Below are 55,916 nucleotides of genomic sequence, written 5' to 3'. Positions count from 1 at the left end.
TCCGCGCCATCCGGCCGGATGCCCAGCTCGTCATTGCCGGGGGCGCCTCGCTCCTGGACCATGGCGACTATCAGGAAGAGTTCCGTTCTTGCCTCGCCTGCCTCGGTCGGGACGCCGCGGCGGTGCATATCACCGGTCCGATAGCAGATACCGACATGCCCAGCCTCTACCGGCTGGCGGATGCGCTGGTATTTCCCTCGTTCAAGGAAGGTTTCGGCCTCGTCGTTCTCGAAGCCATGGCCAGTGGCATTCCGGTCGTGACGTCCTCGATTGCGCCCTTCACCGAATATCTGGGTCCCGGCGATGCGATCTGGTGCGATCCGCACCATCCCGTCTCCATTGCCGAGGGCATGGCGCTGGCGCTGGTCGCACCGATCCGCGAGCAGATCATTCCCCGTGGTCTCGAGGTTGCCGCCCGCCATGGCTGGCACCAAACCGCAATAGCCCATCTTGCCCGCTATCACAGTCTGTTGGAGCCCAACCATGCCTGAAATGCGGTTCGTCATTGCCTGGCCGGATGGCCGCAAGGAGACCTGTTACTCGCCCTCCCTGGTGATCAAGGACTATTTCGCCGAGGGCCGAAGCTATCCGCTGTCCGACTTTCTCGATCGCAGCCGCACGGCGCTGACCATCGCCAGCGACAGGGTCAAGGCGAAATACGGCTATCCCTGTTCCCTAGCGCTCGGCCAGCTGTCGCGCATCGAACAGGCCGCCACTCCCTATCTCACCGACGCAGGGGCCGAAGTCCGCTGCGAAAGCTTCATCCTTTGAAAGGACCCACCATGACCACACCATTCCTCAAGAGCCATTACAGTGCAGTCGTCATCGGCGGTGGCCAGGCCGGGCTCTCGGCCTCTCATTATCTGAAGGGGCACGGCATCGATCACGTGGTCTTCGAGAAGAAGACCGTTGCGCATAAGTGGAAGAACGAACGCTGGGACGCCTTCTGCCTGGTGACGCCGAACTGGCAATGCCAGCTTCCCGACCATCCCTATGACGGCACGGAACCGCACGGTTTTATGGTCAAGGACGAGATCCTCGCCTATGTCGATCGCTTTGTGAAAAAGGTCGATGCGCCGGTCTTTGAGCAAACCAGCGTGACGTCGCTCGAAAAGCATGGCGACCTCTTCCGGCTGGCGACTTCGGCTGGCGCGGTAACCGCCGATGCCGTGGTGATCGCCACCAGCCTCTATGCAGATCCGGCCATTCCGCGTGCTGGCGAGCGCCTGCCCGAGGACATCATGCAGATCCATACCGCCGCCTACCGCAGCGCCGATCACCTGCCGGAAGGCGGCGTCATCGTGGTCGGCTCCGGCCAGTCCGGCTGCCAGATTGCAGAGGATCTGCATCTGGCCGGCCGCAAGGTGCATCTCGTCACCGGCAACGCGCCACGCTGCGCCCGGTTCTATCGCGGTCGCGATGTGGTCGACTGGCTTTCCGATATCGGCCAGTACGACATCACGGTCGAACATGATGGCATGACGAAGAAGAAGCACGATACCAACCATTATCTGACAGGACGCGACGGCGGACGCGATATCGATCTGCGCAAGTTCGCGCTGGAGGGCATGGCGCTTTATGGCCGCATGTCCGGCGTCGCCGCCGGCCGGATGCTGTTCGAGCCGAACCTGAAGGCCAATCTCGACGGCGCCGACCGTGTCTACAACGGCATTAATGCCCTGATTGACCGGCACATCGCCGAAAAGGGCATCGATGCTCCCGCCGGGTCCCCCTATGTCCCCGTCTGGGAGCCTGAGGCGGAGATCGCCGAACTCGACCTGAAGGCGGAGGGGATCACCTCGGTCATTTGGGCAACGGGATTCAGTCCAGATTGGTCCTTCGTCGGACTGCCGATCTTCGATGGCAATGCCTATCCCGTTCATCGCCGCGGCGTCACCGTCGTCGATGGCGTCTACGTGCTGGGACTTCCCTGGCTCTGGACCTGGGGCTCGGGCCGGTTCCTCAGCGTCGGTAGGGATGCCGAACATGTGGTCGAGCATCTCGCAGCTCGACGTTCGGCGCAGACATCGTCTCTCAAGCAATCGGTCAGCGCCTGATGATGAGCGCGGCCCTTCTCGATTTTCCGCCCGCAGGACCTTCGGCACGCGACCTGATGGAACGTACCCTTGATCCGCATATGCTGCTCGGCATGCCCCATTTGAATGGAAACGGGCTGTCTGAGACATGGCTGATGAAGGAACTCGGTCATCGTCACTGGCTGATGCTCGCCTGTCATCTCGGGCTCGACAATGCGGATTTCAGAACGGCCGATGGTGAGGAGGTCTATGCCGCGATCTGTGCAACGTCACTTACGGATGCGCGTTTCGACATCGTGCAGGCGAACAATATATTGACCATCCATTCGAGACTGTCCGCAGTCTCGCGAACCCGGACTTCGACCCGACACGAATTGTCTGTTCACGGACGAAGCGTCGGCGCCGTCGAACTCATCTCAACCTTCGTTTACAGAACGATCAAAGACAACAATCACTCGATAGCCCGTGTGACATTGCCTGAGCCGCAGGGACAACGGTTCCAGCCTAGTCTTCTGGCCCAGAATGCTGCAGACATCCGGAATGGGCGGTTAGCAACGCATTTCGGGTTTCCTGTACTCGCCAACAAAGCGCTCCGAACTTTTCGGTTTGATCCCAGCGCCTCGCAGGAGTTTAACGGCGCGGGACTGTTTTACTTTGCCGAGTATCAGGCTCTCGCCGATCGCGCCATGGAAAACTGGTTTCCCTGCAAGGGGCCGGTCGTCCGTAAGGACGTCTTCTTCCTGGGAAATATCGAACGAAATGAAAGCGTTTTCTTCGACCTTGTTGATTTTTCCGGCGACCAAAAAACTGTCCATGGGCAGCTACGACGCGAAAACGGGAACGTGATTGCCAAAATATTCGGTAGATGGGCGTTTCTTCGCTGAGGCATGGAGGGGAGCCCACACGTTCGGCGCGTGCTTGATGCGGCGTCCCGCTAATGATCTAGTGGATGATGAAATGAAGGCGAACTTCAGCAGCCCGCCTGATGAATGTTCGACCGCTCCTGTGCTAGAGTCCTATGCGCGTCTGAAAAGACGCGCGGCGCCGTAGAGAAAGAAATGCGAGCACGTGACGACCAGCATCAGACATATCGCTAAGCTTGCAGGAACGTCAGTCTCTTCGGTCTCGCGTGTTCTCAACAACAGCGGTTATGCCTCGCCTGAGCTCAGGGACCGGGTCGAGGCGGCAATCCGAACACTGAACTACACACCCAGCAAGGGTGCACGTATGCTGCGCGGTGCACCAAGCCGGATGATCGGACTGATGCTGCCGTCGATTGAAGTGCCTTTCTTCGGCATCCTGGCCCATGCCATCGAACAGGAATTGTTCCAGCACGGCTATCAGACGTTGATCTGCAGCACGGCGGAAAACATGGACCACGAGGTGCGCTATATCTCCATGCTGCTCGCTCAGCGCGTCGATGGCGTCATCGTGGCTAGCGCCTTCGGCAGTATCGAGCATTTCGGGGTGCTCAGGGACGCCCGTATTCCGATCATCGCCATTGACCGCGAGCTGAACGGCATCGCCGACGATGCTGTCATGGCCGATCATGCGGAAGGCGGACGGCTGATGGCGCGCCATCTGATCGACCTCGGCCACCGGGCGATCGCCATCGTCGGCGCACCGGCACACAGCCAGCCTATCCAGCTTCGTCTTCAGGGCATCACGGCGGAAATGGCCAAGGATGGCATCGCACCTGCCATCGTGGCGATGGCGGAAGAGCACAGCTTTGCGGAAACCTACCGACTGGCGCGAGAATTGCTGGCGTCTCGCCCTGAGGTCACCGCGATCATCGGCACAACCGACGTTTCGGCGATTGCCGCAATCCACGCCATTCAGGATCGCGGATTTTCCGTTCCGAACGACTATTCGGTTGTCGGCTTCGACGACCTGCCGGAGGCAGCCTATGTCTTTCCGCGGCTGACAACGGTCGCGCAGCCGATCCGCGATGTCGGGCGGCAGGCAGCACGGCTGCTGGAAGCGCTGATCGAGGAGCACCAAACAGGGGACGAATCTCAAGGCGCGGTCGTAAAAGTGCCGGTCACGCTGATCGAGCGTGATTCTACCGGCCCCGTCCGCAGCTGAGCAGGCGGTGCGGATCAGAGAGGCACGGCAAAGCTAGGGTCGGACGATGACCTTGATCTCGCCCGGCAATGGCGCGTTGCCCACCACGTCGGCGACCTCCTCGAGACCGATGGTTTTGGTGACCAATGCGTCCAGTTCCAACACCCCGCTCGCGACCATTGCCGCAGCGCGCGAATGGGTGAAAGGATTGAGGTAGGCCGGCCTGATATCGACTTCGTTCACCAGCAGATCGAAGGGCAGAACCGGCACCTCGACACCTGCCGGCGTGACCCCGAAAAGCACGAATGTGCTACCGCGCCGCGCCATCCTCAGACCGCTTTGAAGCGTGTCGGGCACGCCGGCGCACTCGATGACCACGTCTGTGCCGCCTTTGGTAACCTCTCGCACGGAAGCGATCGTGTCCGAGGAGGCCGGGTCGAAGGCGTGCGTCGCCCCCAGGCGCAGAGCGGTTTGGCGTCTCGACTGCTGGCGCGTGATCAAAATGATCTCGCTCGCCCCCGCCAGGCGGGCCAGTTGCACCATCAGCAGACCGATCACGCCCCCGCCGAGGATCGCGACGCTGTCGCCCGCACGGATCCTTGCCTTGTCGATGGCGTGGATACAGCAGGCCAGCGGTTCACTGAAGGCGCCGTGAACGGGATCGAGGTCGGCCGGCAGCCTGAAGGCCTGCGCGTGCGGCACCGCCACATATTCCGCAAAGCCGCCATCCCGCGTCACGCCGATGGCAGTCAAGCTCTCGCATAGGTTCGGCCGCGCCTGCGTGCAAGCCGGACAGATGCCGCAGGCGATATTGGGGTCGACCGTCACGAGCTCCCCGCCGGCAAACCGTGTCACACCATCGCCGATCTCTTCCACGATGCCGCAGAATTCGTGGCCCAGCGTGACGGGGATCGCAGTCGGATATTCGCCCTTGTACATGTGGCGATCGGAACCGCAGATGCCGGCGGCTGCCACCCGGACAAGCAGCTCGCCTGGCCCGGCAACCGGCTTCTCAACGTTGCGCATGGTCGAAGACCCGATCGAGTCCAAGCGTACAGCCTTCATTCCACTCCTCCAGACCTCAAGTTCGATTGCCGATCGTGCTGATGAAGCCGCCTTGCAGGATGATGCACCCGCGACGCGGCTCAAGCGCTCAGCTCATGACATTGCCGCCGTCGACATTGTAGCACTGCGCCACGATGTATGCTGCATCAGGCCCGGCCAGGAAGGCGGCCATTGCAGCTTGTTCTTGGGGCACGCCAAATCGTCCGGCGGGAACGGCGGCGGCCACGCGGCGCTTGACGTCACCGGGTTTCAAACCTTCCCGGCTGCCGAGTTTTGCATCGACGACGTCCCACATCGGCGTATCGACGACGCCGGGAGCAATGGCGTTGACGTTGATCCCGTACCGGATCAGCTCCAGAGCGCAGCTTTGGGTGATGCTGATGACCGCCGCCTTGGATGCGCAGTAAGCCACGGCAGGTCCTTCGCCCCGACGCCCAGCCTGGGACGAGAAGTTGATGATGCGTCCACCTTCCCCTCTCTCCACCATGTGCCGGGCAACGGCCTGTGTCATGAAAATCACGCCTTCGATATTGACCTGAAATACCCTAGCGGTCCGCTCCCGGGATATTTCCAGAATGGACTCGACCTCGTAAATGCCTGCGGCATTGACCAGGATATCGATCTGACCGGCAGTGGTTATAGTGAAGCGTGCAGCTTCTTCGATGCTCTCCTGGCTGGTCACGTCAAGCGCCACACCCCAGGCATGCGGACCGATCGCTTCCGCCACCCGTGCGCATCGTTCACCGTCGAGATCCGCCACGACAACCCTAGCGCCTTCGGCGGCGAAGCGTTCGCATACTGCTTTGCCGATGCCGCTCGCTCCCCCTGTGACCAATGCCACCTTGCCCGAGAGCCGCGCCGTTTCCGTATGGGTCATCGCACTGCCTCCCCGGTCGGACGTGCGCCGGCAAGGGTGCCGTGCGCGGCTGCCATCGTGAATAGCTTCATGTCTGCTCCTCCATTCTGACTGGATGGTGATCGGCGCCGCCCTTTCCTGAGACGACGCCAATGGGCTATGCGGATTGCGGGTTCGCCTCCTGCGCCTCCCGAAGGAGCACAGACAGGTCGGGGATGCAGTCGGTGGCCGTCGCACCCGCGAGGCAATGCGCAGCCGCCGCATGGGCGACGGCGCAGATATGCTCGACAGGCCAGTTCTCATGCAGGCCGTAGAGCACGGCGGCACAGAAGGCGTCTCCTGCGCCGACCGTACTGACGATGTCATCGGGATCGACGGGTCGTGAACGCGTCATGATCGGGGAAGCGCCTGATGCAAACCAGAAGCAGATTTCCGGCGCATGGATGATCGCGCCTTTGGTGACGCCTGCGGCAAGCAGGCGCTCGCCCGCTTCCAAAAGTCCCGCCTCGATCAAATCTCCCTTCGCATCGCGAACGATGACGCCGGTTGCCCGACCCGCCTCCATCTCGTTGATGATCAGGAAATCGCAGAAGGGCAGAGCGACGCCGACCTTGGCGGCAAAGTCCGGGTCTTCGCTCGATACGAAATCCACGCAGGTCGTCAGCCCCGCGCGGCGCGCGGCTTCCAGCAGGCGCGATGCTCCCGAACGACCGTCGGGGCTGATGCGGTCGAGACCCGGCAACAGCATGAGATAACCGAGATAGAACAGCCGATAGCCGGCCTTGGCGAAGGCTGCGGGTGAGACAAGCTCATCCGTGACGGCATCGTTGGCGCCGCCATGATAGAAGAAGGTCCGGTTCTGGCCGGGCACATTCATGACATGCGTATGCGCCGTCACCCGGTCGGCAAGCGCCGTCAACCCACCGACATCGACGCCGGCAACCGTAAGGCGGGCCTTGACGATCTCTCCGTCCTGATCAGCGCCGATGCATCCGGCCGCCGCCAGCTTTCCGGGAAATCCGAGCGAGGCCAGATCGGTGACGACATTGGCCGCCCCGCCCCCCACGCCCAGATCCTGGTGCAGGATATGCGCGAGATTGCCCTGTTCTGGCCAATAGGACAGGGTGTGGACGCGATCGACGATGAAGTTTCCCGCGCAGACGATGCCGCCCTGCTTCTGACTATCGCGATCGCAAACCTCATCCCCGGCTCGCATCAGCCGACTCCTTCATTCCACAAGGGTCTCAGCGGCGGCTCGTCTTCCTCGATCGCGGCAAAGCGCCCGATCGGTTCCAGAAAGAAATTGTCGCTGTTGTCGTCGTTGACCTGGCTGACCTCGCCGACAAGGACAGGTCCGCCCCCTTTCCTGCCGTAAAAGCGGTGGTAAAGCCCGGTGCGGATCGTCACGCTCTGGCCAGGCTGGAGAACCAGCGGCTCCCATGCCGCGAGCCGGTGCGGCAGCCCGTCGACCGGAACCGTCACATCCTCCTTCAGCACATTGCCATCGGCATCGGTTGCGGCGAATTCGATGATGAGATCGCCGCCGGCACGATTGATGATGTCTTCCATCTTCACCGCATGGCGGTGCGTCGGCGTGACCTGGCCTTCTTCGACGAAGAGCAGCTTTTCGGCATAAGTCCGCTCCCCCTCGACATCAACGATGCCATTGCGCAGGCAGAACAACACGAGGCCGCATTCGGCAAACCGGTTCGAGCCGAAATCGGTGACATCCCAACCCAGCTGATGGGCGCGCAAATAGGATGAAGCCTCCGGATGTGCGGCAAAATCCGCCGCCGTCCAATACCCCCATGCCGGCAGGGACCAGTGCCAGCGCTCGAGGGTCTCGGTTGCCCGCAGCAACGCGGCGTTGATCGCAGAGCGCTGCATCAGACGGACGCCCCGTCATACGCGACCGGTACCACGACGTCCTCGCGACCGGATTTAAGGGCTGCCGTCAGAACCGCATGATGCTCCTGCGCCTCCGCCGGCGTCGCGCAGCCGAAACCGTTCGCATCCCCGCCGGCAAGCTCATCGACGAAGGCCGCCCACATCTGCTGTATGGCGTCGGCAAAACCGAATTCGAAGATCTTGCCTGTTATGGCCGGAAACAGCGAGCCATAGCCAAGATCCTCGGTGCTCCAAGCCTGCGCTCCGCCATTATAATCCATCCACTGCCACTGGCGCGGCGACTTCGTGCTGAAGAATGCGCTTTTCTTCATGCCGAGAACCCTGATGTACCAGGTGTTGGATTCGCCGGGCGCGATGCGCCAGGTTTTCAGCACCATAGGGAAATCCTGATCCCCGGTGCGTACGCGGCTGCTGATCGTGGCATTGTCCCAGGTGGTGCAGGGCAGCATGCCGCCCTTGCCGTCGGGACGTTCGGTAACCTTCTTGACCAGTTGCGCATGCAGGGTCGTCGGGCGCCAGCCGAGACGCAGCGGCACGTGCAGCACATGCATGCCGAGATCACCCATGCAGCCATAGTCGCCATTGATCTCGGCCATGCGCTTCCAGTTGATCGGCTTCTGCCGGTCAATATCCGAAGAGTGCAGGAAACCCGCCTCGACTTCGAGGACATCCCCCATCTCGCCGCTTTTTGCGAGCGCGATGACCTTCTGTGCGCCGGGGAAGAAAGGCATTTCCGACGAGCAGCGGACCAGGAGTTCGGGATGCTCAGCAAGAACCGCCATGATTTCCCGGTTCTGAGCGGCGTCCATGCCGAAGGGTTTTTCGCCGAGAAGATGCTTTCCGGCCTTCAGGATGTCGATATAGAATTGCTGGTGCAGCACATGCGGGACAGCGCAATAGACCGCATCGACCTCCGGATTGGCCAGAAGCTCCTTATAGTCGGCTGTGAACTGCCGAACGGTCGGCACATGATCCCTGAACCAGTCGAGCAGCGTCGCGTTGGCATCACAGACCGCGACGATTTCCGGTCGCGCCTTCACATCGGCCAGATGCAGCCAGCGCGCCGCAGCACTCGCGAACTCGCGCCCCATCAGACCGCAGCCGATGACGCCGAAGCGGAATATTTTCGTCATGACATCTCCTCCCCAGGCGCGTCAGCCAACATGAAGCGAGGCTTGCTCGACGGAAGCCTTGTCATGGACGATCGCCATCAAGGCCCGCGTCATGCCGCCGGGATTGTTGTGTTGAATGACGTTGCGGCCATAGACGATGCCACGGGCGCCCTGCTCCATCAACTGCTTGGTGCGGATCAGGATTTCCTGATCCGAAACGCGGCCGCCGCCGCGTACGAGGACCGGCAGGCCCTGAGCGATCTCGACCACGCGGTGATATTCCTCGACATTGTCGCAGGGGTCGGCCTTGATGATATCGGCGCCGAGTTCGGCGGCTTGGCGCACAAGCGGCAGGATCTTGTCGATCGCGCCGTCGACCATGTAGGCGCCCTTGGAATTGTCCTGCATGACAAGCGGCTCGACCATCAGCGGCATGCCGTAGATCTCGCATTCGCGTTTCAAGCTGTTCACATTGCGCACGCAGGCGCGGTAGACTTCCGGCTGGTCCGGCAGCATCAAGAGATTGACGACGACACAGGCCGCATCCAATGCAACGCCCTGTTCCACCGCCCTGTCGATCATTTCGGAGAACAGCTGAGACGGCAGGGGATTGCCATAGATGTTGGCGATGTCGGTGCGCAGAACCAATGCCGGGCGCTGCTTGCCGGGAATAGCCTGCAGAAGGGGTGCCGTGCCCGGCGGCAGCTGAATGGCATCCGGCGCCGCTTGCGCGATCACCTCGATGGCAGTCTTCATGTTCTCGATGCCGGCAAGGAAAGTCCGTTCATTGAACATGCCGTGATCGATAGCAACGTCAAAACAATTTCCAGACACGCCGAAAAGTCGGTTCAACCGCGCGGATTTCATTATGCTCCTCCCAGATATGGCAACGTTTCCACATTCGAATAAACAGAGCAGAATTGCGAGTCAAGAAAATGTGGTAACGTTTCCACATTCTTGATTTGTCCGTAGCCGGCCTTCCCCATGGGGACCAGGCGCCGCTCGCGCCTCGCCCGCGCAAGCACTACCAGCAGGTGAACCCTGCATCGACGTTGACGATTGATCCGGTCATAAGGCTGGCGGCGCCCGACGCGAGGAAGAGGACGGCGCTTGCAACCTCTTCCGGCGTTCCCATCCTGCCCATCGGCGTGTCGGCGAGCCAGAGCGGAATACGCTCGCGATTGGCTTCGACGGCCACTACCATCGGCGTCTCGATATAGGTGGGCGCGACGGCATTTACCCTGATGCCGTGGTGCGCCCACTCGGCGGCCAAAGAGCGCGTGAGGTGATGGACTGCTGCCTTGGAGACGTTATAAGCCGTCTGAGGCTGGGGCCGGTTGCAGATGTGCCCCGACATCGAGCCGAGATTCACGATCGCGCCCCGTTTCATCGAAATCATGGGACGACCGAAGGCGCGCGAGCACCAGAAGACGCCGTTGAGATTGACGTCCATCATGCGCAGCCAATCTGCGTCGGTGAGCTCCTCCGCCGGGATGCCACTCTGGCCTATTCCGGCATTGTTCACGAGGATCGATGCCGGCCGGCCGCCATCGGCAAGCTCGGTTGCGATTGCGTCCATTCGGGCTGCGTCGGTGACGTCGCCGACCCGGACTTCGACGTCGTACCCCTTGTCGCGTAACGCAAGCGCTTGCTCAGCGTCGGCCTCGTTGCGTTCGATAACGACGACGGCGGCGCCCGCCTCCGCCAGCGCCTCGCTGCAGCACAGCCCGATCGCGCGCCCTCCGCCCGTGACCACCGCCCGTTCGCCGTCGAGGCGAAATTTCTGCTGGTAACTCATGTTCGGCTCCTTCAGATGTCAAAGGCGCTTGGAAGCACCACGATATCACGGATGGTGACGTTGCGCGGACGGGTCAGCATGAAGATGATCGCGTCGGCGACTTCCTTGGGCTCGATCAGAGCGCCGGCTTCCTTGGCCTTGCGAAGGTTTTCCTCCGGCCAATCCGCAAGCAAAGCGCTGATCACCGGCCCTGGAGAAACCGACCCCACACGAATGCCATTTTTCAGAAGCTGGCGTCGCATCGTCTGGACGAAGCACGTCATCGCCCACTTCGATGACGAATAGACCGGTTCCCATGGAATCGCCGAATGTCCGGCGACTGAGCTGGTGACGATAATGTCGCCAGTGCCACGTTCGATCATGTGCGGAATGACGTTTCGAACGTTTTTGATGACGACATTGACGTTGAGATTGAGCATTCGATCGATGGTATCGAGGTCGGTTTCCATCAGGTCGCCGCCGATATAGGTGCCTGCATTGGCATGCAGGATGTCGAGTTTGCCGGTCTTCGACAGGACGCCATCGAGCAGTCCCGCGCACTCGTTCGGATCCAGCAAGTTGATCTTGAGCGGAATAGCGCGCTCGCCAAGCCGGGCGCAAACTGTCTCAAGGGCCTTCTCATCGCGGTCCACCAGCACGACCGTCGCGCCAGCGGCGAGCATTGCCTCCGTCGAAGCGAGTCCTATTCCGGACGCAGCACCCGTGACCGCCGCGATCTTCCCATTCAATTCGTTCATCGATTTCTCCTCCTGTCTTGATCCTGATTGCTAGTTCTTCCCGACGCCGCAAGCGGCGTGATAGTCCGCGAGACTCTTCGTCACCCTCCAGATCAAAACCTGTTCCGGATCGAGTGGCGTATCTGCGAAATCCTGCGCGGCCGGCATATGCTGCCAAAGCAATGGCAGCGGTACGGATTGGCCTCGAAGGGCCTCGCATAGCCGCCGGACGGCCTCTTGTGCTTCAGCTGACGCCCAATAATAGCGGATGCGGTCAGACAGCGAATAGTGCCGCAGCCAGCGCATCTCGGCGTTCGTCCCGTGGTAGTGGCGGCTCCAATTGCCGGGCTGATCGAGCATCAGCGCTTCCATCGCCGCATAGAGCGGACGCTCGCCGTAATCGGGCAAGAGGTCCGACGCGATCGCATCCAGCGCATAGAGCGCCTCGCGCAGGACGAAGGTCAGCTCGGGACCGACCTTGAGAATGGGAAACCCGTCCTCCACCAGCGCGGTCAACGGCCGGGTCCCCTGATAATCCGTCGAGTGAGCCTCGAACACGAATTGCGGCTCCTCAGTCAGCACAGATTTCAGCGCGTCTATCTTGCTGCGATCATAAAGGATCACATTGTGATTGCCGAACTCGACGCCCGGCTGAACGACCAGCCCGATGGCCCGTCCAAACGCTTGCCCGAGTCCTGCCTCCGCAAAGATCCGGCGGTGGACTTCGATCGTCTTCAGCGCCGCTGCGGCGGCCGTCGGTTCGATTGATGTGAGGGCATGATCGGCCCCGCCAGGCGGCGGCACTTCGGTGCCGATGACGTAAACCGGCATTGCGCCGCCGCTCTTCTTCGCCGACGCCTCGGCGACCGCCGCCAGCCGGGCGGCACGATGGGCCGTGGTTTCGTCGTCGAGCGCCACCGGCTCGCCCTTGCAGCCCATCGAAGCATCGAGGTGAATCTTGCGGAATCCGGCGTCGACATAGGCGGCAACCATCTTCTCGGCCTCGGCCATGGCCTCTTCCGCCGGGCGGTCGCGCCAAGGATTGGGGCCGAAGTGGTCACCGCCGAGAACGATGAGTTTTTCGGGGCACCCTTCCTCCGCCGCGATCTTCATTACGAGGGACGCGAAGTCGCTTGGCGTCATTCCGGTGTAGCCGCCGAGGTGATTGACCTGGTTGCAGGTCGCTTCGATCAGGACGGTGCTCTCGTGTTGCCGCCCGTGTCGGAGTGCTGCTCGAAGCACGATCGGATGGGCGGAGCAGACGGAGGTCACACCTCTCGGGTGGCCTTCGATCCTCAGCTTGGCCAGATCGTTGAGATGCACCTGCATCACGGGCGCCTTTCCGTTGAAGCGATAAACGCATCGAGTTCTTGCTGAGTGCCGGCACCTTCCATCGGACCAAGGACCATCACGTTGCGGGCGCCAGCGGCCGAGGCATAGGTAAGCGCTTCCTTCTGAGACATTCCGAGCCGCCGGCAGGTGAGATAGGCACCGCCGAAGCAATCGCCGGCGCCCGTGGGGTCGACCTCCTGAACGACAAATGCCGGAGCGTCGATGCGGTCTCCCTCCCTGCCGAAATAGGTCGCGCCTTCGGCTCCGCGCTTCAGCACGACCTCCTTGACGCCAATCTCGAACAAGCGGCGGATCGCCTCTGCCTCGCCTTCGACACCTGCGGCACGCTCAAGTTCCTCTCCGGACGGCAGAAGCAGATCGGCGGCGGCGACGAGCATGGAAAACCGGCGCTCGGTGTCCGCGTCCAGCTTCAATTCCTTGCGAATGTTCGGATCCACCGAGAGCGTTCCCCCGCGTGCCTTGACGATGTCGACCGCCTTGTCGATCACCGCGCGCGCGCTGGGGACAGTCAGAGCCGAACCCATCACGTGAAGATGGCCGCTCCGATTGATGAGATCGGCGACCGCTTGAGACCAGCCGAAGCGCGCAGCTGCTGATGTGGCGATGTTGTAGACGAAATCCCGGGAGCCATCCTTGCGGTAGCGAACAAACGCGCTTCCTGTTGGATAGTCCGGATCGATCGAGATCGTCGAAACATCGACGCCGTCACGTTTGAGGCGATCGGTATTGACACGACCGAAATCGTCATCGCCGACCGCGCCGACCATGGCGGCCTTGCCGCCCAGGCGGCCGCACTGCGAGATGAAGATCGCCGGCGCCCCGCTCGCGAACGGACCGACGAGCGGCTGGGCTTCGAGAAAACCGTCTCCCACCGTCGTGGCGACGATCTCGACGAGGATCTCCCCTACGCAAACCGTGGGACCAAGCTGGTCCGGAGCCAGTACTGAAGTCATTTGCAATCCTGCTTTCGATAGTTCTTGTCGTCAACTCGTCGCCGATTGGACCGGCGCGCCATCCTCGCTGCCGAACTCCTCGCTCTCCAATGACAGAAAGCGCTGGTGCAACATGCATGCCGCTCCGAAGGCGGAACCGAACTCCGCATCATCGTCCACGACGATCTCAGGCGTGGGGAAGGGTATATTCTGGCCCTCCGACATGTGGACCGCCACGCGGGCGGCGACCATCGGGTAGAGGGATGCGACGGAGCCACCCAGCACGATCCTGTCGGGGTCGAGCAGACGACAGGCCTGCAGCAATGCATATGCGAGATGGCGCGACCAGGTTTCGGCGATATTGACCGCAGCCGGAACACGGTCACGAACGCCGCCGAGGAATTCCTGCAGATCCGCGTGCTTACGGCCAACAGCCTCACGATACTGCCGGATGAGCACCTCGCGACCGATCAGCTGTTCAAACTTCTGCCCGCCGCTTCCCGGCACCAGAGTGTGGCCGATCTCTCCCGCCAGACCGTGGCCGCCCCGGAACAGCTTGCCATCGATCATGATGCCGCCGCCGACGCCCGTTTCCATCAGCAGGAACAGGGTCACGCCTGCGGCACCGTGACGATAGCTGTCACCGATCGCAAACGCATTGGCGTCGTTTTCGACCGCGATCGGAACGGCGGCCGGGAAGGCGGACCGCCCGATCTCCTTCAACGACACGTCTCGCCAGCCGATGATGGGGGCAAGCGTGACAATTCCGTCCGGCCGAATGTGGGCCGGCGCCGAAATGCCCAGACCCTTGCACCGTCCGATCATCCCTTTCGCCATCGCGCTGACAATCAGCTCGACGCCCTGCGACACAGCCTCCTCCACCGTCGAAGATGGTGTGTCGAACGCTATTTTCCGACATGCCCGGACGTCGGCGGAGAGATCGACAACTGCAGCTGATATATGCTCGACGCCAATCTCGATTCCGACGAAGAATGCGGCATCGGGGACCAGTTCGAGCATGATGCCCGGACGCCCGGCACGGGAATGCTCCGGGCGCTGCTTGCCGCTCTCGTCCGACTCCTGAACGAACCCGCCTTCCGTCAGTTCGGCGACGATCTCTCCCGAGGATGAGCGATTCATGCCGAGCTTCCGGGCTAGGTCGGCCCGGCTGAGGCTTCGGTGGGCATAGATCGTCTGCAAGGCGGCGACGATATTGTTCTGTCGGATCCTGCGCGGCGAACTTCCGATGGAGACGGCGTCGTTCATATTTCAATTCCCTTCAGTCGGCCCAACCCTTACACGACTGGAACAGGCTGTCAGAAGGATAATTAGGGCCGCGCGTTTGTGGCGCGGCGACGCTTGGCCTCGTCATATTTCAGCTCGATGTAGCGCTTCGCGTGCGCGGCAAGCGGATCATTATCCTCCCAGGTGTCGCGCCAGATCGCGCAGGCGAGTGACAGGCCTTCGTCGACGACCGTCGTCGAGAAGCTCTCGAACACGATGTCGCGCTTGTAGTCGATGTCGAGCAGGGCGTCGAAGATCAGATCGAAGTTGATGACGCCGTCGCCGAGATAGCCGCGATTGCTCTCGCCGATGTGGAAGTAGCCGATCTTGTCGCCGGCCAGACGGATCGCGGCGGCCGGATTGGCTTCCTCGATGTTCATATGGAACGTGTCGAGGTGGAGACGGACATGCTCCGATCCGGTCTCGGCGATGAACTTCAACCCCTGCGCCGCCGTATTCAGAAGGTTCGTCTCGAACCGGTTGACGACCTCCAGGACGAGGTCGACGTTCGCCTGCCTGGCGACTTCGCCGGTCGCGGCGATCGCAGCGACGCTGTTGTCCCAGCCCTTCTTCGTCGGCTGGCGATTGTACTTGGTGTGCGCGGAATAAAGAATCCCGCCGAGCTTGTTGCCGCCGATATCACGGACCGCACGAACGGCGTCGGCCAGTGTCTGCTTGCCAGCGGATACCGCAGACATGTCCTCGCTCGATACGTCCTTGTCGAGCGGCAGGCCCATCGTCACGCCAATCTCGACGTCAAGCGACTGCGCAAGCTTTGCCAGTCGATCGAGGTTGAATTTCTCGGGGCGCAGATAGGCAAATTCGATGGTGCGATATCCGTGTTCAGCCGTTTTGTTGAGGGCCATCTCCAGCCCTTCCTGCGTTTGGCCGCCTGTCCATACAAATGAATGGATACCCAATCGACGCATAGCCTTTTCCTCCAAAAAATGCCTTTGGCTGCGCACAGTGCTATGCTATTTAGTTTGGCAAGACAACAAATAATTTTGGATGCAATTTTTTTGCTGCTTTGCAAAATTACCTTGCAATGCAATATTTTATCCTTCTCACCATTGCATTCCGCTCTCTGCCAGAAATTAGTTTCTGCAAAAATCAATGGGATAGATCCGTGATTTGCATGTTTAGACAACAAATGTTGCGCTGGCAGTTTTTTTGGCCTACACAAAAGACCGGCGAAATGATCTCGCTGCACTTTGGGAGGATTGAAAATGAACTATGCTTTGAAGGCTAGCGCGCTTGCGCTGACGCTCAGCCTCGCCACTGCCGCTTCGCCGGCCTGGGCTGACTTCTGGTCCGACGCTGGAGCCAAATTCAAGGGCGTGACACTGCACGGCGTCACCGAGAGCACCCCGCCATCGAACTACATCAGGAACGTGATCGCTCCGGAATTCGAAAAGAAGACCGGCATCAAGGTCGACATCGAGACGACATCCTGGGATCAGATGTACGACAAGGCCATCAAGGACATGGAAGCCAAGACCGGCATCTATGACATGGTCTACATCGAGCAGGACATCATCTATTCCTATCTGGCCAGGAATTTCCTCGTCGACATCACGAAGACGCTGAAAGACCAGCCGGATCTGAAGGCGCCGACCTACGACGATGCGAACTTCACCAGCTTTGCCAACTACTTCAAGGACGCGAGCGGCGATCTGTTCGGCGTTCCGATGGAAGCCTTCCTGAAGACGTATCTCTATCGCAAGGACCTCTTCGACGATCCGAAGATCAAGGAAGCCTTCAAGAAGGAAACCGGCAAGGACTTGAAGCCGGCGACCACACACGCGGAATACACCGAGATCGCCGACTTCTTCACGAAGTACGGCAAGGACAATGGCATGGAGCTCTGGGGCACGACCGCTCAGGCACATACAGGCCATGCGGCGTCCTGGTATGAATTCTTCGAGTCCATCGTGCCGACCTTCGGCGTCTACAATTGGGGCATCGACGCGAAGAACAACTATGCGGCGACGGTCGAACATGGCGGCGCGATGAACAGCGACAAGGCGAAGGCGGCGTTGAAGTATTGGCTGCACCTGCGCGACATCGCTCCTCCGGAATCGACGCAGTCAACCTGGACGGAAACGGCAACGACCTTCGCCGCCGGCCGTGTCGCCCAGGGACTGATCTACGGTGAAAATGCCGCGTGGATCGCAAGCGATCCAGCGCAGTCGAAGGTGGTCGGTCAGGTCGGATTCGCTCTGCCGCCGCTCGAGCCGGGCGTGCTGGACGACGCGAAAGCCGGAAAGGGCTATATCGGCTACTATGATGGCGGCGCTTTCGGCGTGCCGGTCACGTCCAAGAACAAGGAAGCCTCGCTGCTCTTCCTCGAATTCATCGGTCAGAACGAAGTGCAGCCCGATTGGGCCATCGCCGCACCGCGCATCACCAACACGGCGACGTTCGACGATCCAAAAGTGAAGGAGATGGACGTCAAGCTCGGCGGCTTCTACACGATGCTGAAGGACGAGGGCAAGCTCTTCGCCGGCGCTCCTCCCTACCCCTTCCACGCTCAGGTGCGTGAAGCGACCGCTCCCATCTTCTACGACATCCTGACCGGCAAGATCGGTCCCGATGAAGGCCTCGACCAGATGGCGGCCAAGGCCGAAGAGGAGCTCACCTCGCTCGGCTATCGCAAATAAAATATCCTCCCCAACTGACGGGTCGTTCCGACGACCCGTCATCTTTCGCTCCCTGATGGAGCGGACGTCCACATAGCGTTCAATGGGGGATAGGCGATGCATTCGCAGAAGCTCGGGTGGCTGTTGTTGTCACCGACCATAGTGATCCTCGGACTGTTCGGGATCTTTCCTTTCATCTACGTCCTCTGGGTCTCTTTCCATTCATGGAACCCGTTCGCGGCCAATCCGGGCATGATCTTCAACTGGGCTGAGAACTATCGGCGGCTCGTCTTCGACCCGCAGTTTCTGGCATCGCTCGGCATAACCCTGGCATTCGTCTTCTTCGCGGTCGTGTCGGAGCTGGTCCTCGGCTACATCCTCGCCCAGGCGCTGCTCAAGGACTTTCCCGGAAAAGCGGTGTTTCGCACGATCCATACTCTGCCCCTGATCATGGCGCCGATCATCGTCGGCTCAGTCTGGAAGCTGATGACCACCCCATCCATCGGCATCATTCCCTATCTCCTCAGGAGCTGGTTCGGGTACGATCTGAATATCGGCCAGAGCGCCGTCGCGGCCTTCACCGTCACTGTCATCATGGACATCTGGCACTGGACGCCGCTCGTCACCCTCTCGCTGATCGCCGCACTCGTCTCGCTTCCATCAGACCCGTTCGAGCAGGCGCAGATCGACGGCGCCGGCAAGAGCCAGATCTTCTGGCACATCACGCTCCCCTTGATCCGTCCGGCCATGCTGGCCACAGTGTTCATCAGGCTCATGGACGCGCTGCGCACCGTCGACGAAGTTCTGATGCTGACCGGAGGCGGCCCGGGCTCATCGACGCGCTACATCGGCGTCCATATCTTCAGGGAAGTTTTTCCCAAGACGAATTACGGCTACGGTTCGGCGATCTCCGTCATCGTCCTCTACCTCACCATCGTCGTCTGCTGGCTGCTCTATGTCGGCTTGATTGCGCCACGCGTGAAGAGAGGTTGAAGCGATGAAGACCAAAAACCCCTGGCTTCCGGTCCTCCTGTGGACCTTGATAAGCTTCGTGACCCTTTTCCCGATCTATTGGCTCTTCGTCATATCGGTGAAACAGCCCTTCGACCTGTTCTCGACGCCCGATGTCATTCTCCGGAGCTTCTTCTGGAAGAATTACCAGGACGTGCTGACCAATCCGACCTTGCGCGGATACATGCTCAACTCGCTGATCATTTCGTCAGGCAATGCGCTGCTCGTCACCACGCTCGGCTTCCTTGCCTGCTACGCCCTGACGCGCTTCGACCTCGCCGGCAAGGAAAGCATCTTCTTCTGGACGATCACCAACCGCATGGCGCCGCCCGCGGTCTTCCTGCTGCCGCTTTTCCTGCTGCTGACGCAGGTCTACAGGATCGGCGACTTCTCGCTCGCCGATTCCAAGCTGGGCATGATCCTGGTCTATTGCTCCTTCAACCTTCCTTTTGCCATCTGGACGCTGCGCCCGACCGTGGAAGGCATTCCGAAGGAATTGGACGAGGCGGCCTATATGGACGGCGCGAGCCCATGGACCGTCCTCTATGATATCATCTTTCCCTTGGCACGGCCCGGACTTGCGGTGACGCTGATCCTGACCTGGGTTTTCGCGTGGAACGAATACCTGCTCGCGGCGACGCTCACCAACTTCCATGCGCGGACTCTGACCACCGGCTTGTCGGAATATGTGACGACGACGGGAACGGCCTGGGGCATCATGGCCGCGATCTCAATGCTGACATTGGTTCCGGCGCTCATCGTCTTTTCGGTGGTCCAGCGTCACATCGTCGCCGGCCTGACCTTCGGTGCCGTGAAAGGATGAAACGATGACGTCTCAATCAGGAAATAACGAACCCAAGCCGGGGTTTCTGCCGATCGAAACGAACTGGTTCGACCGGCTCTTCATCTCGATCGTTATCTGGGTCGCACTCTCCCTGTTCTGGATGCGGTTCATCGAGCCGTTCGGGCTTTCCGTATGGTGTGCGGCGGCAATCTCGGCGGTCCTTGGCGCCTACATCGTCTGGAAGGGATGAGCCGATGAATTCCATCAACAACATCAAAGCCGTGCTGCTTTAGGGAGGAACGACATTGGCAAACGTACAGGTTAGCGACGTCACCAAGAAATATGGCTCTCTTCAAGTCATGCACGGCGTCAGCGTCGACATCGAGGACGGCGAATTCGTCGTGCTGGTCGGTCCATCCGGCTGCGGCAAATCCACCCTGCTCCGCATGATCGCAGGTCTTGAGACGGTCAGCAGCGGAGACATCCGGATCGGCGGCCGTGTCGTCACCGACGCTCCTCCAAAGGAGCGTGACATCGCGATGGTTTTCCAGAGCTACGCGCTCTATCCCCACAAGACGGTCGCCGAAAACATGGGCTTTCCGCTGAGGATGGCCAAGCGTCCGAAGGCGGAGATCGACGAGAAGGTCGGCAAGGCAGCCGAGATCCTCGACCTGACGCGTTATCTCGACCGCTATCCGAAGCAACTGTCGGGCGGACAGCGTCAACGCGTGGCGATGGGTCGTGCCATCGTCCGAGATCCGAAGGTCTTTCTGTTCGACGAGCCGTTGTCGAACCTGGACGCAAAACTCCGCGTCACCATGCGTGTCGAGATCAAGGAGCTTCACCAGCGGCTGAAGACCACGACTGTCTACGTCACGCACGATCAGATCGAGGCCATGACGATGGCCAACAAGATCGTGGTCATGCGCGACGGAAGGGTCGAGCAGATCGGCAAGCCTCTCGATCTCTACGACTTCCCGGTAAACCTCTTCGTTGCCGGCTTCATCGGCAGCCCATCGATGAACTTCCTTCAGGGCCGCATCGCCACACGCGACGGCAGGAAGGTCGTCGTCACCGACCAGGGCATCACCCTTCCGATGGCAGACACAAATGCGGATGAGGGAAGAGCCGTTACCTACGGCATCCGACCAGAGCACATCACGATCGGCGATGAAGGCGTACCTGTGGAGGTATCGGTGTTCGAGCCCACGGGTTCGGAGACATTGATCTTCGGCCGCACGGGAGGCGTGCCGATCGACGCGCTGATCCGCGAGCGCATCGAGGTAGACCCTGGACGGACAATGTACTTCCATATCGATCCCCGGCGTGCACACATCTTCGATCGGGAAACAGGCCAGAGACTGTAGGAGGACGGCCCATGGACTTCAAAGGAAAGACGGTCATCGTGACCGGCGCCGGCAAAGGCATCGGACGCGAAATTGTAAGGATGCTCGCCGAACGGGGAGCGCAAGTCGTCGCCCTGACCCGGAGTGCTGCCGATGTCGAAGCGCTGCGAGGGGAATCCGGCTGCCGGGCTATACAGGTCGATCTTGCGGACGCAGATGCGACCAGAGAGGCTGCCATCGCTGCCCTTCCCGCCGATTTGCTCGTCAACTGCGCCGGCACGACCGAGCTCCAACCGTTCCTGGAGACAACCGTCGAAGCATTCGACCGTCTTGTCGCGGTCAACACGCGTGCCCCGATGATCGTCGCCCAGGAATATGCCCGTTCGCTGATCAAGCAGGGCCGCAAAGGCGCCATCGTCAATGTCTCGTCGGTCGCCTCCTTCGTCGGCCTCGCCGACCACGCTGCCTATTGCGCGTCGAAGGGTGGATTGGATGGCTTGACGAGGGTCATGGCAAGGGAGCTTGCACCTCACGGCATCCGCGCAAACGGAATCCATCCCACGGTGACGCTGACCCCGATGGCGGTGAAGGCATGGAGCGATCCCGAGAAGGCCGCGGGGATGATGAAACGAATTCCCGTCGGTCGCTTCGCCGAGCCAGCAGACATCGCCGAGGTTGTTCTTTTCCTGCTCTCCGACGAGGCTGCGATGGTGAACGGGATATCGATGCCGGTGGACGGTGGCTACATGATTGCTTGAAGTTCAGGACTGCCGTGTGGTACGAGCCAGCGATTGCAATACGGGAAGCGGCGACGTTGACCGCCGCACCAACCGGCGCAGCTCATCCTGATCGATAAAATGATCGGTCACGCCGGCCTCTTTATCCGGATGACTGAAGACTAGACCGTCGGAATCCTCAAGCTTCAGAGCTTGCTCCGTATTCATGATCCCCAGTGCCTGGCGCTCGTACTCGGACTCGAGTGCCGCCTCGACGATGGCTTTTCTCTTGCGCATGTCCATGTCCTCCGATCCTCAAAGGGTAACGGACAGGCGGAGTCGCGGTTCCGATCAAGACATCACGATATGAGACTGGCTGAAACGAGCGTCCGCCGATACACGGCCCCATCGCGCGGGCCGCGCTGTTTTTGACCCCTCACGAAAATTGGCGGATTCCTGTTCGATGGCACCAGCTCAAGGCATCAGTCCATCGAAGACCAGTCTGACTGCACTTTGCCATTGTGCTCGCCAAGCTTTGGCGACTTACGGTGCTGGATCAACATCGCCCCTGAAAAGATGATTGGCGTCCGGATGCCCGGTATCCCTTCATTCTCCACCGCCATCTTCCGATGCGCGACTTGCGGGTCCGCGAATACATCCTTTACGGTGTTGATCGGCCCGGCGGGAACGCCCACACACGCGAGGTCGGCCAGCAGATCCGTCCGCTTGATACCCTGATGCGAGATTATGGGATATCCGCTGACAGACTTTGATACAGCCGCTGCCGAAGATCGTTGCTCAGAACGCCAACATTGCAGTCAGCAATTGGACACTGCCTAACTCGGCGAGACGTCGGGCCCACCGGCGGCTCTTTGAATTAAGCGGGCAACCACTTCAGTGCGGTTCTGCGCCTGCAACTTGCGCATGATGTGTTGCAAATGCATCTTCACCGTATGCCCCGACAAATTGAGTTTTCCTGCAATTACCTTATTTGAACAGCCGCATTGCAACTCTGCGAGGACATCCGCTTCCCGGGGAGTGAAATCAGCAAACGCCAAGTACTGCGTCCTATCATCCAAGCTCTTTTCGGCCTCATTTCTGGCCGGACTATGCTCGTTTGAGCCTGCTGTAACAGCTCCCAATAGCTGCGGGAAAAATGTTCCTCCTGCCAGAACGAGGCGAAGACCGGCAAGGGCAATGTCAATGGGAAGTGAAGTCGAGAAAAGGCCGCGGATGCCCATCTTGAGCGCCTGACGGGCTATGATGGCGTCATCCGTACCTGAGAGCAACGTGACAGGCGCCTCAGGAAAACGTGCAGCAATCGCCGCGAGATCATCCCGCAGGCTGGTGCTCTCAACACCTCTGCCGGCCAGACCTAATACAATCAAACGCACCTCAGCTCCAAGAGCTCGATCGAGACTCTCGGTCGAGATCAGATCTATAACGTTCCACCCGGTGAGTTCACGCTCAAGAAGCTTCACCACGGTGGTCCGCGCCAATGTAGAATGCTCAACGATGATCACAGTTGGTGCATTGCGCCCCGTACGGCGCCTAGTTCTATCAATGTCGGACACTTGCGTGCTCCCCAAGAGTATTTGCAACGCAACAGCTGATTATATTATTCCTGTTCTCACTACATGTCATGATAAAAAGTGAGTGTATTTCAGATATCAATAGTCTGATCTCTCATGATAATTCTTATAGTCTATGAGATTTCATCGATAGATAACTGGGCTTGTAGAGAACATTTAAGAGATTTTTCGTGTAGGCTTGCTGGTTCGACTTGTCGCTGCAGACTTTCCAGCCTTCGCCGAATTCACGTACGGCAAGGGGGTCAACAAAGCTTTCAAAGGTACTGTAAATGCAACCGATCTGCGACAGACCCATTTAGGAAAGAGTCATTGATAGAACGAACTGCCGATCGGCCGGGCTTTGTTTCCATATCTCAATTCAAAACAGTCGCAGACCCGGCAGCAAAATGACAAACGCGAAAAGAAACAAAAGCCTGAGATCGCTGATTACCCGTTATGATTAGTAAAACGGCGCTCTAATGACGCGTTAATACCAGTTGTTTCGCTCAGGCAGCACTGCGCCGGCACCGCCAGATGCCGGACAGGGTCAGGGCCCCTGGCGGCCGAAATCGGCGGCAATGCTGATGAGGTCATGGTGGAAGGTTCGGTATCTCAGTGAGCCCGCCGTTCAGTACCATGGCGGCCAAGGAGGCGAATGCCGGGCGGCGGAAACAATATGGCTTGAAAGATCGCACGAAGAACGGTTTCGTGGAGTTGAGCCTCTGCTACAGGTGGAGTCCATCTGCTAGCTGTGCATGAAGTCCAGAATGTCGTTTACGAGAGCCGAATGGGCGTCTGTGAGGTTCCCCTCTCCGCCGTGGCCCGCGATACCGGCCAACTGGAGCGCGTGTTGGTCATAGAGAACATGATCGATCTGCTGGGCGTCCGCCGTCCCGCCGGCGGGAACGGCAATGTTGATGGGATGGAAATAGCCGAAATTGACATCGACCATGCTGCCGGTTGACGATCCGTCCCCACCGCCGCCACCCGCGTGATTGCCGGTAAAAATCGTATCTGACGACAGGTTAAAGCCACCGCCATTGCCGCCGATGCCTGCGATCTGCACAGTGCCCTGATCGAAAATGACATTGTTTGTCTGATGAGCCTCTGCAGAGCCGCCTGCGGCGCCCACGGCGATGTTGATCGGTGAGAAGATGGCAATACTGACGTCGACCATGCTGCCGACGAAATATCCATCGCCGCCATGACCCGCATAAAAGTCGCCGGTCAATGTGAGCGCAGTTCCCGGGCCCATCGGCGGGCCATGGCCCGCGACGTTATGGTCTCCGCCCGAGCCGCCCACGCCGCCGATCTGGGTTGCGCCCTGCAGGAACAGGGCGTTGTTCGATTGGTCGGCGTGAGCCTCCGCGCCAGGGCCTGCAGCCACGGCGGTATTGACGGGGGCAAACAGCGCGACTTCGGTGCTGACCAGTCCACCGTAGAAGAGCCCGTTGCCGCCGGTGCCGGCATGATTGACGCCATCGCCGCTGCCGATGGCAACATTGCCGCTTCCACCATTCCCGCCTATCCCAGCCATTTCGGTGGGATGCTGATTGATGAGCGCATCGTTGCCTTGGAAAGCGTCGGCACCCGAATGAGGTCCTGCAATAGCGGCATTGGACGGCATGAAGACGGCCAATGAATTGCTGCTGATCACGCCTTCGCTTATTCCATCGCCACCGCTGCCGGCGGAATTATAGCTTGGACCGGAAGCGACATCCAATGGAAGCCAGGTCGGCATCAGCGCCAGGTGCCCCGCGGCCACGTTGGAGACGAGGTGTTGATCGGTGCCCGCCTTGGGCAAGTCTTCCGATGAGGAACGAGTTTCCGCCATTACCGTCTCCATTCGCGGTCAACCGCACGGCCACCGAGCGTGCGGCGCTATGCAGCCTAAATTGTTCAGGCATTGTGCATCTGAACGCCGGAAAAGCAGAGCCTGCAATTCGTCTACATCTCATCGGCTAGTGCTGTAGCCATTTGGCTGTCATGGCCGCGGCGCCCGTTGCGCGAGTTTGCAAGCACTCAATCCCCGTTTGGGTTAGAGGCCCTACATCTTGCACACTCGTTCTCGCGGCGGATCATGAAAGCGTTTCACCTCCAAGCGGGATCTCCTGCGTCAAGCGCAGCCTGATCAGAACCCCGGAATGCAGCCGGTTCGCTTGGGTGGCCGTTGCTCCGAAAAACGGCGTCGCTTCGACGAGGTCGCAGACATGATCATGACCATGCCATCCGGCCGCAAATCACTTCGTACTAATCCTAAATAACGTTCCGTCGCCTGCAAGTATACATCCGAATGAACATCACCGAATATCTAGATAGTTCACAGATTAAATCGCATGCATTATTCGATTGCGGTTGTATTGGCTGGCGGTGACATGCTGGATACCCACGCCGTAAAAGTAACGATGACGAAACGAAGTAGAAGGAGTGACATCAATGCCTATTCCACAGATATCTGACACGATTCATCTCAACAACCCGGATGCCGGTGACGCGAATGCCGGCAACGGCGGTGATGGCCACAACGATGGGAACATCAACTACAACCCGGTTGCATATGTAGACCCCGTGCAAACGGTCTACGGGGCAGATACCCATCTGCACAATGGCGATCACGTTTGGCAGAAGGCAGGTTGGGACGCCGGCAGTGGCGGAGACGGTGGCTTTGCTCAGGCCAAGAACGGCTTCCTGGCGAAGGTCACGAACAGCGGCGACGGCGGCGCGGGGGGAGATTCCCACTCCAACGGCAGCCAAGGAAACTCGAGCGGCGGCGACACGGCCTCCGTGCATGCGGCTACGACTGCGACACAATATACGCAGCTCGTCGCCGATCAGCATGCCACCATCCTCGCCGGCGTCGGCGGCAACGGCGGTAATGGGAACAACGCTCTCGGCGGCGACATCTCGTCAGCATTGGTTCACTCGGATCCCGAAACGACGACGGTGAACAATTCTCTCGATCACTTCATAAACGCCTTCGGCCATATCGACGTCGACCATCTCGGCTCATGAACTCAAACTCCGAGGGTCGCCGGTTTCGGCTGGCGACCCTGCTGAATTGCTGAACCAGCACGCAGTCTTTTCTCGTCAGTATCAAATCCAGCGAGAGCTGATAATGACAACGATTTCCATAAAGCCATTGCGCCCGCAGACACAGCTCGTTGTCGCGCTCCGAGCCTGTGCCGGAGCCTTCGGGTTGGTCTTCCTCTATAGCTGCGGCTACAATCTCTTTCTTCTGGCGCCGTCCATCTATCTTCTGCAGATCTATGACAGGGTCCTGTCGAGCAGAAGCGCCGACACGCTCCTGATGCTGACGATGATCATCGCCATCGCCGTGCTGGTCGGGTCCACGCTGGATATCGTGCGCAGGGCAGCTCTTTCGCGCATCGGCAGCTGGCTGGACCACAGGCTGCGGCCCCTGGTGCTGACCGCATCATTCGAATATGCCACTCGCGCCGATACGGGAGCCGCCACGGAGTGCTACAGGGACCTGGCCGCATTACGCCAGTTTCTCGATTCACCGGCCAGCTCGCTTTTTTTTGACGTTCCCTGGGCGCCGGTCTTCCTGCTCCTGCTCTTTCTCGTTCATCCGCTACTTGGGACCATCGGTCTTCTGAGCGCCGTTGCACTTCTGCTGTTTGCGTTCCTGACGGAACTGGCGACGCGAGAGCCGCTTGCCCACGCCAATCTTGCCCTTTCGATGAGCTATCTCAGATTTGCGACCGCCCTCAAAAACATCGAGGTCATCAGGGCAATGGGCATGCAGGATGGCGCAGCGCAGATCGTCTATCGCGATGCAGAAATGGCCAGAAGGGCGCAGGACATCGCGATGCATCGCACGGAGATCATTATTGGTTTCTCCAAATCGATCCGCACGCTCGCGCAGATCCTCATGATGGGATCGGCGACATGGCTGGTGCTCATAAACAGCGGCAGTCCCGGGATCATCTTCGTTGCGAGCCTGCTGCTCGGGCGCGGGCTTGCACCAATCGAGGGGGCAATAGGTGCATGGCGCTCCTTTACGTTTGCGCGCAATGCCTTCCGTCGCTTGAACAGAATGCTGATAGCAGTTGCATCGGAACGCGACGGCCGAATGGTGCCGATACCGGAACCCAACGGCCTCGTTCTCGATAACGTCAGCTATATCAAGCCATTCGCCGATCGGCCGATATTGACAGGCATCACATTACGCCTCGCGCCCGGCGATTGCATAGCGCTCATCGGTCCGTCGGGATCAGGGAAATCGACACTGGGTCGCGTCATAGCAGGCGTTGTGCAAGCAACGAGCGGATGCGCTCTTCTCGGCGGGGTAGATATCTCGGCTCTGCGCCTTTGCGGGGGGACTCGCCACGTCGGATATCTGCCGCAAGACATCGAACTTTTCGGAGGAGCGATCAAGGATGTGATCGGCCGGCTGGACGGAGGAGATCCCGGCAAAGCGATCGATGCCGCGAAGCTGGTTGGGTTGCACGACGCGATCATGCGGCTGCCCCAGGGCTACGAGACCGATATCGGTGAAGGTGGAAACCTGCTCCTTCGAGCGCAGCGCCAACAGCTGGGACTGGCACGCGCGGCCTATGGAAATCCGTCTCTGATCGTTCTCGACGATCCGAATTCGAGCCTGGATTATGACGGCGAACGGATGCTGTTTGCGGCAATCGAGCGCATGAAATCCAGGGGGATGACCGTCGTGATCATAACTCACCGGATGGGGATCCTGCCAGTCACCAACAAGATTGCCATCATGCGTAACGGCACTGTGGCTGCCGTCGGCGACAGTGAGCGAATTTATGAAACTTATCTTCAACCACCGTCTCGAACAGGAACGTAGGGAGAAACGCCGCCATGACCCTTGTTCAACTGGACGCAACGCCGGCGAAATTTTCAAATTCGCCAAGGACGGGTCGGCGGTTGGCCAAGCAACAGACGGCCTATTTGCCGGTGATCGAGGCGAAACAACGCGGACCCGCGCCCTCCTCGCCCATGCCGGGGCTCAGAGGCGTTGTCTGGACGGGCAACCTGCTGATCCTGGTCTTCATCGTCGGATTGGGGATCTGGTCGGTTCTGGCGCCGCTGAAAAGCGCTGCGGTCGCATCGGGCGTCATCGAACCGGAATCCAGCCGCAAGACCATTCAGCATCTGGAAGGCGGGATCGTGCGGCGGATCCTCGTCAAAAACGGCGATGCCGTCATGGCCGGGCAAATCGTAATCGAGATCGACGATACGAAGTCTCGCTCGGAGCGCGACAGCATTCAAGGGCAACTTTGGGAGGCCGAAGGAAGCCGCGCTCGCCTGCTTGCGGAGCAGACGGGCGGCGACCATGTCGCCTATCCTGGGAATCTCAGGGCAGCAATGGCCAAATATCCCTTGGTCGGCGCGATTCTGATTGGGCAACAGAAAATTTTCGAAGCCCGTCGCCGGGTCATGCAGGCGGAAATTCAGATCGCCAATGAAAAAATCGCGCAGGTGCGGCAGGAAATTGTCGGACTTGGCGCGCAGAAGGCGGCGCTGGCCGACAGAGCCGCGATCTCTCGGCAGGAACTGGATCAGGTTACGACCCTTAACGCCAAAGGACTGGAAACAAAAAGCAGGCTTCTCAACCTCCAGCGGGAAAGGGCAGACCTTGATGGCCAGCAGGGTGAAGTGGAGGCGCAGATCTCCCGTGCTTACCAGGTGATCAGCGGGTCACAGGCCGATCTCGCAAAGCTTGAGAGCGACCGGTTGAGCGAAGTCGCACAAGGCATGCGCGAGACGGAAAGCCGGATCATGCAACTGCGCGAGCGCTTGCGGGCGATCGACGACCAGCTTTCAAGGACTTATATTCGCGCTCCCGAAGATGGAACGATCATGAACCTGCGCGTCCACACCGCTGGTGGGGTGATCGGCGCGGGCGAACCGCTGGTCGATCTTCTGCCAGGCGCCGATCGCCTTGTCGTGTCTGCCCATGTCAGGCCGGAAGACATCAATCTCGTCCATGCGGGGCTCGAGGCACAGGTTCACCTCCTTCCATACAATCAGCGGCGCGTTCCACTCCTGAAAGGCCGGGTCGAGTATGTTTCAGCGGACCGTCTCATCGATACGCAGAACGGCCAGCCCTACTTTGCCGCGACGATCCGCGTAACGGACGAGCGGCTGGCGAAAATGAGAGATGTCGAACTGGTCGCGGGCATGCCCGCACAGGCACTAATCGAAACGGGCGAAAGCAGCGTGGCGCTCTATGCCATCAGACCACTCCTCGACAGTTTCAACAGAGCATTTCGCGAGGACTGAGGCGGTGATGGGCAAGAGAAAATTCGACGACAACCAGATTACCGGTATTCTGAAGGAGCACCAAGCCGGGGTGACGGTGGCAGATGTTTGCCACAGGTACGGCATCAGCGAGCCGACCTTTTATCGGTGGCAATCCTTGCAGTCCGGAAATGTCGGTCTCCATGCCAAAAGATTGAGAGCACTGGAGGAGGAGAACCAGAAGCTCAAGAAGCTTTTGGCCGAATCCATGCTCTCGGCGGCAACACTGAGCGAGATGCTGGCGAAGACATCGAAAGGGCGACACTAACCTCTAAACAGAGAGGTTTGTTGGCCGCCTTCAGGCCCTGTATCAACGCGACTGGGGTCTACCTGTTGCCGTCGTCTACGATCTAGAAGTTTGCATCGACAGCATAATCGTCGGCGCACCGAAGCAAACCTACCGGCTTGGACTGCGCATAGCGTATCGAGAATGGAATCGATGGAACGCAAAAACTGACTGGAACGACATCGCCGTCCCGCCGCGCTCAGTTAGCCGGAGCGCTCGTCAACCCAGTGATGCGTGCCACGTAGGCCGTCGTTTAATACCAGCGTCCTCGGCCGTACCAGCCGCCGCCGCCTAGCAAAAGAAGTATCACAACGATTATGAGAAGGGTTGTGAGATCCATGTGCGTTCTCCTCGGGGACCACCACCATCTCGTTCGCGCCTGACGGGCGTTGCTCATGGTGGGACTCGCTTGCTTACAACGGCAATGACCGGGATTGGTTCCATTCGATGACCCTACCCGGCCGGCGACGACCTGGGCGGAGTTTAAAAGAAGGATGCAACATTGGGCCGGGAGGGCACACTCAATCTCCACAGCCCCTCCGCCAGCGTACCGGCCGCCGCAAGGACGGAAAGTTGCGAGGGGTGAACCCGGCAGCGCGTGGTATCGACGGCTACCTATCGCTTCGTGGCATCCGGCCACGGCTTGGCGATGACGAGGGCGCACCGTCAACCTGGTTCTGGCTGAGGCTCAGACACACCCGTCGCAATCATTCTGCGCGAGATGGGCAAGGACTACGCAACGATCGCTAAGATGCTCGGGCAGAAAAGCACTATTCGCGTCTGGCTGACACATCCAAGAAGATGGCGAGACGGTCAGCGATCTCGATGCCGAGGTGAACAGACGAAAACGAAAAGCGCCTAGAAGACAAAAATGGTGTCTAGACGCGGCCGGACCACATTAACATAGGGAACTAAAACATGCGCAAAAGCAGTGATTTATGAGTGGTGCCCAGGACCGGAATCGAACCAGTGACACGCGGATTTTCAATCCGCTGCTCTACCAACTGAGCTACCTGGGCTAACCTGCCTCCGAGGGTCCCTTTCAGAAAAGGAACCGCGGGGCCTTGGTTCACCCCGGAAGCGAGCGGGGTTATAGCATCTTGTTCGCCCATGGCAAGCGTCAAATGACTCTTTTTTGACGGTCTTGCCGGCTTTGCCGATTCATGAGGAAAAATAAGAGCTTCGCGGGCGGAATTCTCTGAAGAGCGTCGCGTCAAAGCGGACTCATATGACCCGCTTTAGATCTTTGATCGATGCATGTCTTTATCCCAAATCGCTGCGCACCGTTGGTGCGCCATGCACTAGCTTTCCTCATCGGGATAATCGGCCTTCGTCTCGTCGTCGGCAACCGGAATGGCATAGGCGCCGGTCAGCCAGCGGGAGAGGTCGGCCTCGCGGCAGCGGTTGCAGCAGAAGGGGTAATGTTCGCGGTGGGAAGGCTTGCCGCATTCGGGGCAAGGGCGCGTCTTGCGCAGCGGTTCGACCTTGGCGGCCGCTTTCTTCTCTTCAGGCATATCTGTCCGTCCTAAAGCATGTCGCGTAAAAGTGTACAGCGGTTTTGCGACAACGACATGCGTAAAAACAAAGCCTTAAAGCGCGAGGGATCTGAAGGATCGTGACGCGCGGCCGTCGGGCTCAGCCCTCGGGCCACCGGCTATGCACATCGAAGCCTTCGCCGGTCAAAAGCAGAATGGTTTCATAAAGCGGTAGGCCGACGACATTGGTGTAGGAGCCCACCATCTTCTGCACGAAGGTGCCGGCGAGGCCCTGGATGCCGTAGGCGCCTGCCTTGCCGCGCCACTGGCCGGAGGCCAGGTAGTTCTCGATCTCGAAGCCAGAGAGACGCTTGAAGCGAACCTTGGTCTCGACGATCTTCTGACGGATCTTGCGATCCGGCGTCACCAGGCAAACGCCGGTGTAGACCATATGGTTGCGTCCCGAGAGGAGATGCAGCGAACTCAACGCCTCGTCGGCGAACTCAGCCTTGCCGAGGATGCGCCGGCCAACGGCGACCACCGTATCGGCAGACAGGATATAGCTGCCCTTCCAGGTGATATCGCCCTTGATGGCGGCAAGGGCAGCTTCCGCCTTCTCAGCCGAAAGCCTGCGGGCGAGCGAACGCGGATGCTCCGACTTCTTCGGCGCCTCGTCGATATCCATCGGCATCAGGCGCGAGGGCTCGATACCGGCCTGGTTGAGCAGGTCGACGCGCCGGGGCGAGCCTGAGGCCAGAATGAGCTTGTATTTCAGCGCCATGGAACCTCGACCATCGGCAGACGGGAGCAAAAACCCTTGCAGGACCTTCGGGCAAGCTTACTTGAAACGGTAGGTAATCCGGCCCTTGGTCAGATCGTAGGGCGTCATTTCCACAAGCACCTTGTCGCCGGCGAGAACGCGGATGCGGTTCTTGCGCATGCGGCCTGCGGTGTGGGCGATGATCTCGTGTTCGTTTTCGAGCTTCACGCGGAACGTCGCATTCGGCAGAAGTTCGGTGACGATTCCCGGGAATTCGAGGACTTCTTCTTTAGGCATATAAGTGTTTTCTTCCTGTGGGTTGAATAGGCAGCGCAGCGCGCGCCTTTAAAATTTGGGCGGAAACTACACAATCAACGCAGGTTTGTGAACCTTGTTGAACGGCCTTTCCTTTATTTGTTTTCATGCCGATTGCGCAGCAATGCCATTTCGTTTGAGTAGCCGGCTTTCGATGAGGCCGGCCAGATGATCGCGGACCTCGCGGTAGCTCTCCAGAATCTGCTCGCGCGTTCCGATTGCAACCGTCGGATCCATCGTCGGCCAGTAGACGACATCGACCGCATTCGACCGGGTCAGCTCAAGTGCCGCATGATGGGCCTGCGGCGACAGCGTGATGATCAGATCGAAGTAATCATCCTCGAGCTCTTCCAGCGTCTGCGGCTGGCGGCGCCCGAGGGAAAGACCGATCTCGTCGAGCACGACATCCACGAAGGGATCGCGCTCGCCGGCGCGAACGCCGGCGGACCTGATATAGGTATTGGCCGGCAGAATGCTACGGGCGATCGCTTCGGCTATCGGCGAGCGGATGGCATTCATCCCGCACATGAAGAGGATGGCGCCCGGCCTCTTTCCCTCCTCGACGTCGACGGGCCGCTCCATTGCCGTCATCCGCGCCAGTAGAGCACGCAGACCAGCGTGAAGAGGCGCCGGGCGGTGTCGAAATCGACCTCTATCTTGCCGGCCAGCCTATCCTTCAGCGTCTGCGAGCCTTCATTGTGGATGCCGCGCCGGCCCATGTCGATCGCCTCGATGCGGCTTGGCGTCGACGAACGGATCGCTTCGTAATAACTCTCGCAGATCATGAAGTAATCCTTGACGATCCGCCGGAAGGGCGTGAGCGACAGGATATGGGTGGCGACACCGCCACCCTCGTCGGTGGTGATGGCAAAAACCAGCTTCGAATCGACCAGCGAGATGTTCAGCCGGTAAGGTCCGCCGACATGGCCGAGCGGCTCGAAACTATTCTCCTCGATCAGATCGAAGATGGCGACGGCGCGTTCATGCTCGACATCGGGCGTCGAACGGCCGATCGTATCGTCAAGGACGACGTCGCAAAGCCGGAATTCGCCCTTCGCCATGCCCTCACCTTTCGAGGTTGAGGCGGATCGCGACCGATCGCGCATGGGCATCGAGGCCTTCGGAAACGGCAAGGGCGATCGCCGCCGGGCCGAGGGTGCGCAGCTGCTGCGGGCCGAGGCGCAGGATCGAGGTGCGCTTGACGAAATCAAGCACCGAAAGACCGGACGAGAAACGCGCCGAACGCGCCGTCGGCAGCACATGGTTCGAACCGCCAACATAATCGCCGATCACTTCAGGCGTATGGGCGCCGATGAAGATCGCGCCGGCATTGCGGATGCCGTCGAGCAGCCGGTCCGGATCGACGACAGCGAGCTCCAGATGTTCCGCAGCGATACGGTTTGCCAGCGGAATGGCCTGTTTCAGATCGGAAACGAGGATGACAGCACCGAAATCGCGCCAGCTTGCTGCCGCCGTCTCAGCCCGGTTCAACGTCTTCAGCTGGCGTTCGACCGCCTGCTCCACCGCCTTGCCGAATGCTGCATCGTCGGTGATCAGGATCGCCTGGGAACTGACGTCGTGCTCGGCCTGCGCCAGGAGGTCGGCGGCGATCCAATCCGGATTGTTGTCCTTGTCTGCAATGACAAGCACTTCAGAGGGGCCGGCGATCATATCGATGCCGACGGTGCCGAAGACATGGCGCTTGGCGGCAGCGACATAAGCATTGCCGGGGCCAGTGATCTTGGCGACCGGGGCGATCGTCTCGGTGCCATAGGCAAGAGCCGCGATCGCCTGGGCGCCGCCGACACGGTAAATCTCGGTGACACCGACAAGCTTGGCGGCGGCAAGCACCGCCGGATTGACGGCGCCGCCAGTGGCAGGAACGGCGATGACGATGCGATCGACACCGGCGACCTTGGCCGGCACGGCGTTCATCAGCACCGAGCTCGGATAGCTCGCGGTGCCGCCCGGAACATAGAGCCCGACCGCTTCGATCGCCGTCCAGCGCGAGCCGAGACCGACGCCGAGGTCGTCCTCGTAGATATCGTCCTTCGGCAGTTGCCGGCGATGGTGGGATTCGATGCGCAGTGCGGCGAGCTTCAGCGCGCCCAGCACTTCCGAGGGCACCGCTTCGACAGCAGCGTCGATTTCCTGCGATGTGACGCGCATCGGGACGGTGGCGAAATCGATGCCGTCGAATTTCAGCGAATATTCGGCAAGCGCGACATCGCCACGGGCTCTGATATCATCGATGATGGCGCGAACGACGATGTTCACATCCTCGGAGACTTCACGCTTCGTCGTCAGAAAGGCGGCAAAATGCTGCTCGAAACCTTCCGATGCCTGATCCAGCCAGATTGCCAAGGCCGATATTCCTTCTCAACTCGAAACTGCGATGTTCAAACTCAAGGCGTCAAGCACTAGAGGTGGCGAGGCTTCGAGGAAGCCTCCCAGGCGCCGCCGATATCGGCCAGCTGGACCTCGATGCATTCGACATCGAGCGCAATCGAGGCCGTGCCCGACAGCGACAGCTCGATCGTGCCCTCCGGCCCCTCGCCCTTCTTCTCGAAGCGCAACGCCAGCAGCGACAGCACCTCGTCCCGCTTCTGACGGTCGATGCCGAGCGAGCGGACGGCAAGCGCGCGCTTGAAGACCAGGGCAGCGCGGCGACGCTCGAAACCCCTGCGCTTGCGCTCGGCACCTTCCCAGACGAAACGATTAACGGCAAGCGCGAACTGCGCGTCGCGCGGCGACCAGTCGATGTCGCCGACCTTGAAGACGCTATCCTGCATATGCGCGGAAATGATCGCAAGATCCTCGTCATCGAGCGCAACAAGTTTCAGGTCGGTCATTCAGTCTCAATCCCATTGCCGGCCGAAGCCGGGCACCGCCGGAATGGCGATGCGTCAGACAAGGGAAATAAGGCGCTGCGGCCAATTACGCAACCGGGATAAGGATCGCCTTAGATCCGGATTCCGATTTAAGGAATTCTGCTCCAGCGCCCTCTCCTCACTCGCTGATGCGCTCGACGATGGCGCCGCAGCGGGTCAGCTTCTCCTCGAGCCGCTCGAAACCGCGGTCGAGGTGATAGACGCGGGAGACCGTGGTTTCGCCCTCGGCGGCAAGGCCGGCGATGACCAGCGAGACGGAAGCGCGCAGATCGGTCGCCATGACAGGCGCGCCGCGCAGGCGCTCGACACCCTCGATCTTCGCCGTCTGGCCGGACAGTGAGATCCTGGCGCCGAGGCGGGCAAGCTCCTGCACATGCATGAAACGGTTTTCGAAGATGGTCTCGGTGACATGCGAGACGCCTGAAGAGCGGGTCATCAGCGCCATGAACTGCGCCTGCAGATCGGTCGGGAAGCCCGGGAAAGGATCGGTGACGATATCGACCGGCTTGATGCCGGCGCCATTGCGCTTGATGCGCATGCCATTGTTGGTCGACGAGATTTCCGCACCGGCGCGGCGCAGCGTTTCCACCGCGGTTTCGAGCAGCGCCACATCGGTATTCTCGAGCACGACGTCACCGCCGGCCATGGCGACGGCCATGGCATAGGTGCCGGTCTCGATGCGATCCGGCAGGACGCGGTGGCGGGCGCCGGAGAGCGAGGTGACGCCTTCAATGGTGATCGTCGCCGTGCCGGCGCCCGATATCTTGGCGCCCATGGCGTTCAGGCAGTTGGCGAGATCGACGACCTCAGGCTCGCGGGCGGCATTGCCGATCACCGTCGTGCCGCGGGCAAGCGTTGCCGCCATCATCATCACATGGGTGGCGCCGACGGAGACCTTCGGGAAGGTGTAGCGCGCGCCGATCAGGCCGCCAGCCGGGGCCTTGGCGTTGATATAACCGGCATCGATCTCCATGCTCGCGCCGAGCGCCGTCAGGCCCTCGATGAAGAGATCAACGGGGCGCGTGCCGATGGCACAGCCGCCCGGCAGCGAAACGCGGCAATGGCCTTCGCGCGCCAGCAACGGGCCGATGACCCAGAAGGAGGCGCGCATCTTCGAGACCAGTTCATAAGATGCTGTGGTATCGACGATGGTGCGGCAGGTGAAATGGATCGTGCGCGAATAGGAATCTTCCTGGCGCTCGCGACGGCCGTTGACGGCGACATCGACGCCGTGATTGCCGAGGATGCGCATCAGCAATTCGACATCGGCCAGATGCGGCACGTTTTCGAGCGTCAGCGTATCGCTGGTCAGAAGCGAGGCGATCATCAGCGGCAGTGCGGCATTCTTGGCGCCGGAAATCGGAATGATGCCATTCAGCTCATTACCGCCGACGATTCTGATACGATCCATGTGCGCTTACGGGCAGCGCCCGCCTTTCCTGAAAGTTCTGCCTTGGAATAAGGAGTGAGGTGTTTAGGGGATTTCTCGAGACGCTTCAATTCGCGACGGACGGAACATTACGATTCGTCCATTTTTGCGGCGGGCAGCCCATTTGTTTCGTCGGCCTGGCCCGAACGGCGGGCGCGGACCTGCTGTTTGCGTCGCCCCAGATTTTCCCTGAGCTTGTCGGCGGCGCGCTCGCGGCGCAGTTTCGCCTGTGCCTCGATCGCCTCTTTGCGGCTCTGCTGGCCGGTTTCGGTCTTTTCGTTCATGGGAACAGGATTAGCTGAATTCGCGCCGATCCAAAAGGCCCTTCGCCGCAATCGACGCGAAGTTGGAATTTGCAGCTTGCGCTGGCCGCCAAGCTGTGGCAATAGCCCCCCGTTCTCGCGATTGAGCCACCCGGCTCGCGCGGTCTGGTCCTGCTGCCGTAGCTCAGTGGTAGAGCACACCCTTGGTAAGGGTGAGGTCGGTGGTTCAATCCCACTCGGCAGCACCAGTTTTCTTGAAAAGACAGTCCATCTCGACTCCACCCTTCCCGGCGAAAACACCTTATAAGTTGGCGTTTCTCATCAGTTGGCGTCCATAGGCTTTCCTGTCATGGGTCGAGGCGAAACCATTCGTCGCGGCATCAGTGACGATCCGCCCATTTGCCGACGGTGAAAATCGCGCTAGAGTATTAGCTATCGCAGAGTCTCCCCGGAGGAACTGGGAGATGTTGCGCTCATTTCTGTCGAAAATCGTGGAGGAGCGTCGATGGCAACTGAAAGATGGAACAGCCCGGTCAAGGTTGGTTTCGAAAATGCCGATGCGCGAACGGTCAATGGTCCGTTCGATGCGCTGAAGTGCCTGGCGGATCTCTGGCCGAGTGTGCGCGGGCTTCGTTATATCAAGGCCCGCAGCACCTGCCGGGCAGCGCTCGACGGGCGCAAGAGCGTGGAAGAGGCGAGAGCCGAGTTTCTGGCGGCAGCCGAAGAGGCGAAGCTGAAGCTTCATTGAACTGGCGCATAATCCTTTCCGAAAATCGATTCCGATTTTCGGGGTTATGCGCTGCACTTCGGTCAGGATTTCCAGGCCGCATCAGGTCGTTCGTAAACGGAACGTGCCGGAACAGGGCAATGCTTTAATTTTACTTAACCCTGCATCGAACTCGCGCCGGGTTTTGTTGCAACAGGTGTTGCGCCCGGTACGGGGGTCTTCATAGAAGATGGCCAGCCTTCATGATGATGGTTAGAGGCTCGTCACCTCTGCGAAAACGCAGGCGAGCCTCGTCCGAGCAAAGCGGATGTTTCAGCAGTCCGCGCCGCCCTCATTCTCCACTTCGACATAACCGACACCAATGATCGTGCCATCCGCCGCGCGGATGAAGGACGGCAAATACTGAGGATCTGCCGGCGTGCAGGCGACGGTCCCGGTATATTCGTTGAGGGCTATCTCGTCCTTCGGCAAAGCGGAATAATTCGTGCCGGTTTCCAGCGAGGCATGGGCGGAGCCGGCAAAGACACCGCCTGTTATCAAGGTCATTGCAGAGATGCGAAGAAGCGACTGCATGGGGGTCTCCAGCGTTTAGGTCCGGCCTTTCAACACGTGGGAGGGTGTTTTGGTTCCCTTCATGCATCGCAAAGACATGAGCGCGCGAACCGGCGCGGCATCCCATTCTCAAGACTTCAGCGTCGCAGCAGGCGACCACGCACATAGCCTCGCCCGACGACGCCCTCGGCGATCTCGATCGCCCGCTCGACATCGCCCCGCCGGCGCACGAAACCCTCCAGGATGAGATAGGAGCCCGATATGCTGACGGTGATTTCGCCGGCTTCGAAATCGGCGGCCGCATGAAGGGCGCTTTCCACCGAGGCGCGCGTCGCGGCATCGCTGTGGCCCTGCCGGCCGGGCTCGTCATGCCCCGTGAATGCTGGAAAGCCGAGCACCGTGAACGTTTCCTGATGTTGGTTGATGTCTGTTAACGCCGCAGGTGCGCATTTCGTTGCGTCCCGCGGAAAAGAAGAGCCTGCTCGACAGCGATACCTGCGCGGTGGCATGGGCTACCCTTGGCGAAAGGTGCGGCGGCTTCCATATCTGGCTGCAGTCGAAAGAGGGATGATGACGATGAAAGCGCTTCTGCCTGCCTTGTTTGCCGGGGCATTGCTTGCCGGCTGCTCTTCGGCCGATACGCCGGCGCTGGACCCCATTCCCGGCAGCATTACCTATGGCGGCCAGCCGCGAACGAAGCTCACCAAGTCGCCGGTCGGCAGCGCCGTCTACAACCAGTTCTACAACGGGACGGGACAGCGCGTGGAGGAAACCTATATCCTTCAGCCCGACCGCAGCCTGAAGCTGGTGCGGCGCGTAGTCGGTCCGGATTTCCCCGACTGAGCTGTTGCTCGCGCGCCAGATCGCTTGACAGGGACGGCAATCGCGAACATTCAAGGAACATCTAATCATTCCCCAGTGATTCTGCGGGAGCCCGACCGGACGGCTGGATGTATCTCGAAAAGCTCAATCCGCAGCAGCGCATGGCCGTCGAGCACGGCACGCTCATCGACGGCAGCCATATTGCCGGGCCGCTGCTGGTCATTGCCGGCGCCGGCTCGGGCAAGACGAATACCTTGGCGCATCGGGTCGCTCATCTGATCGTCAAGGGCGCCGATCCCCGCCGCATCCTGCTGATGACCTTCTCGCGCCGGGCAGCCGCCGAGATGGCGCGGCGCGTCGAGCGCATCTGCCGCGATGTGCTTGGTGCGAATGCCGGCGTCATGGCGGATGCGCTTTCCTGGTCCGGCACCTTCCATGGCATCGGCGCGCGGCTGTTGCGCGATTATGCCCAGCAGATCGGCCTCGACCCGGATTTCACCATCCACGACCGCGAAGACAGCGCCGATCTGATGAACCTGATCCGGCACGACCTCGGTTTCTCAAAGACGGAAAGCCGTTTTCCCACAAAGGGCACCTGCCTTGCCATCTATTCCCGGGCGGTGAATTCGGAGACCGCGCTCGACCTCGTGCTGCGCGACGTCTTTCCCTGGTGCGCGGCGTGGGAAAAACAGTTGCGCGAACTTTTCGCCAGCTATGTCGAGGCCAAGCAGAGCCAGAACGTGCTCGACTACGACGATCTGCTGCTCTACTGGGCGCAGATGGTCGGCGAGGCTGTCATTGCCGAGGATATCGGCAGCCGCTTCGACCATGTGCTCGTTGATGAATATCAGGACACCAACCGGCTGCAGGCCTCGATCCTGCTGGCGCTGAAGCCCGGCGGCCAGGGGCTAACCGTCGTCGGTGACGATGCGCAGTCGATCTATTCCTTCCGCGCCGCGACGGTGCGCAATATCCTCGATTTTCCGGCCGCCTTCAGCCCGGCCGCCAATATCGTCACGCTCGACCGCAACTACCGCTCGACGCAGCCGATCCTCGCCGCCGCCAACGCCGTCATCGATCTCGCCTCGGAGCGCTTCACCAAGAATCTCTGGACCGAGCGGCAATCATCCGAGAGGCCGCGCCTCGTCACGGTGCGCGACGAGGCCGAGCAGGCGCGCTACGTCGCCGACATGGTGCTCGACAACCGCGAGGAAGGCCTCACGCTCAAGCAGCAGGCCGTGCTCTTCCGCGCCTCGCACCACAGCGGGCCGCTGGAGGTCGAGTTGACTCGGCGCAACATTCCCTTCGTCAAATTCGGCGGGCTGAAGTTTCTCGACAGCGCGCATGTGAAGGACATGCTGGCCGCCCTTCGCTTCGCGCAGAACCCGCGCGACCGTGTGGCGGGCTTCCGGCTGATGCAGATCCTGCCGGGCGTCGGGCCGTCGACGGCGCAGAAGACGCTCGACCTGATGGCCGAGGATGCCAGCCCGATTACTGCTCTTGGCGCCATGCCGGCGCCGCCGCGTTCCGGCGAAGACTGGACAATGTTCGTCTCGATGCTGCAGGAGCTGAAGACCGGCAAGGCCGGCTGGCCGGCGGAAATCGGCCTGGCGCGGCAATGGTACGCGCCGCATCTGGAACGGCTGCACGAGGACGCAGCGACGCGGCAGGCCGACCTGCTGCAGCTAGAGCAGATCGCCGGCGGTTATGCCTCGCGCGAGCGCTTTCTCACCGAGCTCACGCTTGATCCGCCGGATGCGACCAGCGACCAGGCGGGCGTGCCGCATCTCGACGAAGACTATCTCATCCTGTCGACCATCCATTCCGCCAAGGGCCAGGAATGGACGAGGGTCTTCATGCTGAACGTCGTCGACGGCTGCATACCGAGCGATCTCGCCGTCGGCACCACCGCCGAAATCGAAGAGGAGCGCCGCCTGCTTTATGTCGCCATGACCCGCGCCAGGGATGGTCTCGACCTTGTCGTGCCGCAACGCTTCTTCACCTATGGGCAGAACTCGCAGGGCGACCGGCACGTCTATGCCTCACGCAGCCGCTTCATTCCGGCAACGCTGCTGCAGTTCTTCGAGGCCTGCAGCTGGCCGCAGGTGAAATCTGGCAGCGTCGCCCAACAGCAGGCGCGGCAGGTGCGCATCGATGTCGGCGCCCGCATGCGCGGCATGTGGCGATAACTGGATAGCGTTCAGAGTGAAAGCGGCGGTTCGGCCGGTTTCAGGAAATTTTCGACCGTTGATGCCTCCACGGCCTCGACTGACGCCGGCGACCATTGCGGATTGCGATCCTTGTCGATGACGGCGGCGCGGATGCCCTCGAAAAAATCGGGATTATCAAGCATCTGCAGGCAGGCGCCGAGTTCGCGGCCGAGGCATTCGGCAAGCGAGGCGCTGCGGCGGCCGGCCCTGAGCAGCCGCAACGCGAGCTTCAGGCTGGTCGGTGAACGCGTCAGCATCACCCGGCGTGTCTCGGCGGCGAATTCGCCTTCCTCCCCGGCAAGCGCTGCCAGGATTTCCTCGACGTTGTCGAAACGGAATGCGCGATCGATCATTGCTGCGTTCTGCCGCAGCCGGCTTTCTCCCTGAGGCTCCGAAAGCGCCTGCAGCACGGCATCGACGTCGCTGGGTGAACTGCCGCGCGGCAGGTCCGACAGAGCATCGATCACCTCGCCCATCCGAGACGACGCGATCTGGAGGTCGGCAAGGCGAGCGTGGATCGCGTCGGCAGCGCCGATATCGAGCCCTGTCAGGCCGAGCCATGTTCCGGCCTCGCCGGGCGCGCGCGGCAGCAGCCAGGTGGCGCCGACATCCGGGACATAGCCGATGCCGGTTTCGGGCATGGCAAGCCGCGTGCGCTCGGTGACGATGCGGTGGCGGCCGTGCGCCGACAGGCCGACGCCGCCGCCCATGGTGATGCCGTCCACCAGCGCGACATAGGGTTTGGGATAGGAGGCAATCATATGGTTGAGGCGGAATTCCTCGCGCCAGAAGCTTGCCGCCAGGCCATCGCCGGCGCGGGCGCTTTCATGCAGGGCGCGGATATCGCCACCGGCACAGAAGCCGCGTTCGCCCTCCCCCATCATCACGACGCTCGCCACCTCGGAATCTCGGGCGAAGTCGTGAAGGGTCGCAGTGATCGTGCGGATCATCGGCAGCGTCAGGCTGTTCAACGCCCGCGGCCGGTTGAGCCGGATCACCCCCGCGGTGCCCCGCCGTTCAATGATGACTTCGCCGTCTTGCATGGTTCACCTCATCCTGTTGAAACATGAATAGCCGACGATGCAGCATCGCTCCAGTCGATTTAAGACCGGTCGAAGATTGGTTCAGGCAGACAGCGAATTGCGGGCGGCGGCTGCGGCCTCGCACCGGGCGGCGTAATCGATGGCAAGTTCCAGCGGCAGCGGCCGCGAGAAATGATAGCCCTGCGCCAGACGAACGCCCATCGCCTTCAATCCCTCGGCGATCTCTCCGCTTTCGACGCCTTCGGCGACGGAGGCAATGCCGAGATTCTGGCAGAGATTGGCGACCGAGCGGGTGATGTTCATGCAACGGGCGTCACGATCGAAATTCATCACGAAGGACTTGTCGATCTTCAGCTTGTCGAAGCCGAGACGATGAATATGGCTGAGGCTCGAATAGCCGGTGCCGAAATCGTCAAGGGCAATTGAGATGCCGGCGGCGCGCAGCATAGTGATTACCTGGTCGGCGGTGTCGAAATCGGAGAGCAGTGCCGTCTCGGTGATCTCGAATTCGATGCGCCTGGGATCGATGCCGGAGCGGGTGATCATGGCAAGCAGCGCCATCGAGGTCTCGTGGTCGCAGATATCGCGTGCCGAGAGATTGAAGGACAGCCTGAGATGCCGTGGAATGATTGCCAGCGCTTCGAGCGCCTTGGCGAAGAGGATGCGGGTCATGCGGCCGATGACCGCCGTGCGCTCGGCAGCGGGAATGAAGGCTTCGGGACTGATCCGGCCGAAGCGGGCGCTGTCCCAGCGGGCGAGCGCCTCGTAAGCGACGACGCGGCCGCTCCTCAATTCGACGATCGGCTGATAGTCGAGTTTCAATTCCTTGGCGAAGTCGTTCGCCTGCAGCTCGAGTTCGATCAGGTGGCGCTGGGTCAGGATCTTCTCGTGGTCGGCCGAGAAGAATTCGACACCGCTGCTGCGCTTGCTCTTGACCTGATAGAGGGCGAAGTCGGCTTTCTCGTAGAGATCCTCGGCCGTGTACTCGCCGATATCGGGATAGACGATGCCGCAGGAACCGAAGACACGGACCGAGCCGTCGGGGATTTCGTAGGGATCGCGGACGGCAGCACAGAGCGCCTGGCCGAGATCGGCGATCGCCTGGCGTGTCATCGAGCAGGGGAAGATGATACCGAACTCATCGCCGCCGAGACGAGAGACGATGCCCTCTTCGCCGACCAGCGCGACGAAGCGGCGGGCCGTCTCCTTGAGCACGAGATCGCCGGCCGCATGGCCGAAGACGTCGTTGACAGGCTTGAAGCCATCGAGATCGAGAATGCCGAGGACGGGCGGCGTCGACGGATCCTTCTGCAGCCGTTTTTCCAGCGAGAGAAAGAAGCTGCGACGATTGGCAAGGCCGGTCAGCTGGTCATGCAGGGCGTTGCGGCTGTTGACGAGGTTCAGCTCCTCGGCTTCCGCCTGCTTCTGCTTCAGCTCCTCGGTCAATTGCACGAGGCCGACGAAATTCTGGAAATAGCTGTTGATCACCCGGAGAAAGGGCAGGATCAGGAAGAGGCCGCTGACGGCAGTCGCGACGAAAACGGGATTGCCGGAGAACATGAAGGTCGCAACCATGGCCGAGAAGGTGATCACAGTGGTCAGCGCGGCCGCTATCGGCAGATGCATCAGGCAAAAGATGCAGGAAATGCCTGTCACGACAAGGAAATAGGCGATCTGACCCTGCTGGGAAGCGTCGCCATATTGGTAAAGCGCGATCGCCCAGCTGCCGAAAGCGACGGCCAGGATGGCGGCGCCTGTTATAGTGATCTTCATCAGCCTGTAGGCCCGCTCGGCGGTCACGTCTTCCTTGCCCCTGATCTCCCACCAGCAGAGACGGAAGACGCAGACGACGCTCAAGGTGACGGGAATGTAGAGCGAGAGCCACAGGGGCGCGGATTTGAGGTGGGTGATCGCCACCGCAAGGGCGTTGATGATCAGCAGGACATAGAGAATGGGGATCTGCGACGACAGGGCCTGGAACTGCGCCAGCAGAAGCGTCGGATTGTCTTTTTGCAGCTGCAATGAGGCCAGAAAGTTCTTCATCTTCTCTTTTCCGTTGGCCAGAGCCAGCCAGAGAAAGCTTGATTTTTCCTTATTCACGTAACGGCATTAGGCCCCCGCAGGCGCGGGGACCGTAAACAGGCTCCAGCATCAGAACGAAGCGGCGGCGAGTGCCCGGTGGATGCTGTGCAGGTCGTCGACGCTCTTGTTCGACAGGAACAGTTCCCAATCGAGCGAGCTCTGGACGATGGTTTCCAGCGAATCGTATCTGGGCTTCCAGTCGAGCACTTGCCGAGCGAGCGAAGCGTCTGCGACGACGCTTGCCGAATCGCCGGCGCGCCGCGGCGCCATATGGATCTTGAAGGAATGCCCGTGCAGGCGGGTGACCATGTTCAACACGTCGAGCACGGAATAGCCGCTGCCATAACCGCAATTGGCAACGAGCGAGCCCTTGCCTCTGCGCAGATGCTGCAGCGCTTTCAGATGTGCATCCGTGAGATCGCTGACATGGATGTAGTCGCGCACGCCGGTGCCGTCATGGGTGGGATAGTCGATGCCGTAGACATTGACGCTGTCGCGCCTGCCGAGTGCTGCCTCGCAGGCGACCTTGATGAGGTGCGTGGCGCCTGACGTCGACTGGCCGGCACGGTGGTGCGGGTCGGCGCCGGCGACGTTGAAGTAACGAAGCGCGACATAGTTGAAATCATAGGCGGCGGCGGCATCGCGCAGCATGAACTCGGTCATCAGCTTCGACTGGCCGTAAGGATTCTCCGGATTGAGGGGGGCGGTCTCCTTCACCGGCAGGTCGGTCTTTTGTTGACCATAGACGGCCGCCGTCGAGGAGAAGACGAAGGTACGGATACCGGCCTTGACCGAAGCACTCAGAAGCGCCCGGGTCTTGCCGGAATTGTTGTCGTAATAAGAGAGCGGATCGGCGACCGAGACCGGGACGACGGCGGAGCCGGCGAAATGGATGATCGCCTCGATGTCGTTTTCAATGAAGACCTTTTTCAGGACGTCGGGATCGGCAATATCGCCGAGATAAAAACGCGCCGCCGGCGCCACGGCCCAGCGAAAGCCCGTGGAGAGGCGATCGAGCACGACCACATCCTCGCCCGCATCGAGCAGCGCCCACACCATGTGACTGCCGATATATCCGGCGCCGCCCGTCACCAAAACCGCCATGTCCCGCATCCCTGCTTTCGTTTTTATAAGCAGGGGCATCAGGCGCCGGTTTTTCTTTCCAATTTTCTTATCGAATGGCCTTTCAAGGGGCTTTGAACGGGTATGTTTGGAGTCGTGGTTAGAGGCCGATTTCGGGCTTTGCTAGAGTTTTATCAATCCGGCGATTCCGGCACAAAATCGATCCGGCCACCCGCCACGATACCTCTTGCGTCCAGTGCTTCTCAGAGCTTGAGGATATAGTCGCAGAGACGCTCGGCTGCGGTCGCTACCTGCGTGGGGTCACGCAGGAAACAGGCGCGCAGGAAGAGTTCGCCGCCCCGACCGAAAGCGGTTCCGGGGGCAAGGCCAACGCCTGTCTTGTCGACGATGTCGAGCGCTGCTTTGCGGCTGTCGGCGACGCCGTCGATCTTCAGGAAGGCGTAGATTGCGCCGTCCGGCTTCAGCGTCTCGACCCGATTGGTGGCAACAAGCGCATCGCAGAGAATATCGCGGGAGCGGGCCGCCTTGGCGATATTGGCAGCGACGAAATCGTCGCCTTGATCAAGGGCTGCGACGGCGCCCTTCTGCATGAACTGCGCCACCCCCGATGTCGAATATTGGATGAGGTTTTCGAGCACCTGTCCCATCTCAGGGGGTGCCACGATCCAGCCGACGCGCCAGCCGGTCATCGACCAGTTCTTCGAGAAGGAATTGACGAAGATGATCTTGTCATCAGGTTCCATCACATCGAGGAAAGAGGGTGCGCGGCCGCCGGCAAAATAGTAGCGGGCGTAGATTTCATCCGCCATGATCCAGAGGTCGTGCCTGCGGGCAAGCGCCAGGATATTGCGAAGGTCCTGTTTCGTGGCCGTCCAACCCGTCGGGTTCGACGGCGTGTTGATGAAGATGCCCTTGGTCTTCGGCGTGATCGCGGTTTCGATGCGGTCAAGGTCGACCACCCATTTACCGCCTTCGAACTGCAGCTCAACACCGACGGAGCGCGCACCTGAGATTTCGAGAGCGGCGGCGATATTCGGCCAGGACGGCGAGAGGTAAACCAGTTCGTCACCCGGCGAGGTCAGCGCCTGCACGGCGATCTGGATCGCCTGCATGCCGGAACCGGTGACGTAGAAATGCTCGATCGGAAGCCGGATTCCGAAATGTCTGGTGTAATAATCCGAAAGCGCCTGGCGAAGCTCCGGAATGCCGCGCTGCCAGGTGTAGAAGGTCTCGCCGGCGGCCAGCGCGTCCATCGCCGCCCTGCTGATGAAATCGGGCGTCGGCAGATCGCCTTCACCCACCCAGAGCGGCAGCAGACCTTCGCGGCCACGGGCATAATTGACGACTTCGACGATCCCGCTTTCGGGCGCCGCTACGGCGCGCGGGCTGAGGCTGCTCACGATCGACATGCATATCTCCGGTTTCCGCCTTCATAGCGGATTTGCGCCGGCAAATCCCATGACATCCAGTGATGGCATATCTATTTTCGTGATGATTGAGCCCGGCCGGAACGAACGGGCTCCAGCCCGGATCAAGCCGTCGGGCGCGTGGCGAGAAGATCGCGGATTTCCGTCAGTAGCTGAACGTCTGCCGGCGGCGCTGGCAGCTCTTCCGGTGCCACCTTTTCCTGGCGCTCGACCTGGGCACGCAGGGTGTTTACGCCCTTGACCATCAGGAAGATGATCCAGGCGAGAATGAGGAAGTTGATGAGCACGGTGAGGAAACTGCCATAGGCAAACACCGCTCCCTGCTCGCGGGCGGCGGCGAGCGACTGTGCGTTGACGGCCGACGACAGTGGGAGAAAGTAATTCGAAAAATCGAAACCGCCGAAAATGGCGCCGACGATCGGCATAATGAGGTCATCCACCAAAGATTTGACGATGCCACCGAAGGCGCCGCCGATGATGACGCCGACCGCAAGATCCATGACATTGCCGCGGGCGATAAAGGCCTTGAACTCATTGAGCATCGGATCCGTCTCCCTTTGATACAATTGTTTTTATTAGCTACATCTTCATTGCAATTAATCAATCGGCAATCGCAATTATTCGGGGATACCCCGTGCGGTCTTTGACTTAAGGCCTAGACCGGCGGGAATTCTCAAAGTGTCTGAAATAACTTAAGCTGACCCACGTTGCGGGAGGTCCCGGCGGGTTTTCCGCCGGCGGAGGGTCAATGCTTCCAGGCTGGGTCATATTCGCGTCTGCCTTCGGCTATCTGCTCCTGCTTTTCGCCGTGGCGAGCTATGGCGACCGCAAGAACCGCAGCCCGGGTGCGCTCGACCGCGGCCGGGGCACGCTGGAAGGCGGATGGCCGGTGGTCTATGCGCTGAGCCTTGCGATCTACTGCACCTCCTGGACCTATTTCGGCAGCGTCGGGCTTGCGGCGCAGCGCGGCCTGGAATTTGCCGGCATCTATATCGGCCCCATCCTGGTCTTCACGCTCGGCATGCCGTTGCTTCGCCGCATCATCGAGCTCGCCAAGGCGGAGAAGCTCACCTCGGTCGCCGATTTTGTCGCCGCGCGCTACGGCAAGAACCCGACGGTTGCCACGATCGTCGCCCTGATCTCGCTGATCGGCGCCATTCCTTATATCGCGCTGCAGCTCAAGGCGATCTCGAGCACGGTCAGCGCCATGGTCAATCCGTCCGATTACGGCATCGGCAGCGGCAATCTCTATTTCCTCGACCTGCCGCTCGTCGCAACGCTGGTGCTTGCCTGCTTCGCCATCATGTTCGGCACGCGGCATACGGATGCGACGGAGCATCAGGATGGGCTGATCCTCGCCGTCTCGATGGAATCCGTCGTCAAGCTCGTCGCCTTCCTGACGGCGGGCGTCTGCGTCATCTGGTTTCTCTTCGATGGCCCGACTGATCTCTGGCGCAAGACCGTCGACAATGAGCTGGTCATGTCGGCGCTCAGCTACCATACGCCGATCAGCCGCTGGATCACCCTGATCATCTTGTCGGCTTTCGCGATCATCCTGCTGCCGCGGCAATTCCACGTGACGGTTGTCGAAAACCGAACCCCGAAACAGCTGAAACTCGCAGGCTTCCTGTTTCCCAGCTATCTCATATCAATCAATCTTTTCGTGCTGCCGGTGGCGATCGGCGGGCTGCTGACCTTCGGCGGCACCGGCAATGCCGATTTCTACATGCTGTCACTGCCGCTTGCCGGCCAGATGCCCGTCATTTCGCTGATCATCTTCATCGGCGGTTTCTCCGCCGCAACGGCAATGGTCATCGTCGATTCCGTCGCGCTGTCGATCATGGTGTCGAACGACATCATCATGCCGATCTTCCTCAGGCGCAAACTCGCCGGCCGCGCCAGCCAGCGCGACGATTTTGCCAAGACGCTGCTCAATATCCGCCGCAGCGCCATTTTCGCCGTGCTGCTGTTCGGCTACGCCTATTACCGTTCGACCGACAGCACCGCAGGCCTTGCCTCGATCGGCCTTCTTTCCTTTGCCGCGATCGCGCAAATCGCCCCAGCGCTGTTCGGCGGGCTGATCTGGCGACGGGCGAACGCGCGCGGCGCGATCCTCGGACTGACCTCCGGCTTCGTCATCTGGGTCTACCTGCTGTTCCTGCCCTCGCTCGGCGGGCCTGATTATTCGTATGTGGCGAGTGCGGTACTCGGCTTCATCTTTCCCGGGACCTCGCTATTCACCGCAGCCGACGCCGATCCGCTGGTCAATGCGACGTCGATGAGCCTGCTCGTCAACACCGCCTTCTTCGTCGTCGGCTCGCTCACCCGCAACGCCAAGCCGCTGGAACGCATTCAGGCCGGCATCTTCGTCAAGCGGCATTCGCGCTCGCAATTTGCCACGCGCGGCTGGAAGACCCGCATCAGCGTCGGCGATCTCAAGGCGGCGATCTCACGCTATCTCGGCGAAGAACGCATGCAGCGCTCGTTCACGACTTACGAACAAGGCTCCGGCCGCAAGCTGGAGGACGAGCAGCCGGCCGACATGGCGCTCATCCATTTCAGCGAACAGCTGCTCGGCAGCGCCATCGGCTCGTCCTCGGCCCGGCTGGTGCTGTCGTTGATCCTGCAGAAGATCGAGGATGCCTCTTCCGACACGGCCTGGCTGCTCGATCAGGCGAGCGAGGCCCTGCAATATAACCAGGACATGCTGCAGACGGCACTATCGCAGATGGACCAGGGCATTGCCGTCTTCGACAGTTCCAACCGGCTGACGATCTGGAACCGGCGCTTCCGGCAATTGCTGGATCTGCCGGAAAGTGCCGGCCAGGTTGGTTTCCCCTTATCCGATATCGTCACCACGCTCAGCCAGCGCGGCGACATCGCGCCCGGCGATCTCAGCCAGACGGTGCGGCATTTCCTGACGCTCGACAAACCCTTTTCACTGGTGCTCGGCGGCGGCGAGCGGATCATCGAGGTGCGCTCCAATGCGATGCCGGACAAGGGCATCGTCGCCACCTTCACCGATATCACCCAGCGCGTCAGCGCCGACCAGGCACTGAAACAGGCGAATGAGACGCTGGAACAGCGCGTCGCCGAACGCACGGCCGAGCTTACCCGGGTCAACCGCGAACTCGGCGAGGCACGCGCCGCCGCCGACGAGGCGAATATCGGCAAGACACGCTTTTTCGCCGCCGCCGGCCACGATATCCTGCAGCCGCTCAATGCCGCCAGGCTCTATTCCTCGGCACTGGTCGAACGCATGGCGCAATCCGAGAACAGCCCGATCGTGCGCAACATCGATTCCGCTTTGGAATCGGTCGAGACCATTCTCGGGGCCGTGCTCGATATCTCCAGGCTCGATACCGGCGCCATGCGGCCGCGGCTCGCCTCCGTCGCGCTCTCCGACCTGCTGGAGCGTATCCAGACCGATTTCGCGCCGATCGCCCGCGAAAAGCAGCTGAAGCTGGTAGTGATGCCGACGTCGCTCAGGGTCCGCTCCGACCCCAATCTTCTGCGCCGGCTGGTGCAGAACCTGGTTTCCAACGCCATCAAATACACGATCTCAGGCAAGGTGCTGGTCGGAGCGCGGCGGCGCGGCAACCAGGTGATCATCCAGGTGATCGATTCAGGCATCGGCATTCCGCCGTCGAAATTCCGCACGGTGTTCAAGGAATTTGCGCGGCTGGACGAAGGCGCGAAGACTGCTTCCGGCCTCGGGCTCGGCCTTTCGATCGTCGACCGCATCGCCCGCGTGCTCAACCATCCGGTCGAGCTGCAGTCGACGCATGGCAAGGGCACGGAATTCCGTATCGCCATGCCGCTCGACGTCTCGCGCCCGGCCGCGGCCACGGCGGCAATCACGCCTGCCGACCGTGCGGGGCAGCCGTTGAGCGGGTTGAAGATCCTCTGCATCGACAATGAGCCGAAGATCCTCGAAGGCATGCGGCTGTTGATCAGCGGCTGGGGCTGCGAGGTGGAGGCGCTGGATTGCCTCGCCGACGTCACCGCCGTCGATGGCCAGGAGGGAGCGCCTGATATCGTCATCGCCGATTATCATCTCGGCGACGGCACCGGCATTGCCGCCATCCTGCATCTGCGCCGGCAGTTCGGCGCCGATATCCCCGCTTTGCTGATCACGGCCGACCGCACGCCGGAGGTGCGCAGCGAGGCCGAGCGATACGGCATCGCCGTTCAGCACAAGCCGGTGCGGCCGGCGGCGCTGCGCGCCTATATCACCCAGATTTCCGGCCTCAAGCGCGCAGCCGCAGAGTAAAAGGCACGCTTAAAGCGCCGCGCCCATGACGCGCGAGACGAGATCGCGCACGCGCGCTGCATCCGGCACATCGCCGAACAGGATGCGGTACATGATCGGCGCCACGACCTGATCCATGACGCGCTCGACATCCGGAAAGGCCTCGCCGCGGGCCCTCGCCCTCTCGGCGATGAGACCGACCTGCTGACGGGTAAATTCAGCGCATTTACAGGCATTTGCGCTCGCTTGCGCCGCCAATACGTCGCGGATCATCTCGCGGCCCGGGCCGGAGGACATTTCCTCGGCATATTGCTCGGCCCAAGCTTCCAGATCGGCCTTGCCGCTGCCGGCATCGATCGGCTGCATATCCGGCCGCAGCCGATCGACGGCGACATCGGCGAGAAGCTGTTGCAGGTCGCCCCAGCGGCGATAGATGGTCGACGGCGTCACCCCCGCCTTGCCGGCGATCAGCGGGATCGTCACCTCAGCGCGGCTCATCTCGGCCAGCAGCTCACGGACTGCCTTGTGCACCGATGCCTGAACCCGGGCGCTTCTGCCGCCCGGACGGAGGTTCTCTTTGACTGTCATGCGTGCAACCCGACTTTCGCCCCTTGACACCGTTGGTTCAAAATCTTTGATAGAACTATTAACGCAAATAATTTGCTTTTATGAGGCGCCAGCTCTACATAAGCTAACGCAACGGCTTAGCTTTAAGGGGCTTATATATGTTCGCCGCAGCCAAATCCACCGAGAATTCGCCACGCCCCTCGATCGGCTTTCATGCGCTGACGCTAGCGACCTTCTTCGGCGCCTCCGCGGCGCCGACGCCGCTCTACCGGATCTATCAGGAAAACTTTTCCGTCTCGCCGGTGCTGATCACGGTGATCTTTGCGGTCTACGCCTTCGCGCTGCTGGCGGCGCTGCTGACCGCCGGTTCGATCTCGGATCATCTCGGCCGCAAGCCGGTGATCTTTTTCGCCCTCGTGCTCGAAATCGTCGCCATGGCGCTCTTCGTTGTCGCCAGCGGTCCCGGCTGGCTGATCGCAGCACGGATCGTGCAGGGGCTGGCAACGGGAATCGCCGGCGCCTCGCTCGGAGCAGCGCTCGTCGATGTCGACCGCGCAAAGGGACAGATCGTCAACTCGATCGCGCCGCTTTCCGGCATGGCGGTGGGTGCGGTCGGCACCAGTGCCTTGATCCAATATGGCCCCTTCCCGATGCATCTGATCTATGCGCTGCTGCTCGTCGCCTTCACGCTGCAGGCGGCGGCCATCTGGCTGATAGGCGAGACCGGCGGCACGCGGCCGGGCGCGCTCGGCTCGCTGATACCGCGGGTCACCGTTCCGCAGCAGGTGAAGCGGCCGCTGTCGCTGGTGACGCCGATCAACATCGCCAACTGGACGCTTGCCGGCTTCTATCTCTCGCTGGTCCCGTCCTTGGTCGCCACCACGACCGGCAGCCGGGCGCCGCTGACCGGCGGGGCCGTCGTCACCGCATTGATGGTAAGCGGGGCGATCGCCGTCTATCTCAGGCGCAGCAAGACGGCATCGGCCAATCTGGCTTTCGGCGTGTCGGCCAAGACGCTCGGCATCCTGACCGTCGTTGCCGGCGGACATCTCGCCAATGTGCCGCTGCTGCTGATCGGCACGATTTTTACCGGCGCCGGTTTCGGCACCAATTTCCTCGGTTCGATCGGCACGATCATGCCGCTCGCCAAACCGGATGAGCGGGCCGGGCTGCTGTCGGCCTTCTACGTCCAGAGCTACCTCGCCTTCAGCCTGCCGGCGATCCTGGCCGGGTTCCTGGCAAAATCGGCCGGCTACGCGCTGACGACCGATATCTATGCGACGGCGATCCTGCTGTTGATGGGCGTCGGGATGATGAGCATTCGCGCCGACCGGCGCAGGGTGGCGGAGAGCGCTGCCTGAGGATGCAGTTCACGGCTTCAGATCAAGCAGCGCCCGGCCGCTGCCATCCATGGCGAAGGGCACCGAGGCGTGCTGGTGGGCAACCAGCCAGCGGCCGTCCTGCTTGACGAGACCGAGGGTCTGGCGGAACCAGAGATCGACCTCGGTGCCATCGGTCTTGGTCCCGGTCATGCGCATGAGGCCGCTCCAGAAAGCGACATCCTCTCCGGCCGTCAGTCTGGCATCGCGCACCTCGCCGCCGATCGGGCCTTCCCAGGTATCGAACCAAGCCTGCAGATCCACCTCGTCCTGGCCGTAATAGACGAGCGGCGGCGCCAGCGAAAATTCGACGGAATCCTCGGCCTCATAGGAAAGCGCGTCGCTGGCGTTCTTCTCACCCAGCGCCTTGGCCCGCATCATCAGCATGGCGATGATCGCCTCTTCCTCGATCCTGGCATTCGCTTCATCTTTCACGGTCGTTCTCCTTCTCCGTTATGGACAGAGGACGAAGGGGAGGAGGACGATCCGACAGGGATGCATTTCCTTTTGCGCAATTCCAGCAAAACTGCTGCGAAGCTTTGCTGGAATTGCTTCAAAGATAACTCGTCACCGCCGGTTCGTTCCACCAGGCATCGTGCCTGCCGTCGGAGTAACGGACAGGCAGTGCTGCCAGTTCCTCAGGGGTGATATCGTCAAGGCAAGCGATGTTGATCGAGACATAGGCGCCACCAATCGCTTCGACATAACCGTCGCCATAGGCTGATACACCGCAGGTGCGGCAGAAGCGGTGATGGCCGCTCCTGGTGTTGAACTGATAGTCGGCCGTTTCCGCCTGGTCGCACATCAGCCGGAAATCCTCCGGCTTGACGTTGGCGCCCCAATAGCGCCGTTTGGCGCAGATCGAGCAATTGCAGCGGCCGGTGCCCTCCTCGAGGTCCATGTCCACCTCGTAGTGCACTTTGCCGCAATGGCAGCTTCCTCTGTAAGTTTTCTTCACGGCGCTCTCCTCCTTCGGCGTTGCCTTCAGTCTCCGGATATGACAATATGTTGTCATTATGGATGAGATACAAAATAGACAACATGTTGTCAAACAAAATCGACCGGAGCGGACGATGGAGGGGGATTCCTTTTCCGCTTTTGCGATCACCGCCCTTCGCCTCGCCGGGCATCTGACGGCGGCGGGCGACCAGTTGGCAAAGCCGGCAGGGCAAACCAGCGCGCGCTGGCAGGTGCTGGCGGCGGCACGACGCGGCGGCATGTCGGTCGCGCAGATCGCCCGCGCGCTCGGCGTCGCCCGCCAGGGCGTGCAGCGGCTTACCGATGTGCTGGAGAATGAAGGACTGATCGCCTATGCCGACAACCCGCAGCACCAGCGCGCCAAGCTGGTGCGGCTGACGGAAGAAGGGGCGGCGCGGCTCGGCGTCATCGAGATCGCGCAAGCCGGATGGGCCGACGGGCTGGGCGGCGCCTTCACGTCAGCCGAACTCGATGCGGCGCGGGCGGTGATGGCCCGAGTCATGGATATGCTGGAGGCGGATGAGGCGTCCCGCGGCTGAATAACTCACCACGGCATGTCTTGGGAAACCGAGCGGATAAGGCACGGCATCCGCCTGCCAGACACAAAAAAAGGCCGGGTTAACCCGACCTTCCCTGCTATCTCAACGAACCGTGCCAGTACATCCGTGGTCACGATCCGGAGATGATATTCAAAGCCTTATAGGCTCAGGCCGCCTGGAGGCGGTCTGCCGACATCTTGCCGGACTTGTTGTCGCGGACGAGCTCGTAAGACAGCTTCTGGCCATCCTTGAGATCGCGCATGCCAGCGCGTTCAACGGCGGAGATGTGGACGAAAACGTCGGCTGCGCCGTCATCCGGCTGAATGAAGCCGAAGCCCTTGGTTGCGTTGAACCACTTTACGGTACCTGTGCTCATGACGATATCCTTTTCGAATCGTTCATAGAAGAATGCAGCTCGAACAAATGCCGAGCGGCGATGAAAACCGATTTTGGAGGAAGTTCGCCAGGAACGACGCGAGGCCGTTTCAAAGTTCATCTAGCAAGATCGATGCGCGGATATGTAATCGGAAATTGTGTCCGTGACAAGGCCGCACCAAGGGAAATCGGTGACGTTTCAGACACCGCGGACAGGTCTTTCCCTGCCGCGTGGCGCGGAAAACCGGGGGCGAGTTTTTTTGCAGAAACTGAAACCGTCTATTCGGCCTGCGCCAACCTGGTGATCGCCTTGCCGAGGCGGGCGACCCGCACTTCCGGGCTCGTTGCCTTCAGGAGTGGCAGGACGATTGCATATTGGCCGGTCTTGTCGAGCCGAGCAAAGGCAGCGCCAGCGGCAGCGTTCTCAGCGAGCGCCGCCGCCAGATCGTCCGGTAGGCCGGCATCGCGTTGTGGAGCGTAGGCGACAGCCCAGCGTCCGTCGGCTTTGGCGGCAGCGACTTCGGCAAGCCCCGCGGGCCGCATGCGCCCGGTTTCCGCGAGTGCTGTGACCCGATCGACATTGAGCTTGGACCACGGACTTTTGGCGCGCCGGGGCGAATAACGCTGCAGGTAGGAGTTCGCGTCAAACCCCTTGCGCTGGCTGTCAATCCAGCCGTAACAGAGCGCCACATCCAGCGCCTCATCGATGCTGATGAGAGTTCTCTTCGGATTTTTCTTACCGATCTTCAGCCAGGCGCCGGTCGATGCTGCGTGATGCACGCAGAGCCAGGATTCCCACTCCAATGGATCGGCGAAGGCGAGGATGTCGGTGGATGGTTGCATAGGCGGTCCGGTCCGGGTGACAGCGAGGCGTGTGTTGCTTGGCGATTACGGATTGCCGTCACCACCTGCCCCATTCAACATTTGAAACCCGGCAAGAGCGGCACAGCTTAAAAGGCGGCCTAAGCCGCCTTCCCTACCT

The 55,916-nt window shown here is 60.7% G+C and carries 58 protein-coding genes, 2 tRNA genes and 1 pseudogene (2 of these 61 running past the window's edge); 22 read left to right on the top strand and 39 right to left on the bottom strand.

Annotated features, from left to right (window positions below):
* The 5 genes from U5G49_RS01445 to U5G49_RS01425 all read left to right on the top strand — a co-directional run.
* On the top strand, positions 1–491 hold the 3' end of the coding sequence (locus U5G49_RS01445; RefSeq protein WP_193446794.1) for an MSMEG_0565 family glycosyltransferase. Its footprint begins 679 nt before the window's first position; the window shows 491 of its 1,170 coding nt (coding positions 680–1,170); its start codon lies off the left edge, out of view; its stop codon occupies positions 489–491.
* Positions 484–771, top strand: coding sequence for an MSMEG_0570 family nitrogen starvation response protein (locus U5G49_RS01440; protein WP_018445851.1), 288 nt, complete (start codon positions 484–486; stop codon positions 769–771). Before U5G49_RS01445 ends, U5G49_RS01440 begins: the two co-directional genes overlap by 8 nt.
* An 11-nt stretch (positions 772–782) precedes the next feature.
* Complete coding sequence (locus U5G49_RS01435; RefSeq protein ID WP_193446793.1) at positions 783–2,057, top strand: MSMEG_0569 family flavin-dependent oxidoreductase; 1,275 nt, start codon at positions 783–785, stop codon at positions 2,055–2,057.
* A 2-nt stretch (positions 2,058–2,059) separates the two neighbouring features.
* Complete coding sequence (locus U5G49_RS01430) at positions 2,060–2,920, top strand: Pnap_2097 family protein (protein WP_193446825.1); 861 nt, start codon at positions 2,060–2,062, stop codon at positions 2,918–2,920.
* A gap of 184 nt (positions 2,921–3,104) precedes the next feature.
* Positions 3,105–4,121 (top strand): LacI family DNA-binding transcriptional regulator, encoded by a 1,017-nt coding sequence (locus U5G49_RS01425; protein WP_193446792.1) that lies wholly within the window; start codon positions 3,105–3,107, stop codon positions 4,119–4,121.
* 33 nt (positions 4,122–4,154) lie between these two features.
* Here U5G49_RS01425 and U5G49_RS01420 read toward each other — a convergent pair whose 3' ends face one another.
* The 12 genes from U5G49_RS01420 to U5G49_RS01365 all read right to left on the bottom strand — a co-directional run bounded on the left by U5G49_RS01420 (position 4,155) and on the right by U5G49_RS01365 (position 16,053).
* Positions 4,155–5,165: a zinc-dependent alcohol dehydrogenase family protein gene (locus U5G49_RS01420; RefSeq protein WP_193446791.1), complete on the bottom strand. Its 1,011-nt coding sequence runs from the start codon at positions 5,163–5,165 to the stop codon at positions 4,155–4,157.
* Positions 5,166–5,253: 88 nt separating this feature from the next.
* Positions 5,254–6,042, bottom strand: coding sequence for an L-iditol 2-dehydrogenase (locus U5G49_RS01415; RefSeq protein WP_193446790.1), 789 nt, complete (start codon positions 6,040–6,042; stop codon positions 5,254–5,256).
* Positions 6,043–6,178: 136 nt separating this feature from the next.
* Positions 6,179–7,237 (bottom strand): carbohydrate kinase family protein, encoded by a 1,059-nt coding sequence (locus tag U5G49_RS01410; protein ID WP_193446789.1) that lies wholly within the window; start codon positions 7,235–7,237, stop codon positions 6,179–6,181.
* The gene (locus U5G49_RS01405; RefSeq protein ID WP_193446788.1) at positions 7,237–7,908 is read right to left on the bottom strand and encodes a D-lyxose/D-mannose family sugar isomerase; all 672 of its coding nucleotides are present in this window, start codon (positions 7,906–7,908) and stop codon (positions 7,237–7,239) included. The genes U5G49_RS01410 and U5G49_RS01405 overlap by 1 nt, the downstream gene beginning before the upstream one ends.
* A complete protein-coding gene (locus U5G49_RS01400) occupies positions 7,908–9,062 on the bottom strand; it encodes a Gfo/Idh/MocA family protein (RefSeq protein ID WP_193446787.1) in 1,155 nt (384 codons plus the stop codon). The genes U5G49_RS01405 and U5G49_RS01400 overlap by 1 nt, the downstream gene beginning before the upstream one ends.
* A gap of 21 nt (positions 9,063–9,083) precedes the next feature.
* Positions 9,084–9,908, bottom strand: coding sequence for a class I fructose-bisphosphate aldolase (locus U5G49_RS01395; protein ID WP_193446786.1), 825 nt, complete (start codon positions 9,906–9,908; stop codon positions 9,084–9,086).
* A gap of 157 nt (positions 9,909–10,065) precedes the next feature.
* A complete protein-coding gene (locus U5G49_RS01390; protein WP_193446785.1) occupies positions 10,066–10,839 on the bottom strand; it encodes an SDR family NAD(P)-dependent oxidoreductase in 774 nt (257 codons plus the stop codon).
* An 11-nt stretch (positions 10,840–10,850) separates the two neighbouring features.
* Positions 10,851–11,576, bottom strand: a complete 726-nt coding sequence (locus U5G49_RS01385; RefSeq protein WP_193446784.1) for an SDR family oxidoreductase — start codon at positions 11,574–11,576, stop codon at positions 10,851–10,853.
* A gap of 30 nt (positions 11,577–11,606) precedes the next feature.
* Positions 11,607–12,884 (bottom strand): D-tagatose-bisphosphate aldolase, class II, non-catalytic subunit, encoded by a 1,278-nt coding sequence (locus tag U5G49_RS01380; protein WP_193446824.1) that lies wholly within the window; start codon positions 12,882–12,884, stop codon positions 11,607–11,609.
* A complete protein-coding gene (locus tag U5G49_RS01375) occupies positions 12,884–13,861 on the bottom strand; it encodes a tagatose kinase (protein WP_193446783.1) in 978 nt (325 codons plus the stop codon). Before U5G49_RS01375 ends, U5G49_RS01380 begins: the two co-directional genes overlap by 1 nt.
* Positions 13,862–13,891: 30 nt before the next feature.
* Positions 13,892–15,106 (bottom strand): ROK family transcriptional regulator, encoded by a 1,215-nt coding sequence (locus tag U5G49_RS01370; RefSeq protein WP_193446782.1) that lies wholly within the window; start codon positions 15,104–15,106, stop codon positions 13,892–13,894.
* 62 nt (positions 15,107–15,168) lie between these two features.
* Positions 15,169–16,053 (bottom strand): sugar phosphate isomerase/epimerase family protein, encoded by an 885-nt coding sequence (locus tag U5G49_RS01365; RefSeq protein WP_018244744.1) that lies wholly within the window; start codon positions 16,051–16,053, stop codon positions 15,169–15,171.
* 297 nt (positions 16,054–16,350) lie between these two features.
* On the opposite strand from U5G49_RS01365, the gene U5G49_RS01360 reads away from it, so the two are divergent.
* From U5G49_RS01360 to U5G49_RS01335, 6 genes are all read left to right on the top strand, one after another.
* A complete protein-coding gene (locus U5G49_RS01360) occupies positions 16,351–17,784 on the top strand; it encodes an extracellular solute-binding protein (RefSeq protein WP_193446781.1) in 1,434 nt (477 codons plus the stop codon).
* 96 nt (positions 17,785–17,880) lie between these two features.
* A complete protein-coding gene (locus U5G49_RS01355) occupies positions 17,881–18,756 on the top strand; it encodes a carbohydrate ABC transporter permease (RefSeq protein WP_017966968.1) in 876 nt (291 codons plus the stop codon).
* Positions 18,757–18,760: 4 nt separating this feature from the next.
* Positions 18,761–19,597: a carbohydrate ABC transporter permease gene (locus U5G49_RS01350; protein WP_018447077.1), complete on the top strand. Its 837-nt coding sequence runs from the start codon at positions 18,761–18,763 to the stop codon at positions 19,595–19,597.
* 4 nt (positions 19,598–19,601) lie between these two features.
* Positions 19,602–19,808, top strand: coding sequence for a DUF2160 family membrane protein (locus U5G49_RS01345; protein WP_193446780.1), 207 nt, complete (start codon positions 19,602–19,604; stop codon positions 19,806–19,808).
* Between the two features lie 55 nt (positions 19,809–19,863).
* The gene (locus U5G49_RS01340) at positions 19,864–20,925 is read left to right on the top strand and encodes an ABC transporter ATP-binding protein (RefSeq protein WP_018244740.1); all 1,062 of its coding nucleotides are present in this window, start codon (positions 19,864–19,866) and stop codon (positions 20,923–20,925) included.
* An 11-nt stretch (positions 20,926–20,936) separates the two neighbouring features.
* A complete protein-coding gene (locus tag U5G49_RS01335) occupies positions 20,937–21,662 on the top strand; it encodes an SDR family oxidoreductase (protein WP_113541875.1) in 726 nt (241 codons plus the stop codon).
* A gap of 3 nt (positions 21,663–21,665) precedes the next feature.
* Here the strand turns inward: U5G49_RS01335 and U5G49_RS01330 are convergent, their stop codons facing one another.
* From U5G49_RS01330 to U5G49_RS01315, 4 genes and pseudogenes are all read right to left on the bottom strand, one after another.
* Positions 21,666–21,923: a hypothetical protein gene (locus U5G49_RS01330; RefSeq protein WP_193446779.1), complete on the bottom strand. Its 258-nt coding sequence runs from the start codon at positions 21,921–21,923 to the stop codon at positions 21,666–21,668.
* Between the two features lie 179 nt (positions 21,924–22,102).
* Positions 22,103–22,348, bottom strand: a pseudogene (locus tag U5G49_RS01325) (CoA transferase); the annotation flags it as partial.
* A 108-nt stretch (positions 22,349–22,456) separates the two neighbouring features.
* Positions 22,457–23,221, bottom strand: a complete 765-nt coding sequence (locus tag U5G49_RS01320) for a LuxR family transcriptional regulator (RefSeq protein WP_130813290.1) — start codon at positions 23,219–23,221, stop codon at positions 22,457–22,459.
* A 715-nt stretch (positions 23,222–23,936) separates the two neighbouring features.
* Positions 23,937–25,025: a hypothetical protein gene (locus tag U5G49_RS01315; RefSeq protein ID WP_193446823.1), complete on the bottom strand. Its 1,089-nt coding sequence runs from the start codon at positions 25,023–25,025 to the stop codon at positions 23,937–23,939.
* Positions 25,026–25,627: 602 nt separating this feature from the next.
* Between U5G49_RS01315 and U5G49_RS01310 the strand changes: the two genes are divergently transcribed.
* The 4 genes from U5G49_RS01310 (at position 25,628) to U5G49_RS01295 (ending at position 29,747) form a co-directional block, all read left to right on the top strand.
* Entirely contained in the window at positions 25,628–26,203 is a 576-nt protein-coding gene (locus U5G49_RS01310) for a PE-PGRS family protein (protein WP_131607034.1), read from the top strand.
* A gap of 103 nt (positions 26,204–26,306) precedes the next feature.
* The gene (locus U5G49_RS01305; RefSeq protein ID WP_028731523.1) at positions 26,307–28,022 is read left to right on the top strand and encodes a type I secretion system permease/ATPase; all 1,716 of its coding nucleotides are present in this window, start codon (positions 26,307–26,309) and stop codon (positions 28,020–28,022) included.
* Between the two features lie 14 nt (positions 28,023–28,036).
* Entirely contained in the window at positions 28,037–29,461 is a 1,425-nt protein-coding gene (locus U5G49_RS01300; RefSeq protein ID WP_193446778.1) for an HlyD family type I secretion periplasmic adaptor subunit, read from the top strand.
* A 7-nt stretch (positions 29,462–29,468) separates the two neighbouring features.
* Positions 29,469–29,747 carry an IS3 family transposase gene (locus U5G49_RS01295; protein WP_018244711.1) on the top strand — a complete coding sequence of 93 codons (279 nt, stop codon included), beginning with the start codon at positions 29,469–29,471 and terminating at the stop codon, positions 29,745–29,747.
* Positions 29,748–30,708: 961 nt separating this feature from the next.
* On the opposite strand, the gene U5G49_RS01290 is transcribed toward U5G49_RS01295, so the two are convergent.
* The 10 genes from U5G49_RS01290 to U5G49_RS01245 form a co-directional block, all read right to left on the bottom strand.
* A tRNA-Phe gene (locus tag U5G49_RS01290) sits at positions 30,709–30,784 on the bottom strand.
* A 282-nt stretch (positions 30,785–31,066) separates the two neighbouring features.
* The gene (yacG, locus tag U5G49_RS01285; RefSeq protein WP_018244709.1) at positions 31,067–31,279 is read right to left on the bottom strand and encodes a DNA gyrase inhibitor YacG; all 213 of its coding nucleotides are present in this window, start codon (positions 31,277–31,279) and stop codon (positions 31,067–31,069) included.
* A 121-nt stretch (positions 31,280–31,400) separates the two neighbouring features.
* Positions 31,401–32,021, bottom strand: coding sequence for a Maf-like protein (locus U5G49_RS01280; protein WP_012755992.1), 621 nt, complete (start codon positions 32,019–32,021; stop codon positions 31,401–31,403).
* Positions 32,022–32,078: 57 nt separating this feature from the next.
* Positions 32,079–32,297 (bottom strand): translation initiation factor IF-1, encoded by a 219-nt coding sequence (gene infA / locus U5G49_RS01275; RefSeq protein WP_003545338.1) that lies wholly within the window; start codon positions 32,295–32,297, stop codon positions 32,079–32,081.
* Positions 32,298–32,420: 123 nt separating this feature from the next.
* Positions 32,421–32,906, bottom strand: a complete 486-nt coding sequence (locus tag U5G49_RS01270; protein ID WP_018244708.1) for an arsenate-mycothiol transferase ArsC — start codon at positions 32,904–32,906, stop codon at positions 32,421–32,423.
* Complete coding sequence (locus tag U5G49_RS01265; RefSeq protein WP_018244707.1) at positions 32,903–33,376, bottom strand: UPF0262 family protein; 474 nt, start codon at positions 33,374–33,376, stop codon at positions 32,903–32,905. Before U5G49_RS01265 ends, U5G49_RS01270 begins: the two co-directional genes overlap by 4 nt.
* 4 nt (positions 33,377–33,380) lie before the next feature.
* Positions 33,381–34,679, bottom strand: a complete 1,299-nt coding sequence (gene hisD / locus U5G49_RS01260) for a histidinol dehydrogenase (RefSeq protein ID WP_193446777.1) — start codon at positions 34,677–34,679, stop codon at positions 33,381–33,383.
* 56 nt (positions 34,680–34,735) lie between these two features.
* The gene (locus U5G49_RS01255) at positions 34,736–35,167 is read right to left on the bottom strand and encodes a DUF2948 family protein (RefSeq protein WP_018244705.1); all 432 of its coding nucleotides are present in this window, start codon (positions 35,165–35,167) and stop codon (positions 34,736–34,738) included.
* A 157-nt stretch (positions 35,168–35,324) separates the two neighbouring features.
* Positions 35,325–36,617, bottom strand: coding sequence for a UDP-N-acetylglucosamine 1-carboxyvinyltransferase (gene murA / locus U5G49_RS01250; RefSeq protein ID WP_018244704.1), 1,293 nt, complete (start codon positions 36,615–36,617; stop codon positions 35,325–35,327).
* A 107-nt stretch (positions 36,618–36,724) separates the two neighbouring features.
* Positions 36,725–36,919 (bottom strand): hypothetical protein, encoded by a 195-nt coding sequence (locus U5G49_RS01245; protein WP_018244703.1) that lies wholly within the window; start codon positions 36,917–36,919, stop codon positions 36,725–36,727.
* A 152-nt stretch (positions 36,920–37,071) separates the two neighbouring features.
* On the opposite strand from U5G49_RS01245, the gene U5G49_RS01240 reads away from it, so the two are divergent.
* Positions 37,072–37,146, top strand: a tRNA-Thr gene (locus U5G49_RS01240).
* A gap of 257 nt (positions 37,147–37,403) precedes the next feature.
* Positions 37,404–37,646, top strand: a complete 243-nt coding sequence (locus U5G49_RS01235) for a DUF982 domain-containing protein (RefSeq protein WP_018244702.1) — start codon at positions 37,404–37,406, stop codon at positions 37,644–37,646.
* A gap of 291 nt (positions 37,647–37,937) precedes the next feature.
* Here U5G49_RS01235 and U5G49_RS01230 read toward each other — a convergent pair whose 3' ends face one another.
* Positions 37,938–38,198 carry a hypothetical protein gene (locus U5G49_RS01230; protein ID WP_193446776.1) on the bottom strand — a complete coding sequence of 87 codons (261 nt, stop codon included), beginning with the start codon at positions 38,196–38,198 and terminating at the stop codon, positions 37,938–37,940.
* 116 nt (positions 38,199–38,314) lie between these two features.
* Entirely contained in the window at positions 38,315–38,575 is a 261-nt protein-coding gene (locus U5G49_RS01225) for a BON domain-containing protein (RefSeq protein WP_018244700.1), read from the bottom strand.
* A gap of 178 nt (positions 38,576–38,753) precedes the next feature.
* Between U5G49_RS01225 and U5G49_RS01220 the strand changes: the two genes are divergently transcribed.
* Complete coding sequence (locus U5G49_RS01220; RefSeq protein ID WP_026188617.1) at positions 38,754–39,020, top strand: PQQ-binding-like beta-propeller repeat protein; 267 nt, start codon at positions 38,754–38,756, stop codon at positions 39,018–39,020.
* Positions 39,021–39,127: 107 nt separating this feature from the next.
* A complete protein-coding gene (locus tag U5G49_RS01215) occupies positions 39,128–41,188 on the top strand; it encodes an ATP-dependent helicase (protein WP_193446775.1) in 2,061 nt (686 codons plus the stop codon).
* A gap of 11 nt (positions 41,189–41,199) precedes the next feature.
* Here U5G49_RS01215 and U5G49_RS01210 read toward each other — a convergent pair whose 3' ends face one another.
* From U5G49_RS01210 to mscL, 5 genes are all read right to left on the bottom strand, one after another.
* Entirely contained in the window at positions 41,200–42,252 is a 1,053-nt protein-coding gene (locus U5G49_RS01210) for an enoyl-CoA hydratase/isomerase family protein (protein WP_193446774.1), read from the bottom strand.
* Positions 42,253–42,333: 81 nt separating this feature from the next.
* Complete coding sequence (locus U5G49_RS01205) at positions 42,334–44,295, bottom strand: putative bifunctional diguanylate cyclase/phosphodiesterase (protein ID WP_193446773.1); 1,962 nt, start codon at positions 44,293–44,295, stop codon at positions 42,334–42,336.
* A 108-nt stretch (positions 44,296–44,403) separates the two neighbouring features.
* Positions 44,404–45,438 (bottom strand): UDP-glucose 4-epimerase GalE, encoded by a 1,035-nt coding sequence (galE, locus tag U5G49_RS01200; protein WP_193446772.1) that lies wholly within the window; start codon positions 45,436–45,438, stop codon positions 44,404–44,406.
* 221 nt (positions 45,439–45,659) lie between these two features.
* The gene (locus tag U5G49_RS01195; protein WP_193446771.1) at positions 45,660–46,826 is read right to left on the bottom strand and encodes a pyridoxal phosphate-dependent aminotransferase; all 1,167 of its coding nucleotides are present in this window, start codon (positions 46,824–46,826) and stop codon (positions 45,660–45,662) included.
* A gap of 122 nt (positions 46,827–46,948) precedes the next feature.
* Positions 46,949–47,386 (bottom strand): large conductance mechanosensitive channel protein MscL, encoded by a 438-nt coding sequence (mscL, locus tag U5G49_RS01190; protein ID WP_012755977.1) that lies wholly within the window; start codon positions 47,384–47,386, stop codon positions 46,949–46,951.
* Between the two features lie 206 nt (positions 47,387–47,592).
* Here mscL and U5G49_RS01185 point away from each other — a divergent pair, with 206 nt between their 5' ends.
* Positions 47,593–51,117 (top strand): hybrid sensor histidine kinase/response regulator, encoded by a 3,525-nt coding sequence (locus U5G49_RS01185; protein WP_193446770.1) that lies wholly within the window; start codon positions 47,593–47,595, stop codon positions 51,115–51,117.
* A 9-nt stretch (positions 51,118–51,126) separates the two neighbouring features.
* Here the strand turns inward: U5G49_RS01185 and U5G49_RS01180 are convergent, their stop codons facing one another.
* Positions 51,127–51,684 carry a TetR/AcrR family transcriptional regulator gene (locus tag U5G49_RS01180; protein ID WP_130750713.1) on the bottom strand — a complete coding sequence of 186 codons (558 nt, stop codon included), beginning with the start codon at positions 51,682–51,684 and terminating at the stop codon, positions 51,127–51,129.
* Between the two features lie 137 nt (positions 51,685–51,821).
* Here U5G49_RS01180 and U5G49_RS01175 point away from each other — a divergent pair, with 137 nt between their 5' ends.
* Entirely contained in the window at positions 51,822–53,024 is a 1,203-nt protein-coding gene (locus U5G49_RS01175) for an MFS transporter (RefSeq protein WP_193446769.1), read from the top strand.
* Between the two features lie 9 nt (positions 53,025–53,033).
* Here the strand turns inward: U5G49_RS01175 and U5G49_RS01170 are convergent, their stop codons facing one another.
* Both U5G49_RS01170 and U5G49_RS01165 read right to left on the bottom strand, forming a co-directional pair.
* Positions 53,034–53,477 carry a YybH family protein gene (locus U5G49_RS01170; protein ID WP_193446768.1) on the bottom strand — a complete coding sequence of 148 codons (444 nt, stop codon included), beginning with the start codon at positions 53,475–53,477 and terminating at the stop codon, positions 53,034–53,036.
* Positions 53,478–53,595: 118 nt separating this feature from the next.
* Entirely contained in the window at positions 53,596–54,000 is a 405-nt protein-coding gene (locus U5G49_RS01165) for a GFA family protein (RefSeq protein WP_130750709.1), read from the bottom strand.
* A gap of 58 nt (positions 54,001–54,058) precedes the next feature.
* Here U5G49_RS01165 and U5G49_RS01160 point away from each other — a divergent pair, with 58 nt between their 5' ends.
* Entirely contained in the window at positions 54,059–54,559 is a 501-nt protein-coding gene (locus U5G49_RS01160) for a MarR family winged helix-turn-helix transcriptional regulator (RefSeq protein WP_193446767.1), read from the top strand.
* A 166-nt stretch (positions 54,560–54,725) separates the two neighbouring features.
* On the opposite strand, the gene U5G49_RS01155 is transcribed toward U5G49_RS01160, so the two are convergent.
* The 3 genes from U5G49_RS01155 to U5G49_RS01145 all read right to left on the bottom strand — a co-directional run.
* The gene (locus tag U5G49_RS01155) at positions 54,726–54,935 is read right to left on the bottom strand and encodes a cold-shock protein (protein WP_003545273.1); all 210 of its coding nucleotides are present in this window, start codon (positions 54,933–54,935) and stop codon (positions 54,726–54,728) included.
* A 278-nt stretch (positions 54,936–55,213) separates the two neighbouring features.
* Positions 55,214–55,777, bottom strand: a complete 564-nt coding sequence (locus U5G49_RS01150) for a YdeI/OmpD-associated family protein (RefSeq protein ID WP_193446766.1) — start codon at positions 55,775–55,777, stop codon at positions 55,214–55,216.
* Positions 55,778–55,896: 119 nt separating this feature from the next.
* On the bottom strand, positions 55,897–55,916 hold the end of the coding sequence (locus U5G49_RS01145) for a 3-hydroxyacyl-CoA dehydrogenase NAD-binding domain-containing protein (RefSeq protein ID WP_193446765.1). It continues 2,194 nt past the right edge of the window; 20 of the gene's 2,214 nt are visible here — the last part of the coding sequence; its start codon lies beyond the right edge, outside the window — the gene reads right to left on this strand; it ends in the stop codon at positions 55,897–55,899.

Source organism: Rhizobium indigoferae (assembly GCF_034554815.1).
In the GTDB taxonomy this organism is placed as follows: Bacteria; Pseudomonadota; Alphaproteobacteria; order Rhizobiales; family Rhizobiaceae; genus Rhizobium; species Rhizobium leguminosarum.
This window is presented reverse-complemented; position numbering and strand designations above follow the sequence as displayed.

Coding starts and splice junctions, on each gene's coding strand:
- murA (WP_018244704.1), bottom strand. CDS start 36,617: ATGGATCGTATCAGAATCGTCGGCGGTAATGAGCTGAATGGCATCATT.
- yacG (WP_018244709.1), bottom strand. CDS start 31,279: ATGCCTGAAGAGAAGAAAGCGGCCGCCAAGGTCGAACCGCTGCGCAAG.
- U5G49_RS01305 (WP_028731523.1), top strand. CDS start 26,307: ATGACAACGATTTCCATAAAGCCATTGCGCCCGCAGACACAGCTCGTT.
- U5G49_RS01210 (WP_193446774.1), bottom strand. CDS start 42,252: ATGCAAGACGGCGAAGTCATCATTGAACGGCGGGGCACCGCGGGGGTG.
- U5G49_RS01180 (WP_130750713.1), bottom strand. CDS start 51,684: ATGACAGTCAAAGAGAACCTCCGTCCGGGCGGCAGAAGCGCCCGGGTT.
- U5G49_RS01220 (WP_026188617.1), top strand. CDS start 38,754: ATGAAAGCGCTTCTGCCTGCCTTGTTTGCCGGGGCATTGCTTGCCGGC.
- U5G49_RS01230 (WP_193446776.1), bottom strand. CDS start 38,198: ATGCAGTCGCTTCTTCGCATCTCTGCAATGACCTTGATAACAGGCGGT.
- U5G49_RS01365 (WP_018244744.1), bottom strand. CDS start 16,053: ATGCGTCGATTGGGTATCCATTCATTTGTATGGACAGGCGGCCAAACG.
- U5G49_RS01335 (WP_113541875.1), top strand. CDS start 20,937: ATGGACTTCAAAGGAAAGACGGTCATCGTGACCGGCGCCGGCAAAGGC.
- U5G49_RS01160 (WP_193446767.1), top strand. CDS start 54,059: ATGGATGAGATACAAAATAGACAACATGTTGTCAAACAAAATCGACCG.
- U5G49_RS01175 (WP_193446769.1), top strand. CDS start 51,822: ATGTTCGCCGCAGCCAAATCCACCGAGAATTCGCCACGCCCCTCGATC.
- mscL (WP_012755977.1), bottom strand. CDS start 47,386: ATGCTCAATGAGTTCAAGGCCTTTATCGCCCGCGGCAATGTCATGGAT.
- U5G49_RS01395 (WP_193446786.1), bottom strand. CDS start 9,908: ATGAAATCCGCGCGGTTGAACCGACTTTTCGGCGTGTCTGGAAATTGT.
- U5G49_RS01185 (WP_193446770.1), top strand. CDS start 47,593: ATGCTTCCAGGCTGGGTCATATTCGCGTCTGCCTTCGGCTATCTGCTC.
- U5G49_RS01380 (WP_193446824.1), bottom strand. CDS start 12,884: ATGCAGGTGCATCTCAACGATCTGGCCAAGCTGAGGATCGAAGGCCAC.
- U5G49_RS01315 (WP_193446823.1), bottom strand. CDS start 25,025: ATGGCGGAAACTCGTTCCTCATCGGAAGACTTGCCCAAGGCGGGCACC.
- U5G49_RS01205 (WP_193446773.1), bottom strand. CDS start 44,295: ATGAAGAACTTTCTGGCCTCATTGCAGCTGCAAAAAGACAATCCGACG.
- U5G49_RS01360 (WP_193446781.1), top strand. CDS start 16,351: ATGAACTATGCTTTGAAGGCTAGCGCGCTTGCGCTGACGCTCAGCCTC.
- U5G49_RS01295 (WP_018244711.1), top strand. CDS start 29,469: ATGGGCAAGAGAAAATTCGACGACAACCAGATTACCGGTATTCTGAAG.
- U5G49_RS01405 (WP_193446788.1), bottom strand. CDS start 7,908: ATGCAGCGCTCTGCGATCAACGCCGCGTTGCTGCGGGCAACCGAGACC.
- U5G49_RS01375 (WP_193446783.1), bottom strand. CDS start 13,861: ATGACTTCAGTACTGGCTCCGGACCAGCTTGGTCCCACGGTTTGCGTA.
- U5G49_RS01215 (WP_193446775.1), top strand. CDS start 39,128: ATGTATCTCGAAAAGCTCAATCCGCAGCAGCGCATGGCCGTCGAGCAC.
- U5G49_RS01415 (WP_193446790.1), bottom strand. CDS start 6,042: ATGACCCATACGGAAACGGCGCGGCTCTCGGGCAAGGTGGCATTGGTC.
- U5G49_RS01265 (WP_018244707.1), bottom strand. CDS start 33,376: ATGGCGAAGGGCGAATTCCGGCTTTGCGACGTCGTCCTTGACGATACG.
- U5G49_RS01280 (WP_012755992.1), bottom strand. CDS start 32,021: ATGGCGCTGAAATACAAGCTCATTCTGGCCTCAGGCTCGCCCCGGCGC.
- U5G49_RS01385 (WP_193446784.1), bottom strand. CDS start 11,576: ATGAACGAATTGAATGGGAAGATCGCGGCGGTCACGGGTGCTGCGTCC.
- U5G49_RS01310 (WP_131607034.1), top strand. CDS start 25,628: ATGCCTATTCCACAGATATCTGACACGATTCATCTCAACAACCCGGAT.
- U5G49_RS01400 (WP_193446787.1), bottom strand. CDS start 9,062: ATGACGAAAATATTCCGCTTCGGCGTCATCGGCTGCGGTCTGATGGGG.
- U5G49_RS01420 (WP_193446791.1), bottom strand. CDS start 5,165: ATGAAGGCTGTACGCTTGGACTCGATCGGGTCTTCGACCATGCGCAAC.
- galE (WP_193446772.1), bottom strand. CDS start 45,438: ATGGCGGTTTTGGTGACGGGCGGCGCCGGATATATCGGCAGTCACATG.
- U5G49_RS01355 (WP_017966968.1), top strand. CDS start 17,881: ATGCATTCGCAGAAGCTCGGGTGGCTGTTGTTGTCACCGACCATAGTG.
- U5G49_RS01235 (WP_018244702.1), top strand. CDS start 37,404: ATGGCAACTGAAAGATGGAACAGCCCGGTCAAGGTTGGTTTCGAAAAT.
- U5G49_RS01435 (WP_193446793.1), top strand. CDS start 783: ATGACCACACCATTCCTCAAGAGCCATTACAGTGCAGTCGTCATCGGC.
- U5G49_RS01430 (WP_193446825.1), top strand. CDS start 2,060: ATGAGCGCGGCCCTTCTCGATTTTCCGCCCGCAGGACCTTCGGCACGC.
- U5G49_RS01390 (WP_193446785.1), bottom strand. CDS start 10,839: ATGAGTTACCAGCAGAAATTTCGCCTCGACGGCGAACGGGCGGTGGTC.
- U5G49_RS01350 (WP_018447077.1), top strand. CDS start 18,761: ATGAAGACCAAAAACCCCTGGCTTCCGGTCCTCCTGTGGACCTTGATA.
- infA (WP_003545338.1), bottom strand. CDS start 32,297: ATGCCTAAAGAAGAAGTCCTCGAATTCCCGGGAATCGTCACCGAACTT.
- U5G49_RS01270 (WP_018244708.1), bottom strand. CDS start 32,906: ATGACGGCAATGGAGCGGCCCGTCGACGTCGAGGAGGGAAAGAGGCCG.
- U5G49_RS01150 (WP_193446766.1), bottom strand. CDS start 55,777: ATGCAACCATCCACCGACATCCTCGCCTTCGCCGATCCATTGGAGTGG.
- U5G49_RS01155 (WP_003545273.1), bottom strand. CDS start 54,935: ATGAGCACAGGTACCGTAAAGTGGTTCAACGCAACCAAGGGCTTCGGC.
- U5G49_RS01255 (WP_018244705.1), bottom strand. CDS start 35,167: ATGACCGACCTGAAACTTGTTGCGCTCGATGACGAGGATCTTGCGATC.
- U5G49_RS01410 (WP_193446789.1), bottom strand. CDS start 7,237: ATGCGAGCCGGGGATGAGGTTTGCGATCGCGATAGTCAGAAGCAGGGC.
- U5G49_RS01345 (WP_193446780.1), top strand. CDS start 19,602: ATGACGTCTCAATCAGGAAATAACGAACCCAAGCCGGGGTTTCTGCCG.
- U5G49_RS01245 (WP_018244703.1), bottom strand. CDS start 36,919: ATGAACGAAAAGACCGAAACCGGCCAGCAGAGCCGCAAAGAGGCGATC.
- U5G49_RS01440 (WP_018445851.1), top strand. CDS start 484: ATGCCTGAAATGCGGTTCGTCATTGCCTGGCCGGATGGCCGCAAGGAG.
- U5G49_RS01300 (WP_193446778.1), top strand. CDS start 28,037: ATGACCCTTGTTCAACTGGACGCAACGCCGGCGAAATTTTCAAATTCG.
- U5G49_RS01370 (WP_193446782.1), bottom strand. CDS start 15,106: ATGAACGACGCCGTCTCCATCGGAAGTTCGCCGCGCAGGATCCGACAG.
- U5G49_RS01330 (WP_193446779.1), bottom strand. CDS start 21,923: ATGGACATGCGCAAGAGAAAAGCCATCGTCGAGGCGGCACTCGAGTCC.
- U5G49_RS01195 (WP_193446771.1), bottom strand. CDS start 46,826: ATGTCGATCGTGAGCAGCCTCAGCCCGCGCGCCGTAGCGGCGCCCGAA.